The 49,971-nt window shown below is 64.8% G+C and carries 40 protein-coding genes; 17 read left to right on the forward strand and 23 right to left on the reverse strand.

The annotated features are described in order from the left end of the window. Positions 1–139: 139 nt before the first annotated feature. A complete protein-coding gene (locus EB835_RS17230) occupies positions 140–1,000 on the reverse strand; it encodes an HAD family hydrolase (protein WP_240688818.1) in 861 nt (286 codons plus the stop codon). Positions 1,001–1,109: 109 nt separating this feature from the next. Beyond that, positions 1,110–2,390 carry a serine--tRNA ligase gene (serS, locus tag EB835_RS17235; RefSeq protein ID WP_135810682.1) on the reverse strand — a complete coding sequence of 427 codons (1,281 nt, stop codon included), beginning with the start codon at positions 2,388–2,390 and terminating at the stop codon, positions 1,110–1,112. An 81-nt stretch (positions 2,391–2,471) separates the two neighbouring features. On the opposite strand from serS, the gene EB835_RS17240 reads away from it, so the two are divergent. The 3 genes from EB835_RS17240 (at position 2,472) to EB835_RS20460 (ending at position 7,539) form a co-directional block, all read left to right on the forward strand. Beyond that, a complete protein-coding gene (locus EB835_RS17240; protein ID WP_240688819.1) occupies positions 2,472–3,587 on the forward strand; it encodes a diacylglycerol/lipid kinase family protein in 1,116 nt (371 codons plus the stop codon). Between the two features lie 221 nt (positions 3,588–3,808). Further along, a complete protein-coding gene (locus tag EB835_RS20330) occupies positions 3,809–5,947 on the forward strand; it encodes a hypothetical protein (protein WP_168216771.1) in 2,139 nt (712 codons plus the stop codon). Positions 5,948–6,189: 242 nt separating this feature from the next. Then, on the forward strand, positions 6,190–7,539 hold the full coding sequence (locus EB835_RS20460) for an LPXTG cell wall anchor domain-containing protein (protein ID WP_240688820.1): 1,350 nt from the start codon (positions 6,190–6,192) through the stop codon (positions 7,537–7,539). A 93-nt stretch (positions 7,540–7,632) separates the two neighbouring features. Here the strand turns inward: EB835_RS20460 and EB835_RS17255 are convergent, their stop codons facing one another. The 4 genes from EB835_RS17255 to dnaK all read right to left on the reverse strand — a co-directional run bounded on the left by EB835_RS17255 (position 7,633) and on the right by dnaK (position 11,820). Beyond that, entirely contained in the window at positions 7,633–8,073 is a 441-nt protein-coding gene (locus EB835_RS17255; RefSeq protein ID WP_135810683.1) for a heat shock protein transcriptional repressor HspR, read from the reverse strand. Positions 8,074–8,087: 14 nt separating this feature from the next. Continuing rightward, positions 8,088–9,101 (reverse strand): DnaJ C-terminal domain-containing protein, encoded by a 1,014-nt coding sequence (locus EB835_RS17260; RefSeq protein ID WP_135810684.1) that lies wholly within the window; start codon positions 9,099–9,101, stop codon positions 8,088–8,090. Between the two features lie 182 nt (positions 9,102–9,283). Further along, a complete protein-coding gene (locus EB835_RS17265; protein WP_135810685.1) occupies positions 9,284–9,958 on the reverse strand; it encodes a nucleotide exchange factor GrpE in 675 nt (224 codons plus the stop codon). Continuing rightward, positions 9,958–11,820: a molecular chaperone DnaK gene (gene dnaK, locus EB835_RS17270; RefSeq protein ID WP_135810686.1), complete on the reverse strand. Its 1,863-nt coding sequence runs from the start codon at positions 11,818–11,820 to the stop codon at positions 9,958–9,960. Before dnaK ends, EB835_RS17265 begins: the two co-directional genes overlap by 1 nt. 366 nt (positions 11,821–12,186) lie before the next feature. Between dnaK and EB835_RS17275 the strand changes: the two genes are divergently transcribed. Beyond that, positions 12,187–13,098, forward strand: a complete 912-nt coding sequence (locus EB835_RS17275) for an alpha/beta hydrolase (protein ID WP_135810687.1) — start codon at positions 12,187–12,189, stop codon at positions 13,096–13,098. 56 nt (positions 13,099–13,154) lie between these two features. On the opposite strand, the gene EB835_RS17280 is transcribed toward EB835_RS17275, so the two are convergent. Continuing rightward, entirely contained in the window at positions 13,155–14,183 is a 1,029-nt protein-coding gene (locus EB835_RS17280) for an ABC transporter substrate-binding protein (RefSeq protein ID WP_135810688.1), read from the reverse strand. Positions 14,184–14,289: 106 nt separating this feature from the next. Here EB835_RS17280 and fepB point away from each other — a divergent pair, with 106 nt between their 5' ends. Continuing rightward, a complete protein-coding gene (gene fepB / locus EB835_RS17285) occupies positions 14,290–15,327 on the forward strand; it encodes a Fe2+-enterobactin ABC transporter substrate-binding protein (RefSeq protein WP_135810689.1) in 1,038 nt (345 codons plus the stop codon). 163 nt (positions 15,328–15,490) lie between these two features. On the opposite strand, the gene EB835_RS17290 is transcribed toward fepB, so the two are convergent. Both EB835_RS17290 and EB835_RS17295 read right to left on the reverse strand, forming a co-directional pair. After that, positions 15,491–16,759: an alpha-hydroxy acid oxidase gene (locus tag EB835_RS17290; RefSeq protein WP_135810690.1), complete on the reverse strand. Its 1,269-nt coding sequence runs from the start codon at positions 16,757–16,759 to the stop codon at positions 15,491–15,493. Between the two features lie 105 nt (positions 16,760–16,864). Further along, a complete protein-coding gene (locus EB835_RS17295) occupies positions 16,865–18,553 on the reverse strand; it encodes an L-lactate permease (RefSeq protein ID WP_135810691.1) in 1,689 nt (562 codons plus the stop codon). Positions 18,554–18,836: 283 nt separating this feature from the next. On the opposite strand from EB835_RS17295, the gene EB835_RS17300 reads away from it, so the two are divergent. After that, on the forward strand, positions 18,837–19,634 hold the full coding sequence (locus EB835_RS17300) for a FadR/GntR family transcriptional regulator (protein WP_240688822.1): 798 nt from the start codon (positions 18,837–18,839) through the stop codon (positions 19,632–19,634). Between the two features lie 85 nt (positions 19,635–19,719). Here the strand turns inward: EB835_RS17300 and EB835_RS17305 are convergent, their stop codons facing one another. Both EB835_RS17305 and EB835_RS17310 read right to left on the reverse strand, forming a co-directional pair. After that, the gene (locus EB835_RS17305; protein WP_240688823.1) at positions 19,720–23,397 is read right to left on the reverse strand and encodes an efflux RND transporter permease subunit; all 3,678 of its coding nucleotides are present in this window, start codon (positions 23,395–23,397) and stop codon (positions 19,720–19,722) included. Between the two features lie 327 nt (positions 23,398–23,724). Next, on the reverse strand, positions 23,725–24,903 hold the full coding sequence (locus EB835_RS17310; RefSeq protein ID WP_346763160.1) for a CobW family GTP-binding protein: 1,179 nt from the start codon (positions 24,901–24,903) through the stop codon (positions 23,725–23,727). Positions 24,904–25,081: 178 nt separating this feature from the next. Between EB835_RS17310 and EB835_RS17315 the strand changes: the two genes are divergently transcribed. Continuing rightward, positions 25,082–25,489, forward strand: a complete 408-nt coding sequence (locus EB835_RS17315) for a Fur family transcriptional regulator (protein WP_135810693.1) — start codon at positions 25,082–25,084, stop codon at positions 25,487–25,489. A gap of 23 nt (positions 25,490–25,512) precedes the next feature. Here the strand turns inward: EB835_RS17315 and EB835_RS17320 are convergent, their stop codons facing one another. Next, positions 25,513–26,568 carry a GTP-binding protein gene (locus EB835_RS17320; RefSeq protein WP_168216773.1) on the reverse strand — a complete coding sequence of 352 codons (1,056 nt, stop codon included), beginning with the start codon at positions 26,566–26,568 and terminating at the stop codon, positions 25,513–25,515. 68 nt (positions 26,569–26,636) lie between these two features. Here EB835_RS17320 and ykgO point away from each other — a divergent pair, with 68 nt between their 5' ends. Beyond that, positions 26,637–26,759, forward strand: coding sequence for a type B 50S ribosomal protein L36 (gene ykgO, locus EB835_RS17325; RefSeq protein ID WP_039212194.1), 123 nt, complete (start codon positions 26,637–26,639; stop codon positions 26,757–26,759). A gap of 94 nt (positions 26,760–26,853) precedes the next feature. Here the strand turns inward: ykgO and EB835_RS17330 are convergent, their stop codons facing one another. Then, positions 26,854–27,507 (reverse strand): GntR family transcriptional regulator, encoded by a 654-nt coding sequence (locus EB835_RS17330; protein WP_168216774.1) that lies wholly within the window; start codon positions 27,505–27,507, stop codon positions 26,854–26,856. Between the two features lie 669 nt (positions 27,508–28,176). Here EB835_RS17330 and EB835_RS17335 point away from each other — a divergent pair. Then, entirely contained in the window at positions 28,177–29,847 is a 1,671-nt protein-coding gene (locus EB835_RS17335; protein ID WP_205749974.1) for an APC family permease, read from the forward strand. Between the two features lie 101 nt (positions 29,848–29,948). Here EB835_RS17335 and EB835_RS17340 read toward each other — a convergent pair whose 3' ends face one another. Continuing rightward, positions 29,949–30,608: a molybdenum cofactor guanylyltransferase gene (locus tag EB835_RS17340; protein WP_135810696.1), complete on the reverse strand. Its 660-nt coding sequence runs from the start codon at positions 30,606–30,608 to the stop codon at positions 29,949–29,951. Between the two features lie 217 nt (positions 30,609–30,825). Here EB835_RS17340 and EB835_RS17345 point away from each other — a divergent pair, with 217 nt between their 5' ends. Next, the gene (locus EB835_RS17345; RefSeq protein WP_135810697.1) at positions 30,826–32,550 is read left to right on the forward strand and encodes an amidase; all 1,725 of its coding nucleotides are present in this window, start codon (positions 30,826–30,828) and stop codon (positions 32,548–32,550) included. Positions 32,551–32,556: 6 nt separating this feature from the next. Here EB835_RS17345 and EB835_RS17350 read toward each other — a convergent pair whose 3' ends face one another. Next, positions 32,557–33,267, reverse strand: coding sequence for a DUF998 domain-containing protein (locus EB835_RS17350; RefSeq protein WP_168216775.1), 711 nt, complete (start codon positions 33,265–33,267; stop codon positions 32,557–32,559). A gap of 123 nt (positions 33,268–33,390) precedes the next feature. On the opposite strand from EB835_RS17350, the gene EB835_RS17355 reads away from it, so the two are divergent. Both EB835_RS17355 and EB835_RS17360 read left to right on the forward strand, forming a co-directional pair. After that, positions 33,391–34,164: an isocitrate lyase/PEP mutase family protein gene (locus EB835_RS17355; protein WP_135810699.1), complete on the forward strand. Its 774-nt coding sequence runs from the start codon at positions 33,391–33,393 to the stop codon at positions 34,162–34,164. Between the two features lie 87 nt (positions 34,165–34,251). After that, positions 34,252–35,013, forward strand: coding sequence for a VOC family protein (locus EB835_RS17360; protein ID WP_135810700.1), 762 nt, complete (start codon positions 34,252–34,254; stop codon positions 35,011–35,013). Positions 35,014–35,160: 147 nt separating this feature from the next. Here the strand turns inward: EB835_RS17360 and EB835_RS17365 are convergent, their stop codons facing one another. Beyond that, on the reverse strand, positions 35,161–37,308 hold the full coding sequence (locus EB835_RS17365; RefSeq protein ID WP_135810701.1) for a RecQ family ATP-dependent DNA helicase: 2,148 nt from the start codon (positions 37,306–37,308) through the stop codon (positions 35,161–35,163). Between the two features lie 219 nt (positions 37,309–37,527). After that, positions 37,528–38,001, reverse strand: a complete 474-nt coding sequence (locus EB835_RS17370) for a hypothetical protein (protein ID WP_135810702.1) — start codon at positions 37,999–38,001, stop codon at positions 37,528–37,530. A gap of 146 nt (positions 38,002–38,147) precedes the next feature. Here EB835_RS17370 and EB835_RS17375 point away from each other — a divergent pair, with 146 nt between their 5' ends. Then, positions 38,148–38,729, forward strand: coding sequence for a TetR/AcrR family transcriptional regulator (locus EB835_RS17375; RefSeq protein WP_135810703.1), 582 nt, complete (start codon positions 38,148–38,150; stop codon positions 38,727–38,729). 271 nt (positions 38,730–39,000) lie between these two features. Further along, entirely contained in the window at positions 39,001–39,462 is a 462-nt protein-coding gene (locus tag EB835_RS17380) for a DUF6176 family protein (protein WP_240688824.1), read from the forward strand. Between the two features lie 20 nt (positions 39,463–39,482). Here the strand turns inward: EB835_RS17380 and EB835_RS17385 are convergent, their stop codons facing one another. Continuing rightward, complete coding sequence (locus EB835_RS17385) at positions 39,483–40,415, reverse strand: ArgP/LysG family DNA-binding transcriptional regulator (RefSeq protein WP_135810704.1); 933 nt, start codon at positions 40,413–40,415, stop codon at positions 39,483–39,485. 70 nt (positions 40,416–40,485) lie between these two features. Between EB835_RS17385 and EB835_RS17390 the strand changes: the two genes are divergently transcribed. Next, entirely contained in the window at positions 40,486–41,085 is a 600-nt protein-coding gene (locus EB835_RS17390) for a LysE/ArgO family amino acid transporter (protein ID WP_205749975.1), read from the forward strand. Positions 41,086–41,226: 141 nt separating this feature from the next. Then, positions 41,227–41,946: an AAA family ATPase gene (locus EB835_RS17395; RefSeq protein WP_135810705.1), complete on the forward strand. Its 720-nt coding sequence runs from the start codon at positions 41,227–41,229 to the stop codon at positions 41,944–41,946. A gap of 253 nt (positions 41,947–42,199) precedes the next feature. Here the strand turns inward: EB835_RS17395 and EB835_RS17400 are convergent, their stop codons facing one another. After that, positions 42,200–44,377, reverse strand: a complete 2,178-nt coding sequence (locus tag EB835_RS17400) for a YhgE/Pip domain-containing protein (protein ID WP_135810706.1) — start codon at positions 44,375–44,377, stop codon at positions 42,200–42,202. A 40-nt stretch (positions 44,378–44,417) separates the two neighbouring features. Next, complete coding sequence (locus tag EB835_RS17405) at positions 44,418–45,278, reverse strand: ATP-binding cassette domain-containing protein (RefSeq protein ID WP_135810707.1); 861 nt, start codon at positions 45,276–45,278, stop codon at positions 44,418–44,420. A gap of 358 nt (positions 45,279–45,636) precedes the next feature. On the opposite strand from EB835_RS17405, the gene EB835_RS17410 reads away from it, so the two are divergent. Then, a complete protein-coding gene (locus EB835_RS17410; protein WP_135810708.1) occupies positions 45,637–46,716 on the forward strand; it encodes a tellurite resistance/C4-dicarboxylate transporter family protein in 1,080 nt (359 codons plus the stop codon). Positions 46,717–47,082: 366 nt separating this feature from the next. Here EB835_RS17410 and EB835_RS17415 read toward each other — a convergent pair whose 3' ends face one another. From EB835_RS17415 to EB835_RS17425, 3 genes are all read right to left on the reverse strand, one after another. Next, positions 47,083–47,685 carry a DUF805 domain-containing protein gene (locus EB835_RS17415; protein ID WP_240688825.1) on the reverse strand — a complete coding sequence of 201 codons (603 nt, stop codon included), beginning with the start codon at positions 47,683–47,685 and terminating at the stop codon, positions 47,083–47,085. Between the two features lie 260 nt (positions 47,686–47,945). Beyond that, positions 47,946–49,259, reverse strand: coding sequence for an MFS transporter (locus EB835_RS17420; protein ID WP_135810709.1), 1,314 nt, complete (start codon positions 49,257–49,259; stop codon positions 47,946–47,948). A gap of 88 nt (positions 49,260–49,347) precedes the next feature. After that, a complete protein-coding gene (locus EB835_RS17425; RefSeq protein ID WP_135810710.1) occupies positions 49,348–49,866 on the reverse strand; it encodes a MarR family winged helix-turn-helix transcriptional regulator in 519 nt (172 codons plus the stop codon). Positions 49,867–49,971 lie beyond the last annotated feature (105 nt).

A 49,971-nucleotide genomic window follows, 5' to 3' on the forward strand; every position in this document is an offset into this window, starting at 1 on the left:
ATCCGACGCAAGCTCAAATGGTATCTAGCGCGTCGGGTCTACAAGATCCTCAACGCGCTAGATACCGTTCCTCAACCTGCTTGACAAGACATAGAAGGATCGAGGTTGCAGAGCCGCCGTCAGGTAGCAATTTGGGGAGTCAGGGGCGGGTGCTGGTGGTGCCGACGGCGTCGAGGAGCGCCGTGTCCAGGTCGAAGTAGTCGACGAGGGCGGTTGCCAACCCGTCGTCGGCGACCGAATCGGTGACTACGCTCGCAAGCACCTTGAGTTCGTCCTTCGACTGGCCCATGACGATTCCGTGTTCGACCCATTCGATCATCTCGAGGTCGTTGAGTCCGTCCCCGGCACCCACAGTGTGCGCATGGTCGACACCGAGTTCCTTCGCCACGATCTCCAGACCGCTGGCCTTCGAGATCCCGTCCGGGGCGATGTCGAGCCAGTTGCTCCAGCCCACTGAATAGCTGACCTCGTGAAGTCCGAGAGAATCCACCGCGGCCGCGAACTCCTCGGCTGTGCCGTTGACCTCGCGCATGACGATGCGGGTGGCCCGCTTGGTCAGCAGCTCCTCGAAACCGACGATATCGAGAGTATCGGATTCGGCGAGCTCCCCCGCCGGGAACGGCCCCGACGCCCACCGGTGCAGGTCCGGATCCTCGACGAGGAACAGCGCCGTCGGCAGCGCCGCGTGCATCTGCTCAAGCGCATCCTTCGGATCGAAGGACACCACATGGTGCATCTCCCACCCCAGCGGCAGCTCCGGATCGAGGCGGACGACGACGGACCCGTTCGAGCACACGACGTAACCGTATTTGAGATCGAGGGCGTGGACGACTTCAAGAGCGCCCGGCAGGGCACGGCCGGTGGAGATCACAAGATGGTGCCCCGCCTCGGCGAGCCGATCGAGCACCTGCCTCACCGACTCCGACAGGGACCCGTCGTAACCGACGATCGTGCCGTCGACATCGAGTGCGATGAGGTGCGGGGTCAATGTGTCTCCCAACGTCTGTGTGTCTTCTTGTCGTCGTTCATACCAGCGCCGAGGCGGCCGAACCGAACCGAGTCCTGCCGAGTTCCGCGAAACGGTCAGTGCCCCGCGGCCCGGCGCAGCCTCAGTAGCGCGGTCCCTCCGGTCCCTGTGCGGTCATCCCGCCGAGGTAGGGCCGCAGCGCCTCGGGCACCGTGACCGAGCCGTCCGCCTGCTGATGGTTCTCCAGGATCGGCACCAGCCAGCGGGTGTTGGCCATGGTTCCGTTGAGGGTGGCGACCGGGCGGGTCGCCCCATCGTGGCGTTCACGGATCTGGAGGCGACGGGCCTGGAAGGTCGTGCAGTTCGACGTCGAGGTCAGCTCGCGGTAGGTGCCCTGCGTCGGCACCCAGGCTTCGCAGTCGAATTTGCGGGCAGCCGAATCACCGAGGTCGCCGGCAGCAGTGTCGATGACCCGGTAGGGCAGCTCGCACAGTCCGAGCATCTTCTCCTGCAGGCTGAGCATGCGCTCGTGTTCGCCTTCGGCGCCCTCGACCGGGACGTAGGCGAACATCTCGACCTTCTGGAACTGGTGGACGCGGATGATTCCGCGGGTGTCCTTGCCGTATGAGCCGGCCTCACGGCGATAGCAGGACGAGATTCCGGCATAGCGCAGCGGACCGTCGGACAGATCGATGATCTCGTCCATATGGAATCCGGCCAGCGGCACCTCGGAGGTGCCGACGAGGAACAGATCGTCGGCTTCGAGACGGTAGACTTCATCGGCGTGCTCACCGAGGAATCCGGTGCCGCGCATGACCTCGGGGCGCACCAGCGTCGGGGTGATGGTCGGGCTGAACCCTGCCTCTTCGGCGACGTCGCGGGCGAGGTTGAGCAGTGCCATTTCGAGCTTTGCACCGAAGCCTGTGAGGTAGTGGAAGCGAGACCCGGAGACCTTCGTGCCACGCTGGGTGTCGATGGCCTTCAGCTTCTCACCGATCTCGAGGTGATCGAGCGGTTCGAAACTGTCCGGACCGAAATCGCGGGGAACGCCCACGGTCTTGAGCGTCACGAAGTTCTCTTCGCCGCCGGCGGGGATGCCGTCGATGATGAGGTTCGGGACCTTCGACACGAGCTGGTCGAAGGCGAAGGTGGCTTCTTCGGACTCCGCCGACAGCGACTTCACGGCCTCGGACTTCGCCTTGCCCTCAGCGATGAGGGCCGGTTTGTCTTCCTTCGGTGCCTTGGCGATCTGGGAGGAGAAGGACTTCTGGTCCGCACGTGCGTCTTCGAAGGCGGTGATGGCCGCACGGCGTGCGGAGTCGGCGGCGATGACCTCGTCGATGAGCTCGACGGATTCCCCGCGAGCCTCCTGTGATGCCTTGAACAGGGCCGGGTTGTCTCTGAGAAGCGCTAGATCGATCACCCTCTCAGCTTAACGGGCCGGGCTTGTTTTCGACATTCGGCGCTCAGCCGGCACACGACTTGGGCACTGTAGATTTGGGACATGACCATCGAGCTGGATCCCGTGATGACCTGGATCATCATCTTCGGCGCCCTCGTGGTGCTCGCGGCCGTGTTCCTCCTCGGCCGCCGGACCGGAGCGCGGCGTGTCCTTGCCAGGGTGCGGCACTATGCCCATCCCGCGAACCTCTCCGACGAGGAGGTCAATGATGCGGCCCGGTACCGCGCCGCGCTGATCGTCAACCCCACGAAGACCGATGTGCGCAGCCTGTCCGCCACCGCCGAGGCGATCTGTCGCTTTGAGGGCTGGAATCCTCCGCTCGTGCTCGAAACCACCCTCGAGGACTCCGGCGAGGGAGCCGCGGTCCGTGCCCTCGACGAAGGTGTCGACGTCGTCATCGCCGCCGGCGGGGACGGCACCATCCGCGCGGTCGCCTCGGCGTTGGCAGGCACCTCCACTCCGTTGGGAATCGTGCCGTTGGGCACCGGGAATCTGCTGGCCCGCAACATCGATCTCGTCCTCGACAAGACGGAGTGGGCGCTGCGGATCGCTCTGTGGGGGCGCAACAGGGAGATCGACGTGGGAATGGCCAAGACCGCCCCCGACGGCGACACCCATCTCTTCACCGTGATGACCGGGCTCGGATTCGATGCCGCGGTCATGGCCGATACCAGCGACGACCTCAAGGCCCGCCTCGGATGGCTCGCCTATGTCGAAGCCGGATCCCGCAAGCTCACCGGCAAACCCAGTCATGTGAAGGTCACGTTCGATGACGAATATCGGATCTCGGCGCGGGTGCGCTCGGTCCTCGGCGGCAACTGCGGCCGTCTGCAGGGAGGCATCCAGCTGCTGCCGCAGGCGGTCATCGACGATGGCATGCTCGACGTGCTCATCGTCAGCCCGAAGAACCTCGGACAATGGGTCGGCGTACTCGCATCGATCGCCGGCCGCAGGGCCTCACGCGGACTGCATACGAACATCCGGAAGTGCCGCAAGGTCGTCATCGAAGCCGGTGACGAGGTTGATATCCAGATCGACGGGGACCCTCTCGGACAGTCGTCGTACCTTGAGATGGAGGTCGATCCTTCGGCTCTGACCGTCCGTGTGCCCACCGTCGAACAGCGCAAGCAGATCCGCGCCGAGGCGTGGCCGGTCTAGGTCAACACCGCTGAGTTCCCGCGGCCGACGCTCCCCTTCGCCGAGGCGGCCCGACGGTAATCTTTTTACCGTCGAGTAGGTCACGGAACGGTTAAAGGAATTCACCTAAGTGTTACAGCATCTAAACCTGAACAAAACGTACAGAAATAGTTTGGAAAATCCTCAGAACCTAGGATGAGTGCCGTATCACACCCCTCGTCACAGAGATTGAAGGCACTCCAATGAAGAAGATCATCCTCGCGCCGGCGGTCGCGCTCGCGTTCACCGGGCTGGTCGCAAGCCCGGTCGCCGCCGCGGAATCCCCCTCCGCTCAGTCGAGCTCATCGCAGACTGCCGAGCAGAAGAAGGCCGACGCCGGGAAAGCCAAGAAAGCTGAAGCCGAGAAGAAGGCCGCGGCCGAGAAGGCTGAAGCCGAGAAGAAGGCGGTTGCGGAAAAGGCAGCAGCAGAGAAGAAGGCCAAAGAAAAGGCTGAGGCCGCGAAGAAGGCTGAGGCCGCCGAGAAGGCCGCAGCAGACAAGAAGAAGGCAGACGCGAAGAAGGACGCCGAGGACAAGGCGGACAAGAAGGACGCCGCGAAGAAGCCTCCGAAGAACGTCGACCCGAAGCCTGCCCCTGCCCCCAAGGACGATGACAAGTCCGAGGACAAGGTCAATCCGATCAATGCTTCAGTGCAGGTGACCTCCGGAGAGGTCACCGCCGAGGAACTCGCCGAGGACGGCGTGACCGTCAAGGTCACCGGCCTCGAAAAGGGCGACAAGGTCTCAGCCGAGTCCGGCCTCACAGGTCCGGCCACGACCGCTCAGGGCTCGACCGCCACTCTCAAGCTGCACTCCGCCAAGGAAGTCACGCAGGAATCGGTTGCCTTTGCGCTCCAGGTGCAGCGGGAAGGCACAGAGACCGAGAGCGTCTCCGGCACCGCCCAGGTCGAGATTCAGGCAGCCATCGATGCTTCGCTCTCCGTCTCTCCGGAGGAGATCACTCCTGAAGACCTCGCGGATGAGAACAAAGGTGTGGACGTCACTGTCACCGGCCTTGAAGAGGGCGACAGAGTCACCGACAGCCTGACCGGCGATGAGAAGACGGTGACGGCTGACGGCGACTTCACCTTCAGCGTCTACTACAAGGGCGACGCGGAGGACCTCAAAGAGGGCCCCGTCCCCTTCGACGTGACCATCGATCGCAGCGGAGAGGAGTCCACGACCCTCAAGGGCGAAATCAACGTCGTCAACGACGATGCCGAAGTCGACCCGAGCGTCAAGGTCGGTTCGAAGGAGATCTCCCTCGAGGACTTCAAGAAGGATGGGCTGAAGTTCTCCGGCTCCGGTTTCACCCCAGAAGGAACCATCAGCGTCCAGGGTGAGGCCGTCTCGGCTCAGCGTGCCGCTGCCCCGCAGGCCGATGAGCTCCGCGCCGACGAGGACGGCAACGTAGACGGTGCCGTGATCGCACCCGAGTCGCTCGAGGCCGGCAAGTACGCGCTGACCTTCATCGATGACGAGACCGGCGATAAGACTGACGCAGTCGAGATCACCGTGACCGAAGAGGATGCCGTCGACCCGATCGACGCATCCCTCAAGGTCGATCCCAAGGAGATCACTGCCGAGGACCTCGCCGACAAGGACAAGGGCGTGACCGTCACTGTCTCCGGCGTGAAGAAGGGCGACACGATCAAGGACTCCCTGACCGGGGAGACCGAGACCGCTGACGCCGACGGGGACTACACGCTTCATCTCTGGTACGACGGCAACCCCGCGAACCTCGAGGTCGGCAAGGTTCCGTTCACCGTCACCATCGACCGCGAAGGCACAGAGTCTCAGACGCTCAACGGCAACATCAATGTCGTCGATGAGGGTAAGACCGAAGCCCCCGCCGAGGCGACCTTCAAGGTCTCGCCCAAGACGATCGAGGCTGCCGACTTCGCCGATGAGAAGAAGGGCGTCACCCTCGCCGTCGAAAACTGCGAGCCCGGGGCGGATGTCCACTTCGAGGTCAATCCGAAGGGCATCAACGTCACGGCATACGAGAACACCGTCAAGGCTGATGATGAGGGCCGCGCTTCGGTCAACGTCTTCGGAACCTCGTCGGATATCTCGGCCTACGTCGGCGCCTACACCGCGACGGCCACCTGCGGCGATGACACCATGAAGGATTCCTTCACGGTCACCGAGGGTGCCAACGCCGGCGGCGGAGACAACGGCGATGCCGGAACCGGCAACGGAGACGACGGCAGCCAGCTGCCTCGCACCGGTGCCGACCTCAGCGGACTGACGACCGGAGCCCTGCTCCTCCTCGTCGGTGGTGCCGCGATCGCACTGACCGGCCGCAAGAACAAGTTCGGACAGACACCGACGAGCTTCTGATCCGAGTCAGGCGAACAGCCCAGAGCGATGACGGAGGGGCGGCTCAGCACACGCTGAGCCGCCCCTCCGTCTGTTCTGAAGTTCGCGCCGAAACGTCCAATCTTCGTGAATGGAGAATGAACTCTGCGACCGGGCCGAATTCAGCAGTGAACAAAACGACCACAACTATGCGTGTGGTGAATGTTGCATTACTGTTACATTCGCAATACTTCACACCCATCTGTACTTTTCTAAGGAAATACATGAAGAAGCTCGCCCTCGCCCCCGCGGTGGCCATCGCCATCACCGGCCTGGCCGCATCCCCAGTTATCGCTGCTCCCGAAGCCCCCGCCACTGCACCTTCGGCAGATACTCAGCCTGCCAAGTCCCCTGTTCAGCTCCAGAAGGGCGCTGCACAGGACGTCACCGCACAGGCTGGCGAAATCGGAGTGTCTGCTGACAGCGTCACCGTCGACGAGTTCGCAGAGAACGGCATCGGCATCGGCGGTGCTGGCCTCGTGGCCGACACCGAGTACAAGCTGACCGTTGAACCTACCAGCGGGCAGAACGTCAGTGTCTACGAAACCTCTGTCACTACTGATGCTGAGGGCGCCTTCGACCACGCTGTCGAAGCCGTCGGCGAGGCAAACCCAGCCTTCGTCGGTGACTACAAGGTCACCGTCACAAACGATTCCGACGAGAACGCCCCATACAGCACGAGCTTCAAGGTGACCGAAGGCGACACCGACGAGCCCGAGGCTCCTGAGGTCGACTCGAAGATCTCGCTCAATACCGACTCGATCTCTGAGAGCGACTTCGCAAAGAACGGCATTGAGGTCACCGGTGAGGGCTTCACCCCGGGCGGCACGGTCAACGTCGTCGGCGGAAACGCACAGTCACCCTTCGCCACCAAGGAAGTCAAAGCTGACGACGAAGGCAAGATCTCCACAGACCTGACGTTCGAAGGCGACAGCGACCTCCCGGCCGGCGACTACGCCGTCTGGGCAGTCGACCAGGAAGCCGAGACCCGGTCCGAAGGTCAGAACTTCACCATCACCGAAGACGCGACCGAAGACCCGACGACCCCTGCTGCCGAAGAAGCCGAGCTGACCGTCTCCCCTGAGACTGTCTCCCCTGCTGACTTCGTCAAGGAAGACAAGGGCGTCACCCTCGCCGTCGAGAACTGCGAGCCCGGTGAAGACGTCCGCTTCCTCGTCAATCCCAAGGGCGACTCGGACGTCACCGCCTTCGACAAGACCGTCAAGGCCGACGACGAGGGCAAGGCCAACGTCAACGTCTACGGCACCAGCGCTTCCAACGCCTCGGCCTATATCGGCGACTACGATGTGACCGTCACCTGCGGCGATGACGAACTGACCGGCGAGTTCTCCGTCAGCGAGGACGCCAACGCCGGTGGCAGCGACGGAAACGAAGACGGCAACGGAAACGACGACGGCGACAACGGAGATGCCGGCAACGGCGGCGACCTGCCCCGCACCGGTACCGAGCTGACCGGACTCGTCGGCGGAGCCGGCCTCCTCCTCATCGGTGGCGTCGCAGTCGCACTGACCATGCGTCGCAAGAAGGCCGCCCAGGATCCCGCCGAGATCTGATAGCGATCACCTGAGCTCTGCCGAGCTCGACGCGAACTGAGAAGAGCGCAGACCCGTTCGGGTCTGCGCTCTTCTCATCTGTATCTATTCGCCTCAGCCGCGCCGGTACCGGTTGTAGAGCACCAGGGCTCCTGGTTCCGGTCGTCCCTGCGGGCGACGTCCCCTCGAGATCGACACGACATCTCCGCCCACGGTGCCGGCCGCGAAAACGCGTGCCTCGCGTTCCTGTGCCGACATGCGCGCCCGAACCTCGTCCTCGAGCTCCTCATTGCGCGATTTGAGTGCATCGACCTGGTTCTGCAGATCGATGATCTTCTTGATCCCGACGAGGTTGACTCCCTCGTCCTGGGAGAGCTGCTGGATCAGTCGCAGCTTGGCGATGTCCTTGCCGGAGTAGCGCCGCCCCCGTCCCGCAGTGCGTTCCGGAGTGACGAGACCCAGACGGTCATACTGCCGCAGCGTCTGCGGGTGCATGCCCGCCAGATCCGCGGCCACCGAGATGACATACACCGCCGCACTCGATGAAATGTGCATTGTGATTCACCACCTCAGCTCGCCTTGGCTTTGTCCAGCAAGCCGGCGCGTGGATCCTCACCTTCAGTGGCGGCCTTGAACGACTCGACCGCCTGCTTGGCTTCCTTGGACAGATTCTTCGGTGCCACGATCTCGACTGTCGCCAGCAGATCGCCGGTGCCCTTCTTCGTCTTCACGCCCTTGCCTCGGACGCGCAGCGTCCGCCCCGAAGGCGTCCCCGGTGCGACCTTGACCTTGACGGGCATTCCACCCAGGGTCGGCACCTTGATCTCAGCGCCGAGGGCCGCCTCGTCGAAGCTGATCGGCAGTTCCATCCGCAGGTTGTCGCCGTCACGGGTGAAGACCGGGTGCGGCTTCACATGAACGGTGAGGATCACGTCTCCGTGCTCGCCGCCGTTGGGACTGGCCTTGCCCTTGCCTGCCAAGCGGATCTTCTGTCCGTCCTTGACCCCGATCGGGGTGCGCACGGTCAGCGGCTTCCCGCCGGGCATGTTCAGCTTCACCGAGGCGCCGTCGATGGCTTCGGTGAACGACAGCGTGGTGCTCGACTTGATATCGCCGCCCTTGACCGGAGGCTGGTAGCCGCCGTAACCGCCACCGCCGAAACCTCCGCCGAATCCACCCAGCAGGTCCGCCAGGTCCGGGGGAACGTCTCCCCCACCGCCGTAGGTTGTGCGGGTCCGTGTCCGTCCGCCGCCTCCGAAGAGGTCGGAGAACACGTCGTCGAATCCGCCGCCGCCCGCGCCGCCAGGGCCTCCGGCGCCGGCGCTGAACCTGGCACCGCCGCCCATCGCGCGGACCTGGTCGTACTGGGCCCGCGATTCCTTATCGGACAGCACCTGGTGGGCCTGGCCGATCTCCTTGAACTTCTCTTCGGCCTTCTCATCCCCGGGGTTGGCGTCCGGGTGATACTTACGGGCCAGCTTGCGGTAGGCCTTCTTGATCTCGGCACCGGAAGCGTCCTTGGAGACGCCGAGGGTTTTGTAGAAGTCCTTGTCGAACCAATCATTCTGAGGTCCGGTATTCACCTGGCACCTCCTTTCCTTCCAATCAATCCTGTCATCACAGTATTCACTTGTCCTCTCACAATCCGCATCCCCGGGGGCAGTGCCCCGAAGATCCGGACCGCCGCCGAGGCGGTTCCCCCGCCCCGTACGTCGGCGAACCGGCGTACGGGGCGGGCAGCCGCCTCGGCGATCGTGGTCGTGTCTCAGTCCTCCGGCTGCTGGACACCGACTCGGGCAGCGCGGATGATGCGCTCCCCGATCCGGTAGCCCGGCTGCATGACCAGGAAGAGCGTCGGATTCTCGACCTCATCCGAAGGCTGCTGCATGAGCGCTTCGTGGATGTTCGGGTCGAACTCGTCGCCGACCTCTCCGTACTGTTCGACGCCGATCTTGTCCAGCGATTCGACGAGCTTGTTCACGTGGGTCTCGAAAGGCCCGGTGACATCGCCGTTCTCGCGGGCGAGCTTGACCTCGTCGAGCACGGGGATCAGGGCCTCGACGACCTTGATCGTGCCGCCGAGAGCCGCACGCTCACGTTCACGGTCGGCGCGCATCCGGTATGCCGCATACTCGGCGTTGATGCGCTTGAGGTCGGCCAGGTAACCCGCGGCCTCCGAACCCGGTTCGGGCTCGGCCTCCGGCTCGGCGTCCTCGAGACCCGAGGCATCGGCAGGGATGTCCACACCGAGGTCGCTGGCATCGGCCGCGGCCGCTTCTGCCTGCTCGGCGTTCGGATCCGCGGTCTGCTCCTCGCCGGCCCCGGCCGACTGCTCGTCGGCCTCGGGGCGGACCTCACCGGTGTTCGGATCGACCCGGCGCTTGTCACTGAAGGTGAAGCCTGGCTCCTCGGACGACTTGTCGTTGCCCTCGGCAGTCATTACTTCTTCTCCTCATCCTCTTCGTCGACGACTTCGGCGTCGACGACATCGTCGTCTGCGCCTGCATCGGCTGCGCCCTCGCCAGCGGCCTCGGCGCCTTCGGCACCGCCCTGCTGGTTGTAGATGGCTTCGCCGATCTTCTGCTGGTTCTCCATGAGCTTGTCATAGGCGGACTTCACGGCGTCGTCGTCTTCACCCTTGAGAGCTTCCTTGACGGCGTCGACATCGCCCTGCATCTCGGTCTTGATCTCTTCGGGCAGCTTGTCCGCGTTGTCGGTCAGCAACTTCTCGGTCTGGTAGGCGAGGTTCTCCGCATTGTTGCGGACGTCGGCTGCCTCACGGCGCTTCTTGTCCTCTTCTGCGTGTTCCTCGGCCTCACGGACCATGCGCTCGATGTCTTCCTCCGGCAGTGCGGAACCACCGGTGATCGTCATCGACTGCTCGGTGCCGGTGCCCTTGTCGGTGGCCGACACGTGCACGATGCCGTTGGCATCGATGTCGAAGGCGACCTCGATCTGCGGCACACCGCGCGGAGCCGGAGCGATGCCGGTCAGCTCGAACGTGCCGAGGTTCTTGTTGTCGCGAGTGAACTCACGCTCACCCTGGAAGACCTGGATCGACACGGAGGGCTGGTTGTCCTCAGCGGTGGTGAAGGTCTCCGAACGCTTGGTCGGGATCGGGGTGTTGCGCTCGATGAGCTTGGTCATCACGCCGCCCTTGGTCTCGAGTCCGAGCGAGAGCGGGGTGACGTCGATGAGCAGAACGTCCTTGCGCTCACCCACGAGGACACCGGCCTGCACGGCGGCGCCGATGGCCACGACCTCATCGGGGTTGACACCCTTGTTGGGCTCCTTGCCTCCGGTGAGTTCGGTGACGACGGCTGAGACACCGGGCATACGGGTCGAACCGCCGACGAGGACGACGTGGTCGATCTCATTGACGGAGACGCCAGCGTCCTTCATGACTGCGTGGAACGGAGCCTTGGTGCGCTCGAGGAGGTCCTTGGTCAGGTCCTCGAACTTCGCACGGGTGAGGGTCTCATCCAGGTGGATGGGTCCGTTCTCGCTCATCGACAGGTACTGCAGCGAGATGTTCGTGCTGGTGGCCGAGGACAGTTCCTTCTTGGCCTGCTCAGAGGCTTCCTTGAGGCGCTGCAGAGCGGTGGCGTCCTTGGTCAGGTCCACACCGTAGTTGTTCTTGACCTGCTCGACGAGGTGGTCGACGATCCGCTGATCCCAGTCGTCACCGCCGAGGCGGTTGTCACCGGAGGTCGCACGGACCTGAATGGTGGAGAAGTCGTCTTCGTCCTTGCCGACTTCGAGCAGCGAGACGTCGAAGGTACCGCCACCGAGGTCGAAGACGAGGATGAGCTCGTCTTCCTTGCCGCGCTCGAGGCCGTAGGCCAGAGCGGCAGCGGTGGGCTCGTTGATGATGCGCGAGACGTTGAGACCGGCGATCTCACCGGCGTCCTTCGTCGCCTGACGCTCGGCGTCATTGAAGTAGGCGGGAACGGTGATCACCGCGTCGGTGACCTCCTCCTGCAGGTATTCCTCAGCGTCGTGCTTGAGCTTCTGGAGGATGCGTGCCGAGACCTCGGGAGCCGTCATCTTCTTGCCGCCGATCTCGGTGGACCAGTCGGTGCCCATGTGGCGCTTGACCGAGGCGACGGTGTTCTTGATGTTCGTGACGGCCTGACGCTTGGCGATCTCGCCGACCAGCGAGTCGCCGTTCTTGTTGACTGCGACGACGGACGGGGTCGTGCGACCGCCTTCTGCGTTTGCGATGACCTTCGGGTCGCCGCCCTCGAGGACGGTGACGACGGAGTTCGTGGTTCCGAGGTCGATTCCGACTGCACGTGCCATAGTTTTCTCTCCTTACAGATCGTGAGTTCATGCGACTCGAATGTGTGCGATCGGGCGGCTCCGCCAACCGGTCTTCCACGGCATTTCCTGCCGCGGGTGAGCGGCGGAACCACTCGACCGCACACATTGAGCCAACTGGACTCAAGTATTCTCTTCGAGGTTCCGACCGTCAAATCGGCCTCATCAAAGTTGCGTACACCAGACTCAACTTTGATGATGGAGGTTTTATTCCGGTCGGGGAGAGTTTTTCCGGCAGAGTTGTGCAATCAGCCCGCAGTAGTCCAATAGTCTGCGAATGGTCCGCACTCCCCCTGCAGAGCGTTCGTGAGCTTCCAGCCGGGATGCGTGTCGGAGTAGACTGAGTCTATGTCGCCCACGCCATACGCGGCGTTCTTTCCTCCTCTGAGGCGCTCAGCCGCTGAGCTGGAACCGGAGGAAACCTGGTGGCCCTGGGAGGGGCATCACGTTCATATTGCCCGAGCCCGTCAGCGGGATGCGTCGGTCAGGGTGTTAGTGGTTCATGGCGCGGGAGGCCACAGTGGCGCGCTCTGGCCGATGGCAGCTCTGCTCGCCGAACGCGGTATCGATATCGCTGCAGTCGATCTGCCGCTCTACGGTCGAACGACGTCAGCTGACCCTCAAGATGTCCGCTACGACGACTGGATTCGGCTGCTGGTCGATCTGGCGGAGAAGGAACACGATGGACGCCCCCTGATCTTGCTCGGCGCAAGCGTCGGAGGCATGTTGGCCTATGAGGTCGCAGCACGATCGTCATACGTCGCAGGTGTCGCGGCCACCTGCCTTCTTGACCCCCGCGACTGGCGTGCTCGTGCGCGCATGTCTCGTTTCGGGCCGTTGGGAATTCTCGGTGGCCCGCTCTCGGTTCTGGCACGTGGCCGATTCGCTGCGGTAATGATCCCGGTGAAATGGGCGGCGGATCTTTCAAAGATGAGTCGTAACCCAGAGCTTTCCAGGCTGTGTGCTGCTGACCCGTTGGGCGGAGGAGCGAAAGTCCCTCTCGGGTTCCTGGCGTCCTACATGCGATATCGCCATACACCGCCCGAATCGATGCAGACCCCGGTTGATCTCCTTCACCCCAGTCTTGATGCCTGGACTCCGGCGGAACTCAGCATGCGCGTCTTCCGGCGTCTCGCGTCGCCTGGTCAGGTCGTCATGCTCCGTGAGTGCGGGCACTTCCCTAGCGAAGAGCCCGGCGTCACGGACTTCGTTTCGGCTGTTCTCAATCTCGCTGAGAGCCTTCACGATCAGTCCTCATGAATTGTCCGCCTTGCGCTCTGCAGACGTGGCCTGACGGATGCGTGTCATCGTCGACTTCACTTGCCGAGGTACTCGTCGAGGTCGTCGAGGATGATTCCGGCACCGGTGGGCCCGAGGCCCAGGAACCACACATCGTCCTCGACTCGGATCGCTTTGTCGTCTTTGACTGCATCGAGACCCTTCCACTGACTCGAGGCCAGGGCCTTGTCCTCGCCGGTGGCTTTGGGATCGCCGTAGCTCGTGTAGAAGATGAAGTCCCCTCCGGCCTGATCGAGGTTCTCCGGCGAGATCTCGACTGCGAGTTCGTCGACGTCCTGTTTCTCCGGGCGTTTGAAGCCGGCATCACCGAGGATGACGCCGATGAGTGACTGATTAGCGTAGAGGCGAAGCTTCTCGGGCATGAACCGCACGAGCGAGATCGTCGGATCTCCGTCGACGGACTTCTTCAGCGCCTTCGCTTCCTCGGCGTATTCCTCGAGGTCCGAAGTGGCTTCGTTCTCCATCCCCAGGGCATCACCGACGAGGCGGAAGTTCTCCTTCCATGGGAAGCCAGGGCGAATCGAGAACACCGTCGGAGCGATCGAGTCGAGTTCGTCGTAGAGTTTGTCGGCTCGCAGCTGACTGCCGAGGATGAGGTCAGGTTCGAGTGACGCGATCTTCTCCAGATCGAGCTCGTTGATCGTTCCGACGGTCTCGACGCCGTCGACCTTGTCTTCGAGGTAGCTCGGCACCGGGTTCGCCCCTTCGGTCGTCACCATACCGACTGGCTTGATGCCCAGTGAGAGGACGTCGTCGAGTTCGCCGGTGTCGAGGACGACGACACGTTCGGGCTTCTTCTCGATCTCCGTGGACCCGTTCGCATGCTTGATCGTGCGCGGGAACTCCCCCGCCTCGGCGTCGGTGCCGAGCTTCGCCGTCTCCTCGTCCGCGGTCCCGAAGGACTCGCCTCCGGTCGCGACGTCCTTGTTTCCCGATTCGCCGCCGCTTCCCTTGTCACCATCGGCGGCGCAGCCGCTTGCCAGGAGAGCAATGGTCAGGGTCGTTGCAGCCAGCGTCGCGGCACGCTGAGGAAGAGAAATCGTCATAAGGACAGTCTAACCTCACCAAATCCTCGTCGATTAGGTTAGGCTCACATAGGATCATATGCGACGAAAGCCCCACCTTTCGTCTGCGGACACGAAAGAGAGCACAATGACACCCCTCACCCACCGGACACCCCGCGCGCTCACCTGCATCGCCACCGCCGCCGTCATCGGCCTCGCCGGATGCGGCGGCACCGACTCCGCATCGGACGCATCCTCCGATTCCGCGGCCGGCGATGCAGGTCAGTGGCCCCTGACGATCACCGATGACGCCGACCATGAGGTCACCATCGACGAACAGCCCGAGAAGATCGTCTCCACCGCCGTGACACTCACCGGCAGCCTGCTCGCCATCGACGCCCCGGTCACCGCCTCGGGCGCCACCATGCCGGGATCCCCCGTTGCCGATGACCAGGGCTTCTTCACTCAGTGGGGTGACGTCGCGAAGGAGAAGGACGTCGAAGCCCTCTACCAGGGCGACCCCGACGTCGAGGCCGTCCTCGCCGAAGAACCCGACCTCATCCTCGTCTCGAAGACCGGTCAGGACTCGGCCAATGCGATCTACGACCAGCTTTCCGACATCGCCCCGACCGTCGTCGTCGACTACGGCGACAAGGACTGGCAGGAGGTCACCACCAAGCTCGGCGAGATCACCGAACACACGGACGAGGCGAAAAAGGTCAACGACGAGTTCGACTCCCGCGCCGAGGAGGTCAAGTCCGCCATCGACGCCCCGAAGCAGCCCGTGACCGGCATGATCTTCAATGAGAAGGCCAAGGGCGGAGGATCGGGTGCCAGCGCGAATGTCTGGACGCCGGACTCCGCGCAGGGCAAGCTCCTCGAAGAGGTCGGATTCGAGCTCGCCGAGGTGCCCGAGGGCACGACCAGCCAGGGCGAGATGGGCAAGCGCTCCGACATCTACGAAGTGACCGGTGAGAACCTGTCGAAGGCCGTCACCGGCGAATCGGTGTTCCTCTTCAATGCCGATGAGGAGACCGTCGACGGCTATAAGGAGAATTCCCTGGTCAAAGGCACCCCGGCAGTGAAGAACGATGCGGTGTACGCAATGGGCCTCGATTCATTCCGCCTCGACTACTACTCGGCGACGAACGTCCTCGACCGCATCGAGGACGAATTCGCCAAGTGATGCGCTGAGCGCACTGGCACCCGCACCGGCACCGGTCAAACGAAGGGCCCCGTCCACGGACGGGGCCCTTCGTCGTATCGAACCGCTGGCGGGACCGACGATGACATCATTCGGTGTCGGGAGCCGCCTCGGCGATCATCGCTTCACGATCACCGTTTGTCGGTCACTTCTTCGCAGGACGGGAGCCGATGATCTCGGCCCGGTCGTCACGGTTGAACTGACGCAGCTGCGTGACATGCGCCGGATTGAGCTCGGAGACATCGGCCACCTGCAGCAGCCGCATGGTGCGCTCGACCTGCTCGCGGAGGATCTCGATCGTCCGATCCACGCCTGCCCGACCGCCGGCCATGAGCCCGAACAGGTAGGCACGACCGATGAGGGTGAAGTCGGCGCCGAGGGCCAGTGCGGCGACGATATCGGCGCCGTTGCGGATGCCGGTGTCGATGATGATCTCCACGTTCTTGCCGATCTCACGAGCCACCTCGGGGAGGAGCTCGAAGGGCACAGGCGCCCGATCGAGCTGACGTCCGCCGTGGTTGGACAGGACGATCGAATCGACGCCGAGGTCAGCGAGCTTCTTCGCGTCCTCGAGCGTCTGCACACCCTTGACCGAGAATTTGCCGGGCCACATGGCACGGATTTCAGCCAGGTCGTCGAAGTCGATCGAGGGGTCCATCGCCGAGTCGAGGAGCTCTCCGACGGTTCCGCCTGTCTCCGACAGGGACGCGAATTCGAGCTTCGGGGTGGTCAGGAAGTCCCACCACCACCAGGGACGCGGAATCGCGTTGAGGATCGTCTGCGGGGTCAGCTGCGGCGGGATCGAGAAGCCGTTGCGGGTGTCGCGCAGGCGGGCACCGGCCACGGGAGCGTCGACGGTGAAGAACAATGTGTCGAACCCGGCGTCCTTCGCACGTTCGACCAGACCATAGGAGATGTCGCGCTGTTTCATAACGTAGAGCTGGAACCAATTGCGACCGTGCGGATTGACCTTCTTCACGTCCTCGATCGAGGTGGTGCCCAGGGTCGAGAGGGTGAACGGGATCCCCGCCGCTCCGGCGGCCCCTGCCCCGGCGGTCTCTCCCTCGGTCTGCATCAGCCGGGTGAAGCCGGTCGGCGCGATGCCGAACGGCAGTGCCGAGCTGCCGCCCATGATCTGGGTGGAGGTGTCGACATTCGTGACGTCCTTGAGGATCGAGGGGTGGAACTCGATGTCGCGGAAGGACTGCACCGAGCGTTCCATGGAGATCTCGCCCTCGGCGGCGCCATCGGTGTAGTCGAAGGCCGCGGCCGGGGTCCGACGTTTGGCGATCCGGCGCAGGTCATCGATCGTCAGCGCGTTCTCCAGGCGGCGCTTCTTCGGATCGAGCTCGAACTTCTTGAACTTCATGAGCTCGAAGATCTCGGCCGGCTGCGGGATCTGTCTCTTGACCATATGAATCGCTCCTTTGATTAGTAGGGGAATGAGAAGTGGCTGATGTGGTTGACGGGGCGTGGATAGTGCGGAAAATGCTTCCGTGATGGCAGCATCCTATGGATCTCACGACGAGGGCACCATCCAGGACAGCACCGTGGACTGGAGGCCGACGAGCAGGCACATGAGGACGAGCATGCCGAGCGACCAGCCGATGACACGGCGGAAGATCGAAGCCTCTCTGCCGAGAAGTCCGACGGCTGTCGCTGCGATCGTGAGGTTCTGCGGGCTGACCATCTTGCCGAGGACGCCGCCGGAGCTGTTGGCACCCACGAGCAGCAGCGGATCGAGTCCAGCCTCATGTGCGGCAGTCTGCTGCAGCGTGGCGAACAGGGCATTGGCTGAGGTGTCCGAACCGGTGACGGCGGTGCCCAACCAGCCGAGGATCGGCGAGAGGAAGGCAAAGAAGGCTCCGGTGCCGGCGATCCAGGTGCCGATGGTGATCGTCTGACCCGACAGGTTCATGACATACGCCAGGGCGAGCACCGAACCGACGGTGAGGATCGAGAACCGCATCTTCACGACATTGACGGCGAGGACGTCGAGGGCATCCTTGGCCTTCATCTTGTAGACGACGGCGACGATGATGCCGGAGATGAGCAGCAGTGTTCCCGGCGAAGACAGCCATTGGAAGTCATAGATCGTGCTCGTCGACGCCTCGCCTGCCGAGGTGAAGATGTTCCCGTCCAGGCCGGGCCACGGAATCTCCACATCGGTAGAGGCCAACCAGCTGTTCAGCGCGGGGACGAGCTTCGCCACTGAGAAGATGACGATGACGAGCAGATAGGGGAAGAGTGCGAGGAACACCCGGGATCCGGTCAGCGGCGCGGTCTCCTTCTTGACGACGGTGGCCACGGCCGCAGACGCACCGCCGGCGTCAGGGGCGTCGGCGCCCTCGTGTTCGCGCTCGTCGGCCATGCGGTCGAGTGCATCCTGTCCGCCCTTGGGCTTCCAGAACCGGAGCATGATGACGACGGCGGCGAGTCCGACGAGAGAAGCGATGATATCGGTGAGTTCGACGGAGAGGAAATTCGAGGACACGTACTGAGCGGCACCGAAGACGAGGCCGACAACCAGGGCCAGCGGCCAGATCTGTCGGAGTCCGCGACGACCGTCGACGAGCATGACGAGGAACAGTGGGACGATCGCGGCCAGGAACGGGGTCTGGTGACCGACCATCGCACCAATGTCCTGATAGTCGATGCCGGTGAGCGTGCCGGCGGTGATGATCGGAATGGCGATGGCACCGAAGGCCACGGGAGCGGTGTTCGCGACGAGGACGACGACAGCCGCTCTCATCGCGGTGAATCCGACGGCCACGAGCATGACGCCGGTGATGGCGACGGGAGCGCCGAATCCGGCGAGCGCCTCGAGGAGTCCGCCGAAGCAGAAGGCGATGATGATGGCCTGGATCCGCGGGTCATCCGAGATGACGTTGATGACCAGTCGCAGGTCTTCGAAGTGGCCCGAGCGCACGGTGAGTTCGTAGAGCCAGATCGCGGTGATGACGATCCACATGATCGGGAACAGGCCGAAGGCGAATCCCTGGGTCGCCGACAGCGCGGCGAGCCCAACGGGCATTCCGTAGGCGGCGATGGCGACGATAAGGGCGACGCCGACCGCCGTCAGTCCGGCCCAATGGGCCTTCCACTTCAGTGCGCCGAGGGTGACGAAGATCGTCAGCAGCGGCAGGATCGCCAGCAGCGATGACCACAGCAGGCTGTCGGCCACCGGCGCGATTTCGGGTGTGTACATGGCTTCTCCAACATGGCCGGGCATGCCCACTGCGGGTCCGTTCCCCTGTGAACGCGCTCCGAACTCGAATGATCGAATTGTTCAGCATGGCCTTTGTGAGGTCAGACCATTAATCTGAGCATAAGATGAAGATGTGATCTGCGTCAAGAAATTGTTCGGGAACTCCCCGCCGAGGCGGCAGGGGGTCCGGGCTGGCAGAGCAGCGGTCGTTCCGGTGCGGACAGAGCAGCAGTGACGCCTGTGCGGGCATTAGATGCGAGAAGGAGCATGACATGATGGCGCGGTGGATACGACCATGAATGATGACGCGAACGCGGTCCGCCCGAATCAGACCGCCGGCACCGAGGCGACCGCGAGCCCCGATTGGACGCCTGTGAACCGGCCGAGCACCTATGAGCTCGTCATCGACGCCGTCGAAGAGCAGATCATGGCCGGCTCACTCACTGTCGGTGACCCCCTGCCCGCCGAACGGGATCTGGCGACGAAGCTCGGCGTCAGCCGGGCCAGCGTCCGCGAGGCCCTGCGAGTCCTCGAAAGCCTTGGTGTCGTCCGCTCCTCAGGAGGGTCGGGTCGCGGGGCGGGAACCTTCATCGCCGCGATGCCCTCGGCCGCCCTCACTCGCTTCCTCCGCCTCCATGTCGCTCTGGCGAACTTCAGCATCGACGATGTGACGGAGACGCGCATCCAACTCGAACGCTCGAGCTCGGTCCTCGCGGCCGCTCGCGCCGACAAGGATTCGCTGGCTGCCATCAATGCTCAGCTCGCGATGATGGACACCCCCGGCATCAGCATCGACGTCTTCAACGACGCGGACACGGCGTTCCACGTCGCCATCGCTCAAGCGGCCGGCAATCAGCTGTTCTCCGATCTGACAGGTGCGATCCGCACCTCACTGCGCAGGTCGATCTTCGCCTCCTTCAACAGGGTCGACGATCCGCAGGAGCTCATGTCCCGACTGCAGGCTCACCACCATCAGATCCTCGAAGCCATCATCGCCGGCGACACGGATGAGGCGGCGCGGGTGACCGAGGAGCACATCCGCTTCGCCGCCGCGGCGCTTCCCGGGCTCACCGAGGCCTGAGCAGTCCCATCCCTTGCTACCTGACGGGGGCTCAGCAACCTTGCGCCAGGTTGCTGAGCCGCCGTCGGGTAGTAATTAAGTGGGGTCACTGCTCATCGGATCGCAGGGCCACCTCGGCGGTCTCTGCTTCGATCCTCTCCTCATCGGCTGCCCGCTTCGCCTCTCTCTTCTCCGCCTTGTGCGCCGTCCGGACCTCTTTGCGTCGTTCGACGAGGAGGTAAAGGGCGGGCACGAGGATGAGGGTGAGCACCGTCGACGAGGTGAGCCCGCCGATGACGACGATCGCCAGGGGCTGTGAGATGAAGACTCCCCCGCCTGTGAGCCCCAGCGACATCGGCACGAGAGCGAAGATCGTCGCGGCTGCGGTCATGAGGATCGGACGCAGACGCAGCCGAGTGCCGTGGACGATCGCGTCCATGAGGTCCAGACCGTCCTCACGCAGTTTGTTGATGAGGTCGATGAGCACGATCGCATTCGTCACGACGATGCCGATGAGCATGAGCAGACCGATGAGCGAGGGGATGCCCAAGGGTGTGCCCGTGATCAGCAGGAGCAGCACGGCACCTGTCGCGGCGAAGGGGATCGACACGAGCAGGATGAGCGGCTGGACGAAGCTGCGGAACGTCGCGATCATGACAAGGAAGACGAGCACGATCGCCACGGCCATGGCCGCCCCGAGCTGGCCGAAGGACTCTGCCTGCTCCTGGCTGGCACCGCCGACATCGAAGCTGACTCCGTCGGGCAGATCCATGGTCTCCGTCAGGTTCGTGGCCGCAGCGGTGACCGATTCCAGCTGCCCGTCCACCGGGGTCGCGAACACCGTGACCTGACGGTCCCCGTCGGCGCGGTCGATCGTCGCCGGCGTCTCGGTCCTCTTCACCTCCGCGATCTCGTCGACGGTGATCGGGTCGCCGGTGATGTCGGGGATGGCGGCCTGCTCATCGGCGAGGCTCTGTTCCTCCTCCTGGCTCTGCTCCTGTTCCCGCTGGCCGTCGACGAGGTCGTCGATCGCGTCATTGGCCTCCTTCAGCCCTTTCTCTGCCTGCTCGACGCCTTCGCGAGCCTGCTCCACCTGGTCGGCAGCCATCTCATCGGGGCTCGGTGCAGGCGGCGGATTCTCCGCATCGCGCAGCGCCTTGCGGGCCTCCTCGAGCTGATCGGCGGCATCGTCGCGGGCCTCGCGCGCCTGGTCGAGCTGCTCGGCCGATTCGTCGGCGGCCTTGCGTTTGGCCTCCTCGGCGCGGGCGTCGGTCTTCTCCTCCACCCGGTCGGTGGCTTCTTCCTGGGCGTTCTGCGTCTGCACCTCGGTGACGGGCAGTTCGAGGGCCCGGATCTCATCGGGGGTCGCATCCTGGTGGGTCGGGGCGAGGAAGATATCGCGTTCCTTGCCTTCCATCGTCAGCGTTCCCGCCTCGGTGCCGTGCAGGGCTGCGGCGATGGCCTGTCCGACCTCGGCCTGGCTGAAGCCGTAGTCGGCGGCCTTCTCCCGATCGACGTCGACCTCGATGACCGGCTGGTCGGCGGCGAGGTCGTTGCGGGCGGTCCGTACGCCGTCGGTGTCCGCCATCGTCGAGGTGACTTCGTCGGCGGCCTTGCGCAGCGCGCCCAGGTCGGTGCCCGAGAGCGTCACCTCGACGTCCTCGCTGACGGACCCGCCGGCGTCCTGGACGTCGATGTCGCCGGCGTCCTCTCCGAGGTCACCCAGCTGGGTGCGGAGTCGGTTCGTCGCGATCTCGGCCTCGGAGTCCTCGGCGAGGGTGACGTTGAACTGGTTCTCGGCTCCGGATTCCGGGCCGTTGACCGTCGTCGAGTAGGTGTCGACGTCCGGGTCGTCGCCGAGGACTGCCTCGACGCGCTTGGCGGCCTTGTCTCCGGCCTCCAGCGAGGCACCGGCTGGCAGGGTCTGGGTGATGTAAAGCGAGTTGGCTCCGGCCGAACCGAGCAGGTCGGTCTTGAGGAAGGTCGCGCCCATCATCGTGACGATGAAGATGATCACGGAGAAGACGATGGTCCGCCAGGGGTGGTGCAGGGCGGAGATGATGGCAGGCAGGCTGCGCTGCTGGAGACGGTCGACCCGCCCGGAGGCCTCTCCGTCACCTGGTGCCGGTGAGACGACGGGTTCGACGGTCGCATCCGGCAGCAGGTCCTTGCCCTTGGCTGCGCGCTTGGCGTTCTTCTTCTCGATCGTCTTCTGGCGGCGTTCGGCACGAGCCACTGAGCGCCGATGCTGCTTGGCGGTCCACAGCTCGAAGCTGCGGTCGGTCGCGGCCTGCCGTTTGGGCGAGAGCGGCTTGGGGCTGCGGCGCAGGACCCAGTAGCTGAAGGCCGGAACGATCGTCAGCGCCACGAGGAGCGAGGCCAGCAGTGCCAAGCTGACGGTGACGGAGAAGGGGCGGAACAGCTGTCCCGCGATGCCGTCGACGAAGGCGATGGGCAGGAAGACGGCGACCGTGGTCAGGGTCGACGCGGTGATGGCACCGGCGACCTGTTTGACGCTGGCCACGATGTCTTCGACCGTCAGGTCGCTCGTGCCTTGGCGTCTCCTGATGTTCTCGATGACGACGATGGAGTCGTCGACGACGCGGCCGACGGCGATCGTCAGGGCACCGAGGGTGAGGATGTTGAGCGTGTAGTCGCCGATCTGGAGACCGATCATCGCGATGAGCAGCGACATCGGGATCGAGATCGCGGCGACGATGGTCGAGCGGAAGGAACCGAGGAAGGCGAGGATGACGAAGATCGCGAAGATCAGGCCGAGTCCGCCTTCGACGGAGAGGTCATGGATCGACTTCTCGATCTCCGGCGCCTGGTCGAAGATCGTCGAGAACTCCGTATCGTCTCCGAGCTTCGGACCCACCCGGTCGAGGGTCTCTGCGACCTTGTGAGAGACGTCGACGACGTTGGCATCCTGATCCTTGGTCACCGAAACGGTCACGGAGTCCTTGCCGTCGGCGCGCGACAGGGAGGTCTTCTCGATCGAGTCGAGGTCGACGTCGGCGACGTCGCCGAGCAGCACGGTGCCGTCCGAGGTGCGCAGCGGCGTCTTCTCGATCTGTTCGACGGCGTCGACCTCGGTGCCGACTTCCACAGCCATCGAGGTGTCGCCCTGGCTGCTGCGACCGGCGGGGACGACGGCGCCGGAGGCTTCGAGTTCGTCGGGGACCGAGGATTCGACGACGTTCCTCTCCGCGACGTCCTCGGGCCGGAAGGTGATGGTGACCCGCTGCTCGTCCTGGCCGGTGACCTCGACGTTCGAGACTCCGCCGAGAGCGCGGAGTTCGGGGACGAGGTCGGCCTCGAGCCGATCGCCGAGGGTCTTCGGATCTCCCCCGGAGGCGGCGAACATCGTCACCGGAACGTCGTCCATCTGATAGGACAGGACCTCGACGTCGGCGTCGTCGGGCAGCTCCGCCTTCGCTCCGTCCACGGCCGAGCGGATCGAGTCGGTCATCTTCTCGGAGTCCTTGCCGAAGGGCCAGGTCACCTCGGCGGTCATCATTCCCGACGAGGTGGAGGTGGTCACCGATTCGAGTTCGCCTATCCCCTCGAGCGCGGTTTCCACCGGTTTCGTCACCGTCTCTTCGACGACCTCCGGGGAAGCGCCGGGCACGGTCGCCTGCACCGAGGTGCTGGGCAGGTCGACCGAGGGCATCGTCTCCTGGTTGAGTGAGGTGGTCGCAACGACGCCGAAGACGGCGATCACGAGGGTGAGCAGTCCGACGATGAGGCGGTTCTTCAGACTCATCCGGGTGATCAGGTGCACGGGTTCCTCCGGGCTTGGGGGTGTGAGCAGGGCGCTCTAGTGAGTCTTCCAAGCGACACGCCTCAGCGGATCGCCCGAAAGTAGTGAATGGTGTCCCCCAAAAGGATGATTTCTCACTGCCGCTCCCGGCAGGTCGATCATGACCGGTCGGTGGATCACGTTTCGACCCTAGAATCGGTCGCGGGTGCCCGGCACGGGTGTTGACCTCCAGACACGCTTAAGGAAATACGGAGGATAACCGGAGGATCCCCTCCCCAGAACTACCTGACGGCGGCTCTGCAACCTCGCGCAAGGTTGCAAAGCCCCCGTCGGGTAGCAAATTGGGGGTCAGTCGTGCAGTCGCACGTGGTGGAGGAGCCGCTCGGAGCGATCGTCTCGACGGCTGCCTCCTGAAGTCGCGGCGGACGCTCCTGCGGCGTCGCCGTTGAGCGCGGCAGTCAGAGTGGATTCGGCCGCCGCAGTGTCGAAGTCCTCACCGATGACGACGAGGACGCTGTTCGGACCGCTGTCGCCCGCGTTCGAATCCGCAGTCGCCAGGGCAGGTCGGCCCGCCTCGGCGACGTAGACGTTCGGACCGACCGCCTGGACGCCGAAGCGGCGCTGACCGGATCCCACGGCCACGAGCACGGTGCCTTTCACCCGGTACACCCCGGCCGGGAGATCCTCGACGAAGTCCATCACCGCATCTGGATCGGCGGGCCCGGTGCCGGTGACGGTCACCGACTGGGCATGACGATGGGGCACGGCATCCTCGTCGACCCCATCATCGCCGAGCTCGTCGGCGGCGGCCTCGGCATAGGCCTGCCGCAGGAGTTCCCGGATCGGCAATTCGGGCTGAATCGGGTCCTCGCCGACGTCGGAGCCGCCTCGGCGAGGGTCTCGGTCGGCTTCGCCGGGATCGAAGATCAGGGTGGGATCGAGCCGAGCATGGTGGGTGCCGATGACGATCACGCGCGGATTGCGTTCGTGGACGCGGGCGCGGACGGCTTCGACCGCAGAGTCACGGTCAGCGGCAGGCAGCTGGTCGAGCTTGTTGACCAGCACCAATGTCGTCGCGGCGTAGCGGACGGGCGGCAGATGTGAGGTGTCGACGGTATCGAAGTACATGGTGGCGTCGACGACGTCGATGACCCCGCCGAGGTGGAACCGATGGTGGCCCATGCGGGTGATCATCCGGGCCAGGGTCAGCGGTTCGGCGAATCCGCTGGCTTCGACGATGATCGCGTCGAGGCGCAGACCAGGGTTCGTCATCGCCACGAGCGCGTCCTCGAGTTCGGAGTCATCGGTCAGGCAGCACACGCATCCGCCCGAGATCGACAGCGGCTCATCGACCTGGCCGATGACGAGTCCGGCGTCGATGTTGAGGTCGCCGAAGTCGTTGACGATGACGCCGATGCGAGCGTCGGGATGGCGCAGAAGGTGATTGAGCAGGCTCGTCTTTCCGGCACCGAGGTAGCCGGTGAGCAGGATGACCGGTATCGCCGGGCGGCGTGTGGTTCCGCTGATTGCGCCTCCTTGGTGATCGTGCCGGCCTGCTCGAAAGCACGGGCCCCGTCATCGGTGCGGGTTCCATCGTAGGGGTGAGTCGAACCGCCCGCTAATGGTAACGTGTTTCATTATTTCTCTCGCATATGCACGTTCACGCATATGCGCCTTCGACAGGGACGACTAGGGAGGACTCCCCATGGCAGCTCCGCAGAAGAAGACGCGCTCCACCGCGCAGAAGGCCCTCATCCGCTCCGCCCTGGAAACCGAGACCCGCTTCGTCTCTGCCAAACAGCTCCACCGACGCCTCGAAGACGAAGGCGCGAGTGTCGGCCTGGCCACGGTCTACCGACAACTGAACGCGCTTGCGCGCGGCGGCGACGCCGATACGATCACCATCGCCGAGACCCAGCTCTTCCGCGCCTGCTCACAGACCGAACACCACCACCACCTCGTCTGCGAGCGCTGCGGCACCGCCGTCGAGATCGACCCGCCGAGTGAGGACTGGATGCGTCAGGTCGCGGCGTCGAACGGATTCGAGATCACGCACCATGTGTTCGAGATCTTCGGCCTGTGCGCCGACTGCCGGGCCGCCGCGACCGACTGAGGCCCGTGTCGGGCCGGAGGCCGTCAGCCTGGGTGCGCGGAGTGCCAGGCGGGGAACTCGTCGCAGTACTCCAGCCAGGCCATCGGGCCCGCCAGCAGCTCAGCATCGGTGAGCACCGCGCGCTCCAACGCCTCGGTCAGCCCCGCCTCGTCGAGGTCGATGCCGATGAAGGCGAGCTCCTGACCCAGCGCGAGCAGCTCGGCTCCTTCGCCGAGGTAGGGTCCTGCCGTCAGCGGGGCGAGCATGAGGCGGGTTCCCGTCTGATCCCAGTGGGCCGTCACATATGGTCGTGACGCCAGGCGCGCGAACCCCGCCGAGCGGATGATGCGCCCCCAGCAGCCTTCGCCGAGCGCCGCGACCAGCACCGCCTGCAGGCGCTGCGGATGGAAGGGACGGGCCTGCTCGTACCGGACGCCGCTGGCGCGCTCGGCATGGTCAGGCGGAATGAACTCCGAGTTGAGGATGGCCGTCCACCCGGCCGAGGGCGGTCGCTGCCCGAAGTCCCAGCACACGGGCTCATGCACCGAGCCTCCGTCGAGGACGAACCGGCGGGCCTCAGGGGCGAGATGCGCAATGAGGTCGACGGCTTCCTGCACTCCAGCCTCATCAGCCATCGCGTCGCCCTCGATCGGCCCGGCAGCCATCGCGCCGACCGGGGCCAGCAGAGCCAGCGTCGAGGCGAATTCGATCTGCGCGACGAGCCTGCCGCAGCGCTCCTCCGCCTCGAGGTCACTGCGAAAGCACATGAGGTCCACGACACAGACGAGGTCGCTGAGGACAGCCTGCGAATCGGCCGCGCTCAGCGCCCCGATGACCTCCGGGCAGGCAGCGTCGTCAGCGTACTCGAGGACGAAGCCCCGGACACCTGCCGTCTTGCCGAGGAGGGCGACGAGGCGGTCAACGATCTCGATGCCCTGCTCGGTCTGCTCGGCGGGCACGAAGACGTACCCGCGATTCTTCGCCAGCTCCATCGCATAGCGACGACGCTCGTGAGCGCAGAGTCCGACGACGGCGATCGCGTCGATTCCGGAGACGGCGCCTCCTCGTATCTGCTCGGCCCGTTCGGCTGGGTCCTGCATGCGCTTCCTTCCCGTCATGGCATAGTATTATCGTTAATAATACTCATTCTCATTAAGGAGTCACACTCATGAAGGTTCGTCGTTCTCTGCGTTCGCTGAAGTCCCAGCCCGGTTCACAGGTAGTCCGTCGGCGCGGACGCGTCTATGTCATCAACAAGAAGAATCCTCGGTTCAAGGCCCGCCAGGGCTGAGCCGCCGGCGTTGCAGCGACACCGAGCGATGAGATGATTCGTCGCGCCACCGGGCCGCCGGCGAGGAGCTGCGCCCGCCGAGAAACTGCGCGACTCAGTCTCGCTCGAACAGCTGCGGGGAGGACTCGACGAGCCTGCGGGTGTGGCGGATATGGGCGGCCATCACCGCCTCGGCAGATTCGACATCACCGATCTCGATCGCCCGCAGGATCATCCGATGCTCGGCGAAGATGTCACCCTTCCGGCTGCTCGCCTGCAGAACGAGCAGCCGCCTGCGGTAGTAGTGGCTGAGGTTCCACAGGCGGTCGACGGTCTTGCTCAGCCGGTCCGCACCGGGCGCGGCCATGATGGAGCGGTGGAAGTCTCGGTCGCGTTCGAGGAACTCGCCGGGTGCGTCTGCGGCCTCGACCGCCTCGGCGAGGTGGACGAACTCCGCGTGCGATTCGGGCGCGTGCGTGGGCATCGCCAGGGACAGCAGCAGCGGCTCGAGGCGTTCGCGCATGAGGTAGACCTCGCGGCATTCCTCGAGGCTGAGTTCAGTCACCCATGCCCCCGTCGACGGAATCAGGGTCACGAGTCCCGCATCGGCAAGGGCGCGCAGGGCCTCACGGATCGGGATCCGGCTGACACCGAACTCGGCGGCGATCTCCTCCTGCCGAATGCGGGCACCCGGCGGCAGCTGACCGCCGATGATGCGCGAGCGCAATTCGGCCGCAATGGCACCGCTGCGAGCTGGATCATGCGTCATCGTCTGGCTCCCTCTACTCGCCGAGTCGGCTCCCCGCCCGGTCGTGCATTCCGTACGCCGCGGTTGCGCAGGTCGCATTTCTGCGTGCGGCGGCTGCGTTCGCCTCGACCACGCACCTCCCACTCAGGCGGCACCGCCCCTCCGGCACCGTTCCTTCAGAGACCGCCCCTCCTGTCCCTCCGACATCGCTCCTCCGGGTGCGACTGCGGCGCAGCCCCTCCGCGTGCACCCACGGCGGCACTGCTCCTCCGGGTGCGCCCACGGCGGCACACAACGTCCTTCGCTGTGAAGCATAGACCCGTGGCGCGACGCGCGGGGCGCAGGAAGAATCGCAATCCAATTGCAATCCGACGAAATCACCGCCCTTCAACGCCGATCGGTCCTGAAAGGAATCTGTGAAGTCATCCGCAGATCGGATCCGATCGGCCATCCATCCTAATCTCGAATCACCGTTATTCTTGGACCGAAACGGCCCGTTCGGAAACGATTGGATCCAATCTTTCCCAGCTCGTTCAAAAACTGTGAAGACTGAGTATCTGTGCTGTTCATCTGGTGTAGATAGGACTGTGCCGATTCGACTCCTAATGCCCCAAATGGTCGTTGACATCACATTTCAGGCGGCGCACACTACAAAAGTCTAAAAGTGGTTTTACGATCGAAAGGGCAATGATGTCCATTCTGAATCCCCCGACGTCCGGAGCTGCGGCCTCCGGAGCGGGCAGACCGATGAGGGTCGATGTCCGCAATGACAAAGGTCTGAAGAGAGATATCGGCAAGGTCGGGCTCCTGTTCACAGGGGTCGGGTCGATCATCGGGTCCGGGTGGCTCTTCGGGGCCTTCAACGCCTCGGTGATGGTCGGCCCCGCCTCGCTGATCTCCTGGGCTCTGGGCGCTGTGATGATGATCTTCGTGGCGCTCAACTACGCCGAGCTGGGCGTGATGTTCCCCGTCGCCGGCGGCGTCATCCGCTTTCCCCACTTCTCCTTCGGCTCCTTCGCGAGCTTCACTTCCGGGTGGATCACGTGGCTGTCGGTCGCGGCGACGGTGCCGATCGAGGTCATGGCCGCCGTCCAGTACGCCTCGAGCTACCTGCCGTGGCTGATGCACACCGTCGACGACGTCGCCGTGCTCACCGGACCCGGCATCGCAGTGAGCATCGCGCTGATGCTCGTCTTCAGTGTCATCAACCTCTACGGGGTCTCGCTGTTCGCTCGCTTCAACAACGTGCTCGTGTGGTGGAAGCTCGCCGTCATCCTGCTCGTCATCGTCGTGTTCTTCGCATTGGCGTTCAACCCCGGGCACTTCGCCTCGCAGCAGTTCGGCGGCTTCGCCCCCAACGGCGTCGCCCCGATCCTCGCCGCCCTGCCGGCCGCTGGAATCGTCTTCTCCTACCTCGGCTTCCGGCAAGGTGTGGAGTTCGCGGGTGAGACGACGAACCCGCAGAAGAACGTGCCCTTCGCCGTCGTCGGCTCGATTCTCGTCACCGGCCTCATCTACATCCTCCTGCAGGCCGCCTTCATCGGTGCGCTGCCGTCTGACCTGCTCAAAGACGGCTGGGCAGGGCTCGCATTCACCAACGATGCGGGACCGCTGGCCGAGATCTCCCTGCTGCTGGGGGCCGTGTGGCTGGCCGTGATCCTCTACGGCGATGCCATCATCTCCCCCGCCGACACCGGCCTCATCTACACGGCGCTGGCTCCCCGGCTGTCGTATTCGCAGGCGAAGGTCGGCAATGCGCCGCGTGCCCTGGCCAAACTCAACAAGCACGGCGTGCCGTGGATCTCGCTGCTCGTGGTCTTCATCGTCTCGTGCATCATGTTCCTGCCGTTCCCCTCATGGGCGAAGCTCGTCGGATTCATCACCTCAGGCACGGTGCTCTCCTTCGCCACCGGGCCGGTCGTCGTCGCTGCCCTGCGCCGACAGCTGCCCGAACAGGAACGCCCGTTCAAGCTGCCCGGCGGTGATGTGCTGCCGATCATCGGCTTCGTCTGCGCGAACCTCATCGTCTACTGGACAGGTTGGGAGACGAACTGGAAGCTGTTCCTCGCCGTGGCCATCGGCTATGTCGTGATGATCGCCCACCACATCTTCGCCAAGGACAAATCACGTCTGCCTGATCTGAAGATGCGTTCGGGCTGGTGGATGATCCTGTGGATGGCGGGCCTCGTCCTCCTCAGCCTCATCGGCCACTACGGCGGCGGCCTCGACCTCATGGGCTTCATCGTCGGCGAGGTCGTGACCGTGATCTTCTCGATCATCGTCTTCTACGTCGGGGTCGCCTGCCGACTGACCCCCGAAGAGGCCGTCGAAGCCGTCGAACAGACCCAGATCGACGACTGAGGCTTCCCCTCGCCGAGGCGGCCGTCACCGACCATGGTGATGTCCGATTCCGGCCCGTTTCGGCACAGCGCCGAGGCGGGCCGGGTCGGTGACAGAATCAATCACTCCAGCCGGGCTCGGATCTCATCGAGCTCGGCTGCGGTGTCGAAATCGCTCAGCACGTTCGGATCGACGTCGACGACGGCGGGCTCGAGCCCGACGAAGAGGAGCTTGACGGCTCCGTCGGTGGGGTCGCCGATGTCGGCCAGGCGTGCGCGCAGCAATTCGGTCGGCCACGCGGCGCAGAGGAACTGCGTCTTGCCCCGGTCGTCCGTGCCCGCAGCCGGCCGTCCGGTCGCCCGGCAGGTGCGGATGAGCTCACCGAGGTGGCCCGTCGTGATCATCGGCATGTCCCCTGCGAGGACGAGAGTGACGTCAGCCTGCGGGGTCGCCGAGGCGGCGGCCGACTGGATCGCCGACCCGGCAACCTCCGACATCGCCGAGGTGGCTGCCGACGGGATCGCCGCCACGGCGGCCGCGATCCCGGCCAGCGGGCCGGAGAACGCGGGCTCCTCCCGCACTTCACACACGCCTTCCCGCTCGGCCTCCGACAGCCCATCCATGGGCCCGGCCACCCACACCTCGGCGCCGTCGTCGAGGTCGCGAATGCTTTCAAGTATCCGTGAGACCGTCGACTGTCCGCCCACGGAAATGCCGGGTTTGTGGACGCCACCGAACCTCCGGGAGCGCCCGCCGGTGAGAATGATCGCGTAGACCGTCATGCCTCGATCGTACCGACCGGCAGAATCTTGACCGACGGCAGGCGAAGCCTGCGCCGACCGCCGCCTTCCCCAGCGCCTGCACCGCTCTCGCTGAGCGTCGGCAACGAAATCCGCAGCGCAGCCCGAGCGAATCGGCGCTAGTCTGGGCGGGAACACACCCACCTCGCGCACGCACCGTCGAGTGCGCCGCGCACCGACGAGTGCACGGAGGATGAACATGTCGAAGTTCGATGTCGTCGAAGCGTCCATCGCCGAACTGCGAGCCGCCCTCGAAAACGGCAGCACCACCTCGGTGGAGCTCGTCGAGGCCTACCAGGACCGGATCGCAGCCTTCGACGGTCCCGATACCGAGACCCGACTCAACTCCGTCATCGTTGAGAATCCACAGGCCCTCGCCGAGGCGGCCGCCTCCGACGAACGGCGAGCGCGCAGTGAGACTCTCGGCCCCCTCGACGGGATCCCGTACACGGCAAAGGACTCCTATATGGTTGCCGGCCTCACCGTCGCCTCCGGGTCCCCAGCGTTTTCCGACCTCGTCGCGCAGAAGGATGCTTTCACGATCGAACGGCTGCGTACAGGCGGCGCGATCTGCCTGGGCCTGACGAACATGCCGCCGATGGCCAACGGCGGCATGCAGCGCGGACTCTACGGTCGCGCCGAGAGCCCGTACAACGCCGACTGGCTGACCAGCGCCTTCGCTTCCGGATCGTCGAACGGGTCGGGCACGGCGACGACGGCGAGCTTCGCGGCCTTCGGCCTCGGCGAGGAGACCTGGTCCTCGGGTCGGGCACCTGCCTCGCACAATGCGCTCATCGCCTACACGCCCTCGCGTGGAGTCATCAGCGTGCGCGGCAACTGGCCGCTCGTGCCGACGATGGACGTCGTCGTCCCTCACACCCGCACGATGGCCGACCTCATCGAAGTCCTCGACGTCATCGTCGGTGACGACACCGAGACTCGTGGAGACTTCTGGCGGGTCCAACCGTGGGTGGAGATCCCTGCGGCAAGTGCCGTTCGCCCGGATTCGTACACCTCGCTGCTGCCCGGAAGCGCCGAGGCGGCACAGTCGGTGCTCGCCGGCAAGCGCCTCAGTGTGCCGCGCATGTACATCAATGCCGATGAGGAGGCGGGTTCGAACCCGGACGGCGGAATCGGCGGGCCCACGGGCCAGCGGATCGAGACCCGCGCCTCGGTGATGGAAGCGTGGGAGGCCGCGCGGGCCGATCTCGAGGCAGCCGGCGCCGAGGTGGTCGAGACGGATTTCCCGGTTGTGAGCAATTACGAGGGCGATCGCCTCGGCGCTCCGACGATCAGTACTCGCGGACTCGTCTCACCCGAGTACCTCGATCGAGAGATCAACGATCTGTCTTCGTGGGCGTGGGACGATTTCCTCTCCGCGAACGGCGACCCGAACCTGAACACCCTCGCCGAGGTGGATGGCGCGTCGATCTTCCCCCATCCGGCGGGCGCGCTGCCCGACCGGTACACGGGCTTCGACGATGACATCGCCACCTACCCCGAACAGGTGAGGACCAACGGGTACGCGTCGGTCAGGGAGATTCCGGAACTCGAGTCCGGTGTGCGCGGGCTCGAAGAGACCCGCCGGGTCGACCTCGAGGAGTGGATGGATGACAACGGCCTCGATGCGGTGGTCTTCCCCGCGATGGCCGATGTGGGGCCCGCGGATATGGACGTCAACGAGGCCTCGGCGGATCTCGGGTGGCGCAACGGCACCTGGGTGGCCAACGGCAACCTCGTGCCCAGGCATCTGGGCATCCCTTCGGTGACGGTGCCGATGGGCACAATGGCCGATACGGGGATCCCGGTGGGGCTGACGATCGCCGGCCGCGGCTGGGATGACACCAAGCTCATCGAGATCGCCGCGGCGTTCGAAGCCACGGGCCAACGTCGTGAGACTCCTCCGCGGACACCGCGACTGTAAGCTCCCTCAGGCCCCGGCTTCCAGCTCCCGGTGCCGTCTCGCGGCGTCGCGCAGCTGCATCCATCCGGCGAGGATGAACCATATGAGGAACGGGTGGGCGGCGATGCGTTCGATGAGACCGATCGGCAGACCCCAGCCGGTCGGGGCGGACAGGAGCAGGGTTCCGACGAGGCCGACCGTTGCCAGAATGATCGTCAGCCTGCCGAATTCGACGCGCCAGACCCACCGTTTCTCCGGCCACAGGGTCATCGCGAGTCCGGCGGCCACCAGCCCGAGGTTCTGCACCGCTGCCCCGCCGAAGCCGAACACGGCATGCAGGGTGGGATCGATATCGGCCGGGACCATACCTGTGGCGGCAAGCAGCATTCCGCCGGCGGCGAGCAGGAAGGAACCGCACCTGCCCCAGCGGCTCGGGGCGATCCAGTCATGCCAGATGAAGGCGATGATCGCCAGCATCGCCCCCGCCATGATGGAGACTCCGTTGACGAAGGGATGAGCCGGTGAGCAGACCTCCATCGGAGTTTCAGCGTCTCCCCAATCACCGCATCCGGTCACCCCCAGGTGACTGATTGGCTGCTGGGTGAATGAGTAGCCGCCTTCAGAGAGCAGTGCCGCGGGGATCTCGATGAGGAGTGTGGCCAGACTGGCGAGCACGGCGAGGAGTGCCCACACCCGCTCGGGTTTGGGCGAAACGCGAATGGTGCCGGACCCGGCCACCTCGGTCCCTCCGTGCGACAACCTCGGATGACGTTCACGCTATCACCGCCGCAGTCTGAAACCTTCGGGTGAACCTGTCCGAACCCTGGCGTGTCGGCCCTCAAGGGTGGAACAGTGTTGCCCATGGTCGATTTCACTGTTCTCGCCGAACGCGCATTCACACTCCTGCAGGGGCATCACCAGGACGATCCGCTCGTGCTGCCGACCGTCTGGGACGCCTGGTCGGCCCGCGCCATGGTCGACGTCGGGTTCAATGCCCTGAGCATCGGCTCTCACCCGCTGGCCGACTCCCTCGGACACGGCGACGGGGAGGACATGTCGCTCGAGCAGGCGCTCGAGGGGATCTCGAGAATCACCTCGGCGGTGAATGTGCCGGTCACCGCGGATCTCGAGTCCGGCTATGACACTCCCGCCCCTGAACTCATCGCCGGCCTCCTCGCGGCCGGCGCCGTGGGCGTGAACATCGAGGACACGGTCCACAGCCGGGGCAGCATGCGCAGCCCGGAGGAGCACGCCGAGTACATCTGGAGTCTCCGCCAGGCCGCCGAGTCTCAGCGAGTCCACGTCGTCATCAATGCCCGCACGGATGTGTTCAAGTACCCGGGCGACTTCGAGGATCCCACCGCCGAGGTGGTCCGCCGACTGCGGCTGTGCACCGAGGCGGGCGCAGACTCCGTCTACCCCGTCCGGCTGCCCGATGTGAGCACCCTCAGATCGATCCTCGACCAGGTCACTCTGCCGCTCAACGTCACCGCCCACCCGATCAAGGGCGCCGTTCCAGACGAGCTCGACCTCGCGCAGCTGGGCGAGCTCGGTGTCGGGCGCGTGACCTTCGGTCCGCTGCTGCAGGCGGCGCTGACAGACTGCTTCGCCGATTTCACACGCGCCTGGAGGTAGTCCCGCCCCGACGAGAATGACCGGCTCCACCGACACTCCTGTCCGGCACCACCGATGAGCACGACACACCCCATCAGAGGAGATGCAATGCCAGTCAACCCCCGTGAAGGACAGCCCATCTGGATCGAATACACGTGCCATGAGTTCGAATCCACGACGAGCTTCTACTCGGAGATCTTCGGGTGGGAGTTCACCGATCAAGGCCCGGATTTCGGGCACTACAACATGATCACGAAGGACGGTTCGACCATCGGTGGTGCGATGCGCGCGGTCAATATGGACGGCACTCCCAATCCGATGATCCCGGCGATGTGGACGACATACCTGAAAACGGCCGACATCTCTGCCGTCTATGCCAAGGCGCTCGAGGCCGGTGCCGCACCGATCGTCGACCCCTTGGCTGTGGGGCCGCTGGGGCACATGGGAGTGATCACTGACCCCACCGGCGCCGGCGTCGGTCTGTGGCAGCCTGGAGAGTTCTCCGGTTTCGATACTCCTCTGACTCCGGGAACTCCGGTGTGGTTCGAGCTGATGACGCTCAACTATCCTCTCGCCCTCGAGTTCTATCGGGATGTCTTCTCCTTCGACATCACCGAGATGGAGGGCTATCCCTATGCAACCCACGGGGCCGACGAGGACTCTGTTGCAGGAATCTTCGATGCCAGCCAGTGGTCACAGGTGTCGTACTGGCGCTACTACATCAATGTCGAGGACACCGACGCCACGGCCACACGGATCAGTGAGCTCGGCGGGACGATTCTCGCTGGACCCGAAAGTTCGCCCTACGGTCGGATCGCCACTGTCGCCGATCCCGAAGGAGCGACGTTGCAGCTGCAGCAGAATCCGTAGACCCCGGCCTGTCTCATCGAAGACCGAACCGCAGCCCGGCGATGCCCACCGTTTCGCACCGCTGCGGCGTCATTTCCTCGGTCCGGTGCTGCTCGCCGGTTGCGCTATCGGGACCTTCGGCGGGCGTTCTGAAACCGAGGCCGGGCTTCAGGCTCGCAGGGCCAGTGCGAATGGCAGCACCGAGGTGGCCCCGGCCTTGCGCAGCAGTCTGGCGCAGATCGTCATCGTCCACCGGGAAACGACCTCGTCATCGACGAGCAGCACCGACTTCCCGGCCACCGCCTCCTCGACCTCGGGTGGGACGACGAAGGCCTCAAAGAGGTCTTTGACGCGGAAGGCGCTGTTGACGTCCGGGGTGCCGTGGTCGCCGACCTGCAGCAGTTCACCGCCGTCGACGAGGCGGCCGGCCGCAGCCAGATTCGCGGCCAGGGACCGCACGGTCACGGGACGACGGGCGCTCGGGATCGATACGACCACCTCGGGGCGGGTGTTCCAGTCCCACTGCCCGAGCACCTCGAGGCACCATTTGCCGATCTGGGCGGGAACCTCGGCGTCGGGAGCATCGGGGGCGAGGAATGAGCGCAGGCTCTGCCCCTGCCCGAGGTCGGACAGGCGAGCGATCGCGCGTCCCTCCTCGGCGAGCTCTTCGGCGGGGATCCGACCTTTGAGGGGCACGCCGATATTGGCCAGGCCGCTGGGCCAGGTGCTGCGCGGTTCGATGGGCAGGCCGATCTTGTGGAGATTCCCGGCGGCCGCCTGACGCTGTTCGTCGGAGATCTCAGCGGAGAACCATACGCCGGCACAGTTGTCGCAGCGTCCGCAGGGCTGTGGGTCGGGGTCGTCGAGCTGGCGGATGAGGAACTCCATCCGGCACTGCCCGGTCGCTTCGTAGTCGAGCATGGCCCTGGCTTCATCAGCGCGCACGGCCGCGACCTTCTCATACCGTTCCCGGTCATAGGTCCAGCCCTGACCGGTCGAGACGTAACCGCCCTTGACCTTGGTCACGGCGTCTTCGACCTCAAGGGTCTTCAGCAGCAGGGTCAGGCGGGAGCGTTTGGTGCCGACAAGTGTCTCCAAGCGGGCCACGGACAGGGGGCCGTCCGCCTCGGCGAGGGCGGCAAGTACGGCGTTCGCATCGTCCTGGTTCGGCATCGATGCGGTCGCGAAATATTCCCAGATCTGTTCGTCTTCCGCCCCGGGCAACAGGAGGACATCGGCGGAGTCCGTGGCACGTCCCGCGCGACCGACTTGTTGGTAGTAGGCGACGGCCGAGGACGGGGCACCGATGTGGATGACGAATCCGAGGTCTGGTTTGTCGAAGCCCATCCCCAGCGCCGAGGTGGCCACGAGCGCCTTGAGCCGGTTGTCCTTGAGCTGGCCTTCGAGTTCGGCGCGCTCTTCGGCATCGGTGCGGCCGGTGTAGGCGCGGACCTCGTGGCCTTGCTCGCGCAGCATCCGGGTGATGTCCTCGGCGGCGGAGACGGTGAGTGTGTAGACGATGCCGGATCCGGTGAAGTCGTTCAGGTGCGAGGACAGCCAGGCGATGCGGGCGCTCGCGTCGAGTCCGGGAAGGACACCGAGGCGCAGGGAGTCGCGGGCGAGTTCGCCGCGGACGACGGTGGTGTCGTTCCCGAGCTGTTCGGCGACGTCAGCGACGACGCGGGAGTTCGCGGTCGCGGTCGTCGCGAGGACCGGCGTATCGCGGGGCAGTTCGGACAGGATGTGTCCGATGCGGCGGTAGTCGGGGCGGAAGTCATGACCCCAGTCGGAGATGCAGTGGGCTTCGTCGACGACGATGAGGCCGAGGAATCGCAGCAGCTGCGGCAGCACCTCGTCGCGGAACTGCGGATTGTTCAGTCGCTCCGGGGAGACGAGGAGGACGTCGAGGCTGCCGGCCTTGAGGTCGTCGAGAACGGAGTCCCATTCGGTGACATTCGAGGAGTTGAGGCTCGCGGCACGGACCCCGGCACGCTCGGCTGCGGCGATCTGGTCGCGCATGAGTGCCAGCAGCGGGGAGATGATGAGGCTGGGACCGGTCCCAGCGGCACGGAGCATGCGAGTGGCGACGAAGTAGACGGCGGACTTGCCCCAGCCGGTGCGCTGGACGACGAGGACGCGCTTCTTCGCCTCCACGAGGTCGCGGATGGATTCGAGCTGGCCGTCGCGGAACTGCGCATTCGGGTTGGCGGTCAGCTCGGCGAGGATCTGCTGGGCTTGGGCGGCGAAGTCGTCAGGTGCAGCGAAGCCGTCATGTGCGGCAGGGGCCGGCGGGGATGTCGGGGTGCTTTCCGTCATGGGGCCAGTCTAGGTCGAGGCACTGACGCAGGCCGCCTGACGTCGCCGGCTCCACGCTCTCTGCCGCACTGGGTGGGCGAAATGGTCACGCCGGTCTGCGTTACGCGTGACCATTATGACCACCCACGGCTGACGCGGACCCACCGATGCAGACGCCAGTGCGATCCGGTCCGTGCGATCCGGTCCGCCCGCGCCTTCGGCTCCGCCTCACCGTCGATATCAGCGCAGCGCGAGCTCGATGCCCAGGGTGGCGAGCACTCCGAAGAGAACGCCCCAGAGGATGATCGAGATGACCTGCCAGAGAGCCACGACGTTGCGGTTCGCCCCGAATCCGACCATCGCCGAGGATGTGATCTGCGAGGGCAGGAGAGTCTGGCCGAGCAGCGAGACTCCCGGTACGCCGAATTTGTCGAACATGCGCTTGAGCCGCTGCCGCTTCGGCTTCTCTTCGACCTCCTTGTTCTTCGTCGCCTTGTCCCGGATCGCTCCTGCCCCGTAGACGAAGATCAGCATCGAAACGACGTTCCCGATGACCGCGACGAGAATCGCAATAACCGGGTGGAGGCCGATGGCGACACCGATCACGGCGCCGAAGTAGGACTCGACGAACGGGATCGCGGAGGCGAGCATGACACCCACCCACTGCAGCCAGTCGGGGAACGATGCGGCGAAGTTCTGGATGCTCTCGATCATGGGGCTCAGCTTTCGTCTCGGGACCTCTGGTCGTACCGGCACTCTGTGCTCCAGGCGCCGCACAAACTCGTTGGTACGCTGTGCTAGTACGTTGTACTATACACTGAACGAAACCAGCGCTGTCAAGGATGAAGCAGGGAGGACGAATGTCGAAGCGAGATGACATCATCGCCGCCGCCATCAGGTTGGCCGAGGGTTCGGAACCCGGGCAGGCGAATCTCAGCGTGCGCGCAGTCGCCCAGGAAGCGGGCGTCGGAGCCTCGACTCTACGCCACTACTTCCCGACACAGTCCGACCTCCACGAGGCGGTCGCGCGCAAGTCGATCGATACCGTCATCAATGACTTCTCGATCGCCGATTCGACGATCGACCCTGTCGACCGTCTCTATGAATGCTGCGCCCAATTCCTGCCGACTCTTCAGCATCGGGACATCCAACTTGAGGTCTGGTTCTCCATGCATCTGCGCGCCCTCGGACCCGAAGCTCGCGCTGTCTCGCGACGACTGCTCGAGCATGGGCACAAGGTCACCTATGACAGCATGCACCGATGGCTGAACCGTCTCGCCGACGAAGAGCACATAGCTCCAGACGAGGTGGCTCCGATCGCAAAAGCACTCTTCACGACCGTCGACGGCATCGCTCTGCATTCGATCATCACCCCGGAGACCATGACCGTCGACGTCGCACATGCCCAGCTCAGGTGGATGGTCGAGAAACTCCTCGGCTGACCGTCGCCGAGCGGTACACTGACCGATCGAAAGTTGTGATGGTGACCCCGTCCCAGAAACAGCTAGACCCCCCCTGATCCACACGTGTGGGGGAGGTCTGCACTTATCATGATAGCTCACTCGAAGTGAGCAGTCTACGCGTTCGGCTGCCGGAACAGACGCGGTCTTCATGAGTCGACCAACTGATTCTGGTTCAGAGCTGCGGTAGCTGCGCAGATCTTTGCAGTGCGCTCGCGAGTACACCACCGAGCCGAAGCGTTAGATTGGAGCCATGTCCAATGACGCACAGGCATTCCAGATGCCATTCACACCCACCCCACGTGACTTCAGCGGGTTTCCGATGCCTCCTTCCGTCCCGAAGGGCATGCGTCTCGAACTGAGCCGTTCCCGAATTCGCCCTGGTCAAGAAGACACCTTCGACGAGTGGATGGGTATGCTCAACAGCAGGCCCGATGAACTGCAGGAAAGCCTTCCCGCGGAACGGCAGGTATTCGAAGCGACATTTCGTCACACCGAAGCAGACGGTTCCACATGGATCTATCACCTCTCACTGATGGGTGAAGACGGACGAGGCAACGATGAATCAATACCCATCGACGCCGCGCACGTCGCCTTCAGCAAGAAGGCGAAGGAACCAGGCTGGGAAGAGCTCGAGCCGCGATTCATGCTGACACCCACCCCATTACTCGAATCGATGAAACGTTATGCCGAGTTCGGGCAGGACAACGATTGACGCCAATTGCGCTTAACCGCTCACCGCATCGCCTCGGCCGCCGCCTTCAGCGCCTCGGTCAGCCGGGAGAGCTTCTCCGACGCCAGCGTCCAGTGATGCCAGTACAGCGGGACGTCGACGTTCGGTGAGGCGGTGATCGGGACGAGGTCGTCACCGAGGTCACCGAGCTGCATGATCGGGATCATGCCCCATCCGACCCCGGCGGCTACGGCGGCCGCGAACTCCGCCGAGCTCGGCACCACCGAGGTCGGCGGCACCCCCTCCATTCCCGCGGCTGCGAGGAAGTTCAGCTGCAGGTCGTCGTCACGGCCGAAGTTCACCATGGGCAGGGCGGCAAGATCCACCTCGGCGAGGGCGGCGCGGGCAGGACCCCCGACAGCGATCTCTCCCCCATGTCGCTCGAGCAGCGATCGCGCTGCCACCGCGACATAGCGCATCGACCCTAGCCGTTGAACCTGGGTGCCGTAGGCACTCGCCTCCGCCGAGGTGATCGTCCCGAGCACCTCCCCCGACGTCAACAGCGGCAGGGCCTTGCCCTGGTCGACGACATCGATGCGGATGACGACATCATCCCAGGCGGCCACCTCGGCGAAGACGGGGCGGAACCATGTGGCCAGGGAATCGGCGTTCGCCCCGATCCGCAGCACCGTCGGCTCCCGCCGCGCTCCTCGCGCACCGGCACCGTCGGGGACATCGGCGGCGATCCCGTGGAGCCGGTCGAGCGCTTCGGACTCGAGCAGCTCGACCTGGCGGGCGTAGCGGAGGACGGCTGTGCCCGCCTCGGTGACGGTGATCGGATTCGTCCGACGGATGAGCACCTGCCCGAGTTTCGACTCGAGCGCGCGGATGCGCTGACTCGCCGCCGAGGCGGTGATCCCGAGGACGAACGCACCGCCCTCGACGGTCCCCTCGTCGACGACGGCAGCGAGCGCTTTGATGTGATCGATGTTCATGAAGCAATTCTGCATCAAGTGAAGAGATTGTTGTTTTTCTTCATTCGTTTCGGAGCATAGTGTGGCCTCCGTGCTCACTCATCTCGTCACCGGAATCCTCACCGGCTGGTCGCTCATCATCGCCGTCGGCCCGCAGAACGCCCTCCTGCTGCGACAGGGAATTCGGCGCGAGCACCTCGGCGTCGTCGTCACCATCTGCATCGTCGCCGACGTCCTGCTCATCGGGGCAGGCACGGTGGGGATCGGAGCGATCGTGCTGCTCGCCCCGTGGGCACTCGAGGCGCTGCGGTGGCTTGGCGTGGCCTACCTGCTGTGGTTTGCGTGGACGAGCCTGAGATCTGCGAAGGAGGCGAGCGGGCTCAAGGCCGACACCGAACAACGCGGCCTGCGCTCGATCATCCTCACGACGCTCGCGCTGACGTTCCTCAACCCCGGCGTCTACCTCGACACCGTCGTCATGCTCGGCAACCTCGCCAACCAGCAGGGCGAAGGCAACGCCTGGCCGTTCACGGTCGGGGCGATGCTCGGCTCGGTGAGCTGGTTCCTCGTCATCGGCTACGGCGCCCGCGGGCTTTCGCGGTACTTGGCCCGCCCCCGTGTGTGGCAGGTCCTCGACGTTGCGATCGCCGTCGTCCTCGTCATCCTCGCCGTGCGGCTCGCGCTCGGATAGGGAGCGGCGGGGTTCCGCTCGCACCCGATTTACTGGTCGATCCGCGGCGTTGTGAGCGCTTGGATCGCGGTGGATCGCCCAGACAATCCGCCGAGGTTGCCCTCCGTGACGATGTCAGCGCCGACGAATACGGTCGTTGACATGGACCCCCGAGTCACACTTCCACTGCGATCCGTCGCCGCTCATGCCCACGCCCCGCCACAGCTCAGTCCGTGGCTGCGCGAGATTCCCGCGGTTCGGGATCTGCTCGACGGCTTCGAGTTCGAGACGACGACGGTCTTCGTCGGTGAGAACGGATCGGGCAAGTCCACGATCGTCGAAGCGATCGCCACCGCCCTCGAGCTTCCGCACGGCGGCGGTACAGCGTGGGAAGTTCGCGACCACGCCGAGGCGGAACCCGAACTCGTCGACCATCTCCAAGTCGTCAAGGGTGCGACGACCAATCGTGAGGGGTTCTTCCTCCGCGCCGAGACGATGCACGAGAACATGTCCTACCTCGTCGACATCGGCTCCTTCCGCGGCCTCGGGTACACCCAGCGTTCACACGGCGAGATGTTCGTCGACATGCTCACGGGCAGGTTCATGGACATGGGACTGTGGATCCTCGACGAACCGGAAAGCGCACTGTCCTTCACGGCGTCACTCACGCTCCTCCAGCTCATCCGGCAGCGCGAACGGGCCGGACTGCAGACGCTCATGGCCACACACTCCCCCATCCTCGCCAGCGCCGAGGGGGCGAAGCTCGTCGAGCTCGGCGACTGGGGCCTCCGGGACTCGACGTGGGCAGAACTCGAGATGGTCGACCACTGGCGCCGGTTCCTCGACGACCCGAAGAGGTACACCCGCCATTTCGACGACTGAACCCGCCGGCTCCGCCCGTGACCCCAGCAACAGCTTGGCTCATCACTGTGCTGGCACCTCTCACTGTGTTGGCACCTCACCGCGCTGGCGCCGGCGCGGTGCTTGATATCGCGACTGCGGACTGCGCGAGCACCTCCCACACGATTTCGCTGGAATCTCTGGTCGATCCACGGCGATCTGAAGCGCTTGGACGCCGGGGATCGACCAGACAATGCGCCGAGGCGACCCGCCGCAGGCCGCGCAGCCCCGGGCCCTACAGGCTCAGGCTCGGGTGGAGCTGGGTGAGCGTGACCATCCGCTTGCGCGAACACACCACGACGGTCGCGGCCAGACAGATCAGCGTCATCAGCAGCAGGACGACCGCCGACTGCGCTGCGATGAACATGTCGCCGCCGGCGATGAGCGTGCGCAGCCCGTTGACCGCATGCGTCATCGGCAAGAACGGCGAGATGGCCTGGAAGATGCCCGGCGCCGTCTGGACCGGATAGGTTCCTCCCGCCGAGGCGATCTGGACCATCAGCAGCACGAGTGCGATGAGCCTGCCGACTCCGCCGAGTGCGGCCACACACAGTTGGTGCACGGCGTGGAAGCTCGCGGCCACGAGGATCGAGAACAGCAGAGTCCCCACCCACGCTCCGGCAGAGAAGTCGAGAGCGAAGGTGAGCACGAGGTAGAGCACGGCGACCTGCGCGATGCCGAAGAGCAGCCCGGGAACGTAGCCGGCCCAGGCGATCCTCGACGACGATGCCGACGAGGCCAGCGCCCGGTACGGGATCGCGTTGAGCACCATGTAGGTGATCATGCCGCCGATCCACAGTGCCAAGGACACGAAGAACGCGGCCAAGCCCTCACCATAGGCGTCGACGGCATTGTCTTTGACCTTGTCCGCATCGACCGGCACGGCGACGACGTCGGAGCGGTTCTCACGATCGTTCTTGTCATACGTCGGGATCTGTTTGAGACCCTCCTCGAGTCCGTCAGCCAGCTCTCCCGAGCCGTCCTCGAGTTTTCCTGCACCCTTGTCGAGCTTCTCAGAACCGTCGACGAGCTGCGAGGACCCGTCCTTGAGGTCGCCGACTCCGGTCTTCGCCTTCGCCGTCCCGTCCTTGAGCTGGATGATCCCGTCGTTGAGATCACCGGCGCCCGTCGCCAGCTTCCCTGCGCCGGCGTCGAGCTTGACCAGTCCCGAGTGCAGATCGTCCGCACCGGTCGCGACTTGCTGTGCGCCGTCGTCGAGCTTGCCGATCTTCTTATCGGCATCGTGGATCTTGTCCATGACGCCATCGACGGCGTCCTTGACCCGATCCTCGAGGTCCTTCGCTTCGTCCTTGGCGTCCTGCGCCCGTGAGTGGGCGTCGTCGAGATCCCCGCCGAGGGTGTCCACGTCGTCGGCGAGCTTCGCGACGTCAGGGTCGTCCGGGTACTTCTCCTTCAGCCGCTCGACCCGGTCGTCGACGTCACCGTGGACCGATGTGCGCGCGGTCTCGAAGTCGTCCTCGGCCCGCTCGAGTTTGGGACGAGTCCCGTCGACGAGGTCATCGGCCTTCTTCTTCAGATCGTCAGCTCTGTCTGTGGCGTCGTCAGCGACATCGCGGAGCTGCCCGGTCCCGTCGGCAACCTGCCCGGCCCCATCGGCGAGCTTCTTCGAGCCGTTCTTCGCCTCGGTGGTGGACTCGGAAAGAGTGTCGGCACCGTTCTTGAGATCCCCGCTGCCCTTGACGAGCTTGGCGGCACCGTCGTCGAGGTCGATGATCCCGGTCTGCAGAGTGCCGACTCCCTTGTCGAGCTCCGTCGTGCCGTCGACGAGCGACCCCGTCCCATCGTGCAGATCGGTGGCTCCGTCGTTGAGGTCCGAGGCTCCCTTGGCGGCCTTCTCGGTCTGGGAGTGGATGTCGTTGAATCCGACGTAGACTTCGGAGACGTACTCGGCGGTGGTCGTCTTGTTCAGTCCGGATTTGATCTCGGTGAGCACGGTGTTGGCGACCTGGCCGACGATGAAGTTGTGGGCGTCGTCGGTGCGCAGCTGCAGCCCTGCCTGTTCAGGGTCGTCACCGCCGGTCGAGACGAGATTCTTCGAGAAGCCCTCGGGGATCTCGAGGATCGCAAAGTACTTGCCTTCGGCCAGGCCTTTGTCGGCTTCCTCCTGGCTGGTCTCGGTCCAGTCGAAGCCGCCCTCGCCCTTCGGCGTGATCTCGTCGACGAGCTCATCGCCGGCATGCAGGGTTTCTCCGTCGGAGTTCGGCCTCTCCGCTCCGGTGTCCTCGTTGACGACTGCCGCCTGCAGTTTGTCGAGGTTGTCCGTCGGGTTCCAGTTGGAGGCCAGGTAGAGGCCTCCGTAGATGGCGGGGATGACGGCGATGACGATCATCGCCAGGCGCGTGATCGTGTGCCGTTTGAACCGTGAGAGTTCTAGCCAGGGAAGGGAGAACATGCGGGAATCTCCTCGGGATCGAGATCGTGGTGTAGGAAGTTCAGTGGCGCGAGCCGTGTCGGCTCGGGCGGGGAGCAGTCAGTTCGAGTTCGATGACCGCCGCGGGTTCTGCTTCGGCTCCGAGCGACCGGGAGGCGATGTCGAATTCGCCTGCGTCCTCGCAGGAGACGATGACGGTCAGCGGGTTATCGGGATCCCGCGAGTGCCGCAGCTGCTGATAGATGAGGAGGCCCGCCCAGGCGCGAGCCCGGTCGGAGGCTTCGCGCAGGTAGTCGATGTTGTCGATGACGACGACGGGCGGTCGGCTCAGGCTCGCGAGCCCGAATTCGAGGAAGAACTTCTGCAGCTCGCTCAACTCGGAGACGAACACCTCACCGTCGTCATCGATGAGGAAGTCCGCCTCTTGAGCGTCCTGCGTCGAGAACGTCCCCTCGGGGAGTGCGTCGATGAATTCGGTGGCCGAAGCGAAGGTCTGCCGGATGAGGCCGATGACTTCTCGCAGCGACGGCTTCGACACCCACGGCTTATACCAAGGCTGCAGCATGATCTGACGTTCGGCCACGTGCTGAGCCACGGTGAAGTCGTTCTCGAGGTCGGTCAGTCCTGCGACGTGCCCGACGGCCACCTGTCCTCGGACTGCGCGGGCCTGTTTGCGGATATCCAGTTCGCCGAGGCGGCCCCGCCCTTCCGAGACCTGCATCCGTCCCGCGAGGGACAGCAGCAGCGAGGTCTTGCCGCTGCCGGCGGGTCCGCGGACGATCGCGATGGCGCCGGTCGGAACCTCGAGGTCGATGTCGTCGAAGACGCTGCCCTGCTTGCCGGACAGAGACCATCCCTCCAGCGAGATCGCCGTCGCATCGGTGTCGGCATCCTCGGCGAGAGTGTCCGTCGTACTCTCCATTGCCCTGGCTCCCAATCGTCTGTGCCCCAAGTCGACCTTGTCTGATTCGGGCGTTTCTGCGCCGCCCACGTGTCTGCAGACTACGGCACCGTGCACGCCGAGTGACGCGGAGCGGGTCGGCTTCTCTCATGTTACTCTGCGGTAACACTAGTGAATTCTCTCATGGAACGATATCGACGGGCCACATATGTCGGCAATCGCACACCGCCGGTCCGATCGGATTCGGGCTCGAGACAGATCAGTGCTTCTACAGACTCCGGCCGGCCGGACCCGAACGGGGCGGAAGCAGGATTCGGGCGAGGGTCGTAATATCGAGTGCGACGAACATCGGGCAGCGACGCTGGAGGATGAGGAGCGGATGAGCACGGCCGAAGACCATCCCCTGCGGATTCGCAGGAGCTGGGGGCTGAGTCCCTCGACGCTGGCACCCGGATGCTTCGCATCGGTCATGGCCACCGGGATCGTCTCAATCGGAGCGCAGCTGAAGGGATTGGCCGTTCTGTCGGCGGTTCTGTTCTGGCTGGCGGTCGCGCTCTACCTGTTCTTCGGCTCCCTGACCGTTCTGCGCCTCATTCGTCATCGTCGGGCCCTGCGCGATGACCTCCACGACCCGAGCCGGGCGTTCGGCTTCTTCACGGCGGTGGCCGGGACGAACGTTCTCGCCACGGCTCTCATCGGCCTTGGTTTCGTGCCGTTGGCCCTGGTCCTCTTCGGCCTCGGAGGACTGCTGTGGCTCGTGCTCGGCTACGGGATCCCCTTCACCGCCGTTCTCAGCTCGCGCACCCGTCCGGTGGCGAGAGGCGTGAACGGAACCTGGTTCGTCTGGGTCGTCGGCGCGCAGTCGGTGGCTGTCGTCTCCTCCAGCCTGGCGATCGCGGTACCGAGGACTTCGCTCGCCTCTCCCGGTCTCGTCGAGGCCTTGGCTCTGACTGCGGTGGTCATGTGGGCGGTGGGCATCGGCCTCTACGTCGCGTGTGCACTGTTCGTCGGCATGCGGGTGCTGCTGCATCGATTCGGCCCCGAGAACCTCGACGCTCCGTACTGGGTGACGATGGGCGCCTTGGCGATCACGATCGTCGCGGGGTCCCGGATCCTCGAGATGGGGTCGACGCCGATGTTGGATGCCACCAGGCAGCTGATCGGCGGCTCCTCGGCGCTCCTGTGGGCCTTCGCCACCTGGCTCATCCCCGTCTTCGTGCTCGCCGGCGGGTGGCGCCACTTCGCCCATCGGGTGCCGATGAACTATTCGGCGGGCCTGTGGAGCATGGTCTTCCCGCTGGGCATGTACGCGGTGGCGAGCATGTATCTGGGCCGGTCCGATCGGGTTCCGGCAATCGAGTGGATCGGCCAGCACTGGTTCTGGGTCGGCTTCGTCGTCTGGGCGATCGTCTTCGCCGCAATGCTCTGGTCGTTCGTCAGGACGGTGCGCCGGAGGTGAGCCACGGGCCGGTCGTGCTTGCCGCACCTGCCGGTCGTTCGTCAGGACCCTCTGCCGGAGCTGAGCACCGGCCGGTCGTGATTACGCACGGGCACAGGCCGGCTGTGATCGCGCACCTGTCGATCGTGCTTGCGCACGGGTCAGCCGCCTCGGCGATGAGTGGAAGAGGTCGCGGTGGACATTGCGGACACGAACACGCCGACTGACCTTAGAAGCACCGCAAGCGACGCAGCACCTCGCGGGCAGCACAACGCCCCGTCGGCGGCTTTTCATACCGGTGCACCGGTATGAAAAGCCGCCGACGGGGCGTGATGGCCACCCAGCTGTAGGAGCCGTCAGCGGCGGGGCGTGATGCCTGAGCGCGAATCAGACGTCGAAGCGCTGCCCTTCCGGCTTCGACGGCATCAGCATCAACACAAGCACGATGATCCAACCGACGAACGGAATGAAATAGAGGAACCAGAACGGCCCGGCGAGGTTGGCATCGTGGAGGCGGCGCCACGAAATGGCCAACTGCGGGAGGAGGATTGCCAAACCGATAAGTGTAGAGAGAGTGCCGCCGATCATCGACAGAATCGAGCCGCCGCCGACAGCCGCGCCGCTCATCTGCCCGGTGACTGGATCAATGGCGGTGGCGGCAGCCGAAAGCGTCTGGCCCGCGCCGATTCCAGAGAGGATGCCTGGGATGAGCAGCAGAAGGAAGGCAAACAGCCACGCGTACCAGTACTCGCTGCGGGAGGCACGCCCCTTGAAATTGACGTAGTTCTTGAAGAAGCGCTTGATCGCCTGGCCGAAAGTCGCACCGTAGAGCGGGAGGGTGAGGTCTTCGGGGCTGGCCGCACCGCGAGGTGCTCCACCATAGCCCGGTCCACCGTATCCGGGGGCACCTGCGCCCGGCATGCCTTGGCCGGGAACTCCGGACCCTGAGTTGTATGCTGCGTTCGCGTCGTAGGACATGATGGCCTTCATCGTTAGAGGATAATTCCAGCGGCGCTCCTCCGCTGATCGTCAGTGCGTCTGCAGCCGACTTTCAGGAAGCGCGATAACCATTCTGCCCCACTGCACCCGTCGATCATGTGACGGCCCGGTATCAGATCTGCAACACCCCGCAACACTTGCCGATCAATGTCGTGCTGGCCACGGAAGTCGGCATCGTCGTGCTGATGCCCAGCACGAATGCGGCGCCCGAGGACTTTCTCCTCGGGCGCCGCTGCAAAGATGGTGACGATTCAGGCATCGCCTCCGGTCAGCGCGTAGGCTTCATCGACCGGCGTTTCGTCGATGTGACCGTCGACTCGACGCAGGGCCTTCCACCCCACCGAGATGACGACGACCGACAGCAGCACGGCCCCGGCACCGAAGAGATAGGGTGAGCCCGCGCTGATCGATTCCGACACAGCCCCGGCAACGATCGGCGCCACAGCGCCGCCGATGAACCGCACACCCGAATAGGTGCCCGAGGCGACCGGACGAGGCAGGTCGCTGACCTCCATCGCCGATTCCGTGAAGACGGTGTTGAGCACACCCAGAAGCATGCCCGCGACGATGATGCAGACGATGATGCCGACGAATGACTCGACGAGGAAGGACATCACGCCCAGCAGCACGGCGAGCGCAACCAGGGTGACGATGAGGCTGCGCCGACGCCCCATCCGTTTGGTCAGCAGGGGAGCACCGAACACCGAGGTGATCGCCACGCAGATGCCCCAGCCGAAGAAGACGTAGCCGAGGCCCATGGCTCCGAAGTCCTCCATGCCCAACTTCGCGGCAGCAGCCTCGACGGGGAACGGACTGTAGGCCAGCAGGATGAAGAAGCCGAAGTTGTACAGCAGAGCAGAGACGCCGAGCACAGCCACACCCGGACGGGCGAGCGCCCGAAACGTCGCACTGAGCTTGATCGGCTCTGCCGATGACCCGTTCGAGCTCGTACCGCCCGGCAGCAGCACGATGATCGCAATGAAGCCGATGGCCATGAGGACTGCGGTGCCGAAGAACGGTCCGCGCCAGGAGATGCCGCCGAGGAGCCCGCCGAGCAGCGGGCCGGTGGCGATGCCGACGCCGAGGGCCGCCTCGTAGAGGATGATCGCCTTCTCCGCACCACCGGAGGCTGCGCCGACGATCGTCGACAGAGCGGTGGAGATGAACAGCGCATTGCCCAGACCCCAACCGGCACGGAAGCCGATGATCTGGTCGACGGAACCGGAGAATCCGGCAAGGGCCGCGAACGCGACGATGAGGACGAGACCGATGAGCAGCGTGGTCTTCGCACCGATGCGCGATGACAGGAAGCTCGTGAAGAACATCATTCCGCCGGTGATGAACAGATAGCTGGTGAACAGCAGCATCGACTGGGCGGGAGTGGCGTCGAGCTCAGCAGAGATCGCCGGCAGGATCGGGTCGACCAAGCCGATGCCCATGAAGGCGATGACGGCAGCGAAGGCGACGGCCCAGACGGCACGTGGCTGATGGAGAATGGACGCCCCCGCCCCGGTGTCGCCGAGCGTTTCGTCCCCTGTGGTTTCGTTGTCTGCTGACGCTCGCATCTGCTGGTCGCGTCCCCTTTCCTGTACTGTGTTCCGTTCCGGAATCTGTTCCGAAATCGTGGGTTGAAGACTGTGGCGGGTTCGGCTGCTAGTTCGCGGCTGGATCCGACCCCGTCGCTGGATCCGGCCCCGTTGTCTCGGCAGGCTCGTCGAAGGGCTCGTCGACGCTGTCGACCGGGTGGCGGTCCTTGAGGAAGTCCGAGACCAGTCCGAGCGCGCGGTCGACACTCTGCCGCTCCTCGACGCTCAGCGACTCGAAGTACGGCTGCATCTGATCAATCATGATCGACCGGTTCTCCGCCAACCGCTCCCTGCCTGCGTCGGTCAGCGAGAACTGAGAGGCGCGGCCATCCGTGGGGCTGGGCTCGCGGACGACGAGTCCGGCCTCTTCGAGTTTGGCGAGGAGCTTCGTCGCCGCAGGCTGCGAACTCAGATATCCCTGCGCGAAGTGTCCGACGCGCACGGGTTGATATTGTTCGACGACGGCGAGCGCGCGCAGCGCTGCCAGTGAGTTCTCATTGCCGATCACTCGCCGAAACGCCCGAGTCAGGCGCGACGAGACGACAACGAGCCGCGACACGAGCTCAGCCGAATCCACATCATCCATAACTTATCTATATACCCAGGCTATTCCTCTGTCTCTTATATCCATCTCCGAGCCCACGAGACTCCACTCCTTCTCGTATGCCTTCTTCTGCTTGCACATATACAA

Source organism: Brevibacterium sp. S22 (assembly GCF_004745485.1).
Taxonomy (GTDB): Bacteria; Actinomycetota; Actinomycetes; order Actinomycetales; family Brevibacteriaceae; genus Brevibacterium.

Coding starts and splice junctions, on each gene's coding strand:
- EB835_RS17240 (WP_240688819.1), top strand. CDS start 2,472: ATGACCATCGAGCTGGATCCCGTGATGACCTGGATCATCATCTTCGGC.
- EB835_RS20330 (WP_168216771.1), top strand. CDS start 3,809: ATGAAGAAGATCATCCTCGCGCCGGCGGTCGCGCTCGCGTTCACCGGG.
- EB835_RS20460 (WP_240688820.1), top strand. CDS start 6,190: ATGAAGAAGCTCGCCCTCGCCCCCGCGGTGGCCATCGCCATCACCGGC.
- EB835_RS17255 (WP_135810683.1), bottom strand. CDS start 8,073: ATGCACATTTCATCGAGTGCGGCGGTGTATGTCATCTCGGTGGCCGCG.
- EB835_RS17265 (WP_135810685.1), bottom strand. CDS start 9,958: ATGACTGCCGAGGGCAACGACAAGTCGTCCGAGGAGCCAGGCTTCACC.
- dnaK (WP_135810686.1), bottom strand. CDS start 11,820: ATGGCACGTGCAGTCGGAATCGACCTCGGAACCACGAACTCCGTCGTC.
- EB835_RS17275 (WP_135810687.1), top strand. CDS start 12,187: ATGTCGCCCACGCCATACGCGGCGTTCTTTCCTCCTCTGAGGCGCTCA.
- EB835_RS17280 (WP_135810688.1), bottom strand. CDS start 14,183: ATGACGATTTCTCTTCCTCAGCGTGCCGCGACGCTGGCTGCAACGACC.
- fepB (WP_135810689.1), top strand. CDS start 14,290: ATGACACCCCTCACCCACCGGACACCCCGCGCGCTCACCTGCATCGCC.
- EB835_RS17290 (WP_135810690.1), bottom strand. CDS start 16,759: ATGGTCAAGAGACAGATCCCGCAGCCGGCCGAGATCTTCGAGCTCATG.
- EB835_RS17295 (WP_135810691.1), bottom strand. CDS start 18,553: ATGTACACACCCGAAATCGCGCCGGTGGCCGACAGCCTGCTGTGGTCA.
- EB835_RS17315 (WP_135810693.1), top strand. CDS start 25,082: ATGGCAGCTCCGCAGAAGAAGACGCGCTCCACCGCGCAGAAGGCCCTC.
- EB835_RS17320 (WP_168216773.1), bottom strand. CDS start 26,568: ATGCAGGACCCAGCCGAACGGGCCGAGCAGATACGAGGAGGCGCCGTC.
- ykgO (WP_039212194.1), top strand. CDS start 26,637: ATGAAGGTTCGTCGTTCTCTGCGTTCGCTGAAGTCCCAGCCCGGTTCA.
- EB835_RS17330 (WP_168216774.1), bottom strand. CDS start 27,507: ATGACGCATGATCCAGCTCGCAGCGGTGCCATTGCGGCCGAATTGCGC.
- EB835_RS17335 (WP_205749974.1), top strand. CDS start 28,177: ATGTCCATTCTGAATCCCCCGACGTCCGGAGCTGCGGCCTCCGGAGCG.
- EB835_RS17340 (WP_135810696.1), bottom strand. CDS start 30,608: ATGACGGTCTACGCGATCATTCTCACCGGCGGGCGCTCCCGGAGGTTC.
- EB835_RS17345 (WP_135810697.1), top strand. CDS start 30,826: ATGTCGAAGTTCGATGTCGTCGAAGCGTCCATCGCCGAACTGCGAGCC.
- EB835_RS17355 (WP_135810699.1), top strand. CDS start 33,391: ATGGTCGATTTCACTGTTCTCGCCGAACGCGCATTCACACTCCTGCAG.
- EB835_RS17360 (WP_135810700.1), top strand. CDS start 34,252: ATGCCAGTCAACCCCCGTGAAGGACAGCCCATCTGGATCGAATACACG.
- EB835_RS17365 (WP_135810701.1), bottom strand. CDS start 37,308: ATGACGGAAAGCACCCCGACATCCCCGCCGGCCCCTGCCGCACATGAC.
- EB835_RS17370 (WP_135810702.1), bottom strand. CDS start 38,001: ATGATCGAGAGCATCCAGAACTTCGCCGCATCGTTCCCCGACTGGCTG.
- EB835_RS17375 (WP_135810703.1), top strand. CDS start 38,148: ATGTCGAAGCGAGATGACATCATCGCCGCCGCCATCAGGTTGGCCGAG.
- EB835_RS17380 (WP_240688824.1), top strand. CDS start 39,001: ATGTCCAATGACGCACAGGCATTCCAGATGCCATTCACACCCACCCCA.
- EB835_RS17385 (WP_135810704.1), bottom strand. CDS start 40,415: ATGAACATCGATCACATCAAAGCGCTCGCTGCCGTCGTCGACGAGGGG.
- EB835_RS17395 (WP_135810705.1), top strand. CDS start 41,227: ATGGACCCCCGAGTCACACTTCCACTGCGATCCGTCGCCGCTCATGCC.
- EB835_RS17400 (WP_135810706.1), bottom strand. CDS start 44,377: ATGTTCTCCCTTCCCTGGCTAGAACTCTCACGGTTCAAACGGCACACG.
- EB835_RS17405 (WP_135810707.1), bottom strand. CDS start 45,278: ATGGAGAGTACGACGGACACTCTCGCCGAGGATGCCGACACCGATGCG.
- EB835_RS17410 (WP_135810708.1), top strand. CDS start 45,637: ATGAGCACGGCCGAAGACCATCCCCTGCGGATTCGCAGGAGCTGGGGG.
- EB835_RS17415 (WP_240688825.1), bottom strand. CDS start 47,685: ATGAAGGCCATCATGTCCTACGACGCGAACGCAGCATACAACTCAGGG.
- EB835_RS17420 (WP_135810709.1), bottom strand. CDS start 49,259: ATGCGAGCGTCAGCAGACAACGAAACCACAGGGGACGAAACGCTCGGC.
- EB835_RS17425 (WP_135810710.1), bottom strand. CDS start 49,866: ATGGATGATGTGGATTCGGCTGAGCTCGTGTCGCGGCTCGTTGTCGTC.